Annotated in this window: 62 protein-coding genes and 2 tRNA genes (2 of these 64 cut by a window edge); 43 read left to right on the top strand and 21 right to left on the bottom strand. The window is 63.9% G+C overall.

Annotation, left to right across the window (positions count from 1 at the left end):
• On the top strand, positions 1-623 hold the 3' portion of the coding sequence (locus AQ611_RS11200; protein ID WP_059518439.1) for a FadR/GntR family transcriptional regulator. The gene continues 91 nt to the left of window position 1, outside the view; the window shows 623 of its 714 coding nt (coding positions 92-714); its start codon lies beyond the left edge, outside the window; the stop codon is at positions 621-623.
• Positions 624-726: 103 nt separating this feature from the next.
• Positions 727-1,710 carry a Gfo/Idh/MocA family protein gene (locus AQ611_RS11195; protein ID WP_069235267.1) on the top strand — a complete coding sequence of 328 codons (984 nt, stop codon included), beginning with the start codon at positions 727-729 and terminating at the stop codon, positions 1,708-1,710.
• Between the two features lie 46 nt (positions 1,711-1,756).
• On the opposite strand, the gene AQ611_RS11190 is transcribed toward AQ611_RS11195, so the two are convergent.
• The 7 genes from AQ611_RS11190 to AQ611_RS11160 all read right to left on the bottom strand — a co-directional run bounded on the left by AQ611_RS11190 (position 1,757) and on the right by AQ611_RS11160 (position 7,721).
• Positions 1,757-2,416, bottom strand: a complete 660-nt coding sequence (locus AQ611_RS11190; RefSeq protein ID WP_069234561.1) for an amino acid ABC transporter permease — start codon at positions 2,414-2,416, stop codon at positions 1,757-1,759.
• A gap of 144 nt (positions 2,417-2,560) precedes the next feature.
• Positions 2,561-3,355 (bottom strand): cystine ABC transporter substrate-binding protein, encoded by a 795-nt coding sequence (locus AQ611_RS11185; RefSeq protein ID WP_059518435.1) that lies wholly within the window; start codon positions 3,353-3,355, stop codon positions 2,561-2,563.
• Between the two features lie 98 nt (positions 3,356-3,453).
• Positions 3,454-4,491 carry a quinone-dependent dihydroorotate dehydrogenase gene (locus tag AQ611_RS11180; RefSeq protein ID WP_059518433.1) on the bottom strand — a complete coding sequence of 346 codons (1,038 nt, stop codon included), beginning with the start codon at positions 4,489-4,491 and terminating at the stop codon, positions 3,454-3,456.
• Positions 4,492-4,603: 112 nt separating this feature from the next.
• On the bottom strand, positions 4,604-5,434 hold the full coding sequence (locus tag AQ611_RS11175; protein WP_059518431.1) for an arginyltransferase: 831 nt from the start codon (positions 5,432-5,434) through the stop codon (positions 4,604-4,606).
• Positions 5,435-5,466: 32 nt separating this feature from the next.
• The gene (gene aat / locus AQ611_RS11170; RefSeq protein WP_069234560.1) at positions 5,467-6,228 is read right to left on the bottom strand and encodes a leucyl/phenylalanyl-tRNA--protein transferase; all 762 of its coding nucleotides are present in this window, start codon (positions 6,226-6,228) and stop codon (positions 5,467-5,469) included.
• 8 nt (positions 6,229-6,236) lie between these two features.
• On the bottom strand, positions 6,237-6,782 hold the full coding sequence (locus tag AQ611_RS11165) for an NUDIX hydrolase (protein WP_059518427.1): 546 nt from the start codon (positions 6,780-6,782) through the stop codon (positions 6,237-6,239).
• Between the two features lie 360 nt (positions 6,783-7,142).
• The gene (locus AQ611_RS11160) at positions 7,143-7,721 is read right to left on the bottom strand and encodes a TetR/AcrR family transcriptional regulator (RefSeq protein WP_176704098.1); all 579 of its coding nucleotides are present in this window, start codon (positions 7,719-7,721) and stop codon (positions 7,143-7,145) included.
• Between the two features lie 299 nt (positions 7,722-8,020).
• Here AQ611_RS11160 and AQ611_RS11155 point away from each other — a divergent pair, with 299 nt between their 5' ends.
• The 5 genes from AQ611_RS11155 to AQ611_RS11135 all read left to right on the top strand — a co-directional run bounded on the left by AQ611_RS11155 (position 8,021) and on the right by AQ611_RS11135 (position 14,234).
• Positions 8,021-9,163, top strand: coding sequence for an acyl-CoA dehydrogenase family protein (locus AQ611_RS11155; protein ID WP_069234559.1), 1,143 nt, complete (start codon positions 8,021-8,023; stop codon positions 9,161-9,163).
• A gap of 82 nt (positions 9,164-9,245) precedes the next feature.
• Positions 9,246-10,451 carry an acetyl-CoA C-acetyltransferase gene (locus AQ611_RS11150; RefSeq protein WP_069234558.1) on the top strand — a complete coding sequence of 402 codons (1,206 nt, stop codon included), beginning with the start codon at positions 9,246-9,248 and terminating at the stop codon, positions 10,449-10,451.
• A 3-nt stretch (positions 10,452-10,454) separates the two neighbouring features.
• Positions 10,455-12,581, top strand: coding sequence for a 3-hydroxyacyl-CoA dehydrogenase NAD-binding domain-containing protein (locus tag AQ611_RS11145; RefSeq protein WP_069234557.1), 2,127 nt, complete (start codon positions 10,455-10,457; stop codon positions 12,579-12,581).
• Positions 12,582-12,651: 70 nt separating this feature from the next.
• Complete coding sequence (locus AQ611_RS11140) at positions 12,652-12,963, top strand: SCP2 sterol-binding domain-containing protein (RefSeq protein WP_059518417.1); 312 nt, start codon at positions 12,652-12,654, stop codon at positions 12,961-12,963.
• Positions 12,960-14,234, top strand: coding sequence for a CaiB/BaiF CoA transferase family protein (locus AQ611_RS11135; RefSeq protein WP_231935827.1), 1,275 nt, complete (start codon positions 12,960-12,962; stop codon positions 14,232-14,234). The genes AQ611_RS11140 and AQ611_RS11135 overlap by 4 nt, the downstream gene beginning before the upstream one ends.
• Before the next feature lie 258 nt (positions 14,235-14,492).
• Here the strand turns inward: AQ611_RS11135 and acpP are convergent, their stop codons facing one another.
• The 3 genes from acpP to AQ611_RS11120 form a co-directional block, all read right to left on the bottom strand.
• Positions 14,493-14,735, bottom strand: a complete 243-nt coding sequence (gene acpP / locus AQ611_RS11130; protein ID WP_069234556.1) for an acyl carrier protein — start codon at positions 14,733-14,735, stop codon at positions 14,493-14,495.
• Positions 14,736-14,809: 74 nt separating this feature from the next.
• The gene (locus tag AQ611_RS11125; protein ID WP_069234555.1) at positions 14,810-15,967 is read right to left on the bottom strand and encodes a beta-ketoacyl-ACP synthase III; all 1,158 of its coding nucleotides are present in this window, start codon (positions 15,965-15,967) and stop codon (positions 14,810-14,812) included.
• Between the two features lie 3 nt (positions 15,968-15,970).
• Complete coding sequence (locus AQ611_RS11120) at positions 15,971-16,849, bottom strand: dialkylrecorsinol condensing enzyme (protein ID WP_269465974.1); 879 nt, start codon at positions 16,847-16,849, stop codon at positions 15,971-15,973.
• A 3-nt stretch (positions 16,850-16,852) separates the two neighbouring features.
• Between AQ611_RS11120 and AQ611_RS26125 the strand changes: the two genes are divergently transcribed.
• On the top strand, positions 16,853-17,092 hold the full coding sequence (locus tag AQ611_RS26125) for a hypothetical protein (RefSeq protein WP_180978158.1): 240 nt from the start codon (positions 16,853-16,855) through the stop codon (positions 17,090-17,092).
• Positions 17,093-17,658: 566 nt separating this feature from the next.
• Here AQ611_RS26125 and AQ611_RS11115 read toward each other — a convergent pair.
• Positions 17,659-17,735 (bottom strand) — tRNA-Met (locus tag AQ611_RS11115).
• A 209-nt stretch (positions 17,736-17,944) separates the two neighbouring features.
• Here AQ611_RS11115 and AQ611_RS11110 point away from each other — a divergent pair.
• From AQ611_RS11110 to AQ611_RS11100, 3 genes are read left to right on the top strand one after another with little or no spacing between them, the layout of a single operon-like run.
• Positions 17,945-18,442: a heme-degrading domain-containing protein gene (locus AQ611_RS11110; protein WP_069234554.1), complete on the top strand. Its 498-nt coding sequence runs from the start codon at positions 17,945-17,947 to the stop codon at positions 18,440-18,442.
• A 4-nt stretch (positions 18,443-18,446) separates the two neighbouring features.
• A complete protein-coding gene (locus tag AQ611_RS11105) occupies positions 18,447-18,785 on the top strand; it encodes a DMT family transporter (RefSeq protein ID WP_059518408.1) in 339 nt (112 codons plus the stop codon).
• Between the two features lie 30 nt (positions 18,786-18,815).
• Positions 18,816-19,955, top strand: coding sequence for an enoyl-CoA hydratase/isomerase family protein (locus tag AQ611_RS11100; RefSeq protein WP_069234553.1), 1,140 nt, complete (start codon positions 18,816-18,818; stop codon positions 19,953-19,955).
• Between the two features lie 86 nt (positions 19,956-20,041).
• Here AQ611_RS11100 and AQ611_RS11095 read toward each other — a convergent pair whose 3' ends face one another.
• Positions 20,042-20,467 carry a hypothetical protein gene (locus AQ611_RS11095; protein ID WP_059518650.1) on the bottom strand — a complete coding sequence of 142 codons (426 nt, stop codon included), beginning with the start codon at positions 20,465-20,467 and terminating at the stop codon, positions 20,042-20,044.
• Between the two features lie 335 nt (positions 20,468-20,802).
• On the opposite strand from AQ611_RS11095, the gene ssuD reads away from it, so the two are divergent.
• From ssuD to AQ611_RS11070, 5 genes are all read left to right on the top strand, one after another.
• Positions 20,803-21,960, top strand: a complete 1,158-nt coding sequence (gene ssuD, locus AQ611_RS11090; protein ID WP_059518405.1) for an FMNH2-dependent alkanesulfonate monooxygenase — start codon at positions 20,803-20,805, stop codon at positions 21,958-21,960.
• Positions 21,961-21,975: 15 nt separating this feature from the next.
• Complete coding sequence (gene ssuC / locus AQ611_RS11085) at positions 21,976-22,797, top strand: aliphatic sulfonate ABC transporter permease SsuC (RefSeq protein ID WP_069234552.1); 822 nt, start codon at positions 21,976-21,978, stop codon at positions 22,795-22,797.
• A complete protein-coding gene (locus AQ611_RS11080) occupies positions 22,794-23,795 on the top strand; it encodes an ATP-binding cassette domain-containing protein (protein ID WP_069234551.1) in 1,002 nt (333 codons plus the stop codon). The genes ssuC and AQ611_RS11080 overlap by 4 nt, the downstream gene beginning before the upstream one ends.
• 92 nt (positions 23,796-23,887) lie before the next feature.
• Positions 23,888-24,103, top strand: coding sequence for a TOBE domain-containing protein (locus tag AQ611_RS11075; RefSeq protein ID WP_059518648.1), 216 nt, complete (start codon positions 23,888-23,890; stop codon positions 24,101-24,103).
• 141 nt (positions 24,104-24,244) lie between these two features.
• Positions 24,245-24,442: a hypothetical protein gene (locus tag AQ611_RS11070; protein ID WP_059518400.1), complete on the top strand. Its 198-nt coding sequence runs from the start codon at positions 24,245-24,247 to the stop codon at positions 24,440-24,442.
• Positions 24,443-24,722: 280 nt separating this feature from the next.
• Here AQ611_RS11070 and AQ611_RS11065 read toward each other — a convergent pair.
• Both AQ611_RS11065 and dusA read right to left on the bottom strand, forming a co-directional pair.
• Positions 24,723-24,798: transfer RNA gene (locus tag AQ611_RS11065), tRNA-His, on the bottom strand.
• A gap of 75 nt (positions 24,799-24,873) precedes the next feature.
• Positions 24,874-25,857 (bottom strand): tRNA dihydrouridine(20/20a) synthase DusA, encoded by a 984-nt coding sequence (gene dusA / locus AQ611_RS11060; protein WP_231935825.1) that lies wholly within the window; start codon positions 25,855-25,857, stop codon positions 24,874-24,876.
• A 171-nt stretch (positions 25,858-26,028) separates the two neighbouring features.
• Between dusA and AQ611_RS11055 the strand changes: the two genes are divergently transcribed.
• The 13 genes from AQ611_RS11055 to AQ611_RS10995 all read left to right on the top strand — a co-directional run bounded on the left by AQ611_RS11055 (position 26,029) and on the right by AQ611_RS10995 (position 34,553).
• Complete coding sequence (locus AQ611_RS11055) at positions 26,029-27,075, top strand: tyrosine-type recombinase/integrase (protein ID WP_069234550.1); 1,047 nt, start codon at positions 26,029-26,031, stop codon at positions 27,073-27,075.
• Positions 27,072-27,680, top strand: a complete 609-nt coding sequence (locus AQ611_RS11050; RefSeq protein ID WP_069234549.1) for a hypothetical protein — start codon at positions 27,072-27,074, stop codon at positions 27,678-27,680. Before AQ611_RS11055 ends, AQ611_RS11050 begins: the two co-directional genes overlap by 4 nt.
• Before the next feature lie 90 nt (positions 27,681-27,770).
• Complete coding sequence (locus AQ611_RS11045; protein ID WP_069234548.1) at positions 27,771-28,037, top strand: helix-turn-helix transcriptional regulator; 267 nt, start codon at positions 27,771-27,773, stop codon at positions 28,035-28,037.
• The gene (locus tag AQ611_RS25535; protein ID WP_146011791.1) at positions 28,034-28,375 is read left to right on the top strand and encodes a hypothetical protein; all 342 of its coding nucleotides are present in this window, start codon (positions 28,034-28,036) and stop codon (positions 28,373-28,375) included. The genes AQ611_RS11045 and AQ611_RS25535 overlap by 4 nt, the downstream gene beginning before the upstream one ends.
• Positions 28,372-30,633: a VapE domain-containing protein gene (locus AQ611_RS11035; protein WP_069234546.1), complete on the top strand. Its 2,262-nt coding sequence runs from the start codon at positions 28,372-28,374 to the stop codon at positions 30,631-30,633. The genes AQ611_RS25535 and AQ611_RS11035 overlap by 4 nt, the downstream gene beginning before the upstream one ends.
• Before the next feature lie 758 nt (positions 30,634-31,391).
• A complete protein-coding gene (locus tag AQ611_RS11030) occupies positions 31,392-32,459 on the top strand; it encodes a hypothetical protein (RefSeq protein ID WP_069234545.1) in 1,068 nt (355 codons plus the stop codon).
• Complete coding sequence (locus tag AQ611_RS11025; RefSeq protein WP_197517116.1) at positions 32,456-32,812, top strand: hypothetical protein; 357 nt, start codon at positions 32,456-32,458, stop codon at positions 32,810-32,812. Before AQ611_RS11030 ends, AQ611_RS11025 begins: the two co-directional genes overlap by 4 nt.
• Positions 32,809-33,003, top strand: a complete 195-nt coding sequence (locus AQ611_RS11020) for a hypothetical protein (protein ID WP_069234543.1) — start codon at positions 32,809-32,811, stop codon at positions 33,001-33,003. The genes AQ611_RS11025 and AQ611_RS11020 overlap by 4 nt, the downstream gene beginning before the upstream one ends.
• A gap of 145 nt (positions 33,004-33,148) precedes the next feature.
• The gene (locus AQ611_RS11015) at positions 33,149-33,367 is read left to right on the top strand and encodes a hypothetical protein (protein ID WP_069234542.1); all 219 of its coding nucleotides are present in this window, start codon (positions 33,149-33,151) and stop codon (positions 33,365-33,367) included.
• Positions 33,364-33,567, top strand: coding sequence for a hypothetical protein (locus tag AQ611_RS11010; protein WP_069234541.1), 204 nt, complete (start codon positions 33,364-33,366; stop codon positions 33,565-33,567). The genes AQ611_RS11015 and AQ611_RS11010 overlap by 4 nt, the downstream gene beginning before the upstream one ends.
• Positions 33,564-34,073 (top strand): terminase small subunit, encoded by a 510-nt coding sequence (locus AQ611_RS11005; protein WP_069234540.1) that lies wholly within the window; start codon positions 33,564-33,566, stop codon positions 34,071-34,073. Before AQ611_RS11010 ends, AQ611_RS11005 begins: the two co-directional genes overlap by 4 nt.
• Positions 34,060-34,362, top strand: a complete 303-nt coding sequence (locus AQ611_RS11000) for a hypothetical protein (protein ID WP_146011792.1) — start codon at positions 34,060-34,062, stop codon at positions 34,360-34,362. Before AQ611_RS11005 ends, AQ611_RS11000 begins: the two co-directional genes overlap by 14 nt.
• On the top strand, positions 34,359-34,553 hold the full coding sequence (locus tag AQ611_RS10995; RefSeq protein WP_146011793.1) for a hypothetical protein: 195 nt from the start codon (positions 34,359-34,361) through the stop codon (positions 34,551-34,553). The genes AQ611_RS11000 and AQ611_RS10995 overlap by 4 nt, the downstream gene beginning before the upstream one ends.
• Here the strand turns inward: AQ611_RS10995 and AQ611_RS10990 are convergent.
• Complete coding sequence (locus tag AQ611_RS10990) at positions 34,550-34,936, bottom strand: hypothetical protein (protein WP_069234537.1); 387 nt, start codon at positions 34,934-34,936, stop codon at positions 34,550-34,552. The two genes, AQ611_RS10995 and AQ611_RS10990, sit on opposite strands and share 4 nt — an antisense overlap.
• Before the next feature lie 1,006 nt (positions 34,937-35,942).
• Positions 35,943-36,419 (bottom strand): winged helix-turn-helix transcriptional regulator, encoded by a 477-nt coding sequence (locus AQ611_RS10980; RefSeq protein WP_059518389.1) that lies wholly within the window; start codon positions 36,417-36,419, stop codon positions 35,943-35,945.
• A 186-nt stretch (positions 36,420-36,605) separates the two neighbouring features.
• Here AQ611_RS10980 and AQ611_RS10975 point away from each other — a divergent pair, with 186 nt between their 5' ends.
• The 4 genes from AQ611_RS10975 to AQ611_RS10960 all read left to right on the top strand — a co-directional run bounded on the left by AQ611_RS10975 (position 36,606) and on the right by AQ611_RS10960 (position 40,106).
• Complete coding sequence (locus tag AQ611_RS10975) at positions 36,606-37,043, top strand: PaaI family thioesterase (RefSeq protein ID WP_059518387.1); 438 nt, start codon at positions 36,606-36,608, stop codon at positions 37,041-37,043.
• A gap of 147 nt (positions 37,044-37,190) precedes the next feature.
• Positions 37,191-38,243, top strand: a complete 1,053-nt coding sequence (locus tag AQ611_RS10970) for an NADP(H)-dependent aldo-keto reductase (protein ID WP_059518385.1) — start codon at positions 37,191-37,193, stop codon at positions 38,241-38,243.
• Between the two features lie 315 nt (positions 38,244-38,558).
• Positions 38,559-39,620, top strand: coding sequence for a permease (locus AQ611_RS10965; RefSeq protein WP_059518383.1), 1,062 nt, complete (start codon positions 38,559-38,561; stop codon positions 39,618-39,620).
• A 63-nt stretch (positions 39,621-39,683) separates the two neighbouring features.
• Positions 39,684-40,106, top strand: coding sequence for a hypothetical protein (locus tag AQ611_RS10960; protein WP_059518381.1), 423 nt, complete (start codon positions 39,684-39,686; stop codon positions 40,104-40,106).
• 377 nt (positions 40,107-40,483) lie between these two features.
• On the opposite strand, the gene AQ611_RS10955 is transcribed toward AQ611_RS10960, so the two are convergent.
• Positions 40,484-41,314: an ABC transporter permease gene (locus tag AQ611_RS10955; RefSeq protein WP_059518379.1), complete on the bottom strand. Its 831-nt coding sequence runs from the start codon at positions 41,312-41,314 to the stop codon at positions 40,484-40,486.
• A gap of 6 nt (positions 41,315-41,320) precedes the next feature.
• Entirely contained in the window at positions 41,321-42,235 is a 915-nt protein-coding gene (gene nodI / locus AQ611_RS10950) for a nodulation factor ABC transporter ATP-binding protein NodI (protein ID WP_059518377.1), read from the bottom strand.
• Positions 42,236-42,464: 229 nt separating this feature from the next.
• Between nodI and AQ611_RS10945 the strand changes: the two genes are divergently transcribed.
• Positions 42,465-42,959, top strand: coding sequence for a universal stress protein (locus tag AQ611_RS10945; protein ID WP_069235264.1), 495 nt, complete (start codon positions 42,465-42,467; stop codon positions 42,957-42,959).
• Between the two features lie 99 nt (positions 42,960-43,058).
• On the opposite strand, the gene AQ611_RS10940 is transcribed toward AQ611_RS10945, so the two are convergent.
• Genes AQ611_RS10940 through lexA form a run of 3 tightly spaced genes read right to left on the bottom strand, consistent with a single transcriptional unit; the run spans position 43,059 to position 44,831 of the window.
• On the bottom strand, positions 43,059-43,769 hold the full coding sequence (locus tag AQ611_RS10940; protein ID WP_069234535.1) for a DUF2939 domain-containing protein: 711 nt from the start codon (positions 43,767-43,769) through the stop codon (positions 43,059-43,061).
• A gap of 35 nt (positions 43,770-43,804) precedes the next feature.
• Entirely contained in the window at positions 43,805-44,125 is a 321-nt protein-coding gene (locus tag AQ611_RS10935; protein WP_059518374.1) for a hypothetical protein, read from the bottom strand.
• Positions 44,126-44,183: 58 nt separating this feature from the next.
• Positions 44,184-44,831, bottom strand: coding sequence for a transcriptional repressor LexA (gene lexA, locus AQ611_RS10930; protein ID WP_069234534.1), 648 nt, complete (start codon positions 44,829-44,831; stop codon positions 44,184-44,186).
• A 271-nt stretch (positions 44,832-45,102) separates the two neighbouring features.
• Between lexA and AQ611_RS10925 the strand changes: the two genes are divergently transcribed.
• From AQ611_RS10925 to AQ611_RS10885, 9 genes are all read left to right on the top strand, one after another.
• Complete coding sequence (locus AQ611_RS10925) at positions 45,103-46,140, top strand: sulfate ABC transporter substrate-binding protein (RefSeq protein WP_059518370.1); 1,038 nt, start codon at positions 45,103-45,105, stop codon at positions 46,138-46,140.
• A gap of 147 nt (positions 46,141-46,287) precedes the next feature.
• Complete coding sequence (gene cysT / locus AQ611_RS10920; protein ID WP_059518367.1) at positions 46,288-47,178, top strand: sulfate ABC transporter permease subunit CysT; 891 nt, start codon at positions 46,288-46,290, stop codon at positions 47,176-47,178.
• On the top strand, positions 47,175-48,188 hold the full coding sequence (gene cysW / locus AQ611_RS10915; protein WP_069235263.1) for a sulfate ABC transporter permease subunit CysW: 1,014 nt from the start codon (positions 47,175-47,177) through the stop codon (positions 48,186-48,188). The genes cysT and cysW overlap by 4 nt, the downstream gene beginning before the upstream one ends.
• 12 nt (positions 48,189-48,200) lie before the next feature.
• Positions 48,201-49,256, top strand: coding sequence for a sulfate/molybdate ABC transporter ATP-binding protein (locus AQ611_RS10910; protein ID WP_069234533.1), 1,056 nt, complete (start codon positions 48,201-48,203; stop codon positions 49,254-49,256).
• Between the two features lie 68 nt (positions 49,257-49,324).
• Positions 49,325-50,251 (top strand): CysB family HTH-type transcriptional regulator, encoded by a 927-nt coding sequence (locus AQ611_RS10905; RefSeq protein ID WP_059518363.1) that lies wholly within the window; start codon positions 49,325-49,327, stop codon positions 50,249-50,251.
• A 303-nt stretch (positions 50,252-50,554) separates the two neighbouring features.
• On the top strand, positions 50,555-51,517 hold the full coding sequence (locus AQ611_RS10900) for a sugar ABC transporter substrate-binding protein (protein ID WP_059518361.1): 963 nt from the start codon (positions 50,555-50,557) through the stop codon (positions 51,515-51,517).
• Between the two features lie 128 nt (positions 51,518-51,645).
• Entirely contained in the window at positions 51,646-53,232 is a 1,587-nt protein-coding gene (locus AQ611_RS10895) for a sugar ABC transporter ATP-binding protein (protein WP_069234532.1), read from the top strand.
• A 32-nt stretch (positions 53,233-53,264) separates the two neighbouring features.
• Positions 53,265-54,296, top strand: a complete 1,032-nt coding sequence (locus AQ611_RS10890) for an ABC transporter permease (protein ID WP_059518640.1) — start codon at positions 53,265-53,267, stop codon at positions 54,294-54,296.
• Positions 54,297-54,322: 26 nt separating this feature from the next.
• Positions 54,323-54,728, top strand: partial view of a LacI family DNA-binding transcriptional regulator gene (locus AQ611_RS10885; RefSeq protein WP_059518357.1) — the start only. The gene runs 620 nt beyond the window's last position; 406 of the gene's 1,026 nt are visible here — the first part of the coding sequence; it begins with the start codon at positions 54,323-54,325; its stop codon lies off the right edge, out of view.

The raw sequence follows: 54,728 nt of genomic DNA, 5'->3' as shown, positions 1-54,728 counted from the left end.
CGCCGCAGGATGTGCTGTCGAAGGACTTCGACGTCAGCCGCACGGTGATGCGCGAGGCGCTGTCGATGTTGCTTGCGCGCGACATGCTGGATGTGCGGCCGAAGGTCGGTACGCGCGTGCGGCCGATGCACGATTGGCGGATGATCGACGAGGACGTGGTGAACTGGCGTTTCCGCGCAAAACCGGACCCGCAGTTCATGCGCGACGTCATCGAGTTCCGCACGCTGATCGAGCCGCGTGCGACCGCACAGGCGGCGATGCGCGCGAGCACGGCGGAGATCGTGGGCATTCGCGAGGCTTTCGAGCTGTTCAAGCTTGCCGAGCCGGGTTCGTCGGCCTATGACGAGGCTGATGAGCTGCTGCATACGCGGATCGTGCATGCGAGCGGCAATCAGTTTTTCCAGCAGATGGCGGCGATCATTCGCGGCGCGCTGCGGCTCGTGAATCGCCGGATGAGCCAGCGCGAGGGCATTCGCGCGCTCGCGTTCAAGTCGCACGCGCGGGTGGTCGAGGCGATCGAGCGGCGCGATGCACGCGAGGCGGAAGCCGCCGCGCTCGATCTGATCGGCTACACGGTGGAGGAGATGCGCGACTTCGCGGTGGAGTTGCCCGAACGGGGCTGATCGCGTCGGTGTATCACCGTGGCGCATGCCGGCCGTTTATCATGGCGGCCGGCCCGGCTTTTTGCTTTACGCCGGCTTGTTCAGCGACACGGAATCTTCATCGATGACCGAACATCCTCCGGCGCCGATTCGTTTCGGCATTGTCGGCGCGGGCAGCATCGCGCGCAGATTTGCTCAAGGGCTTGCGCATGTGCGCGACGCCGCGCTTGCGCACGTCTGGGCGCGCCGCGCCGACGCGGCCGCCGAATTTTGCCGTGAATACGGCGGCGCATGCGTCGGCAGCTTCGACGCGCTGCTTGCTTCCGATATCGACGCTGTCTATATCGCGACGCTCAACGACAGCCATGCGTACTACGCGTGCGCGGCGCTCGACGCCGGCAAGGCGGTGTTGTGCGAGAAGCCCGCGACCGTCAACGCACGGGAACTCGAAACGGTGCTCGCCGCCGCGCGCGCCTCGCAGTGTCTGTTCATGGAGGCGATGAAGCCGCCGTTCTATCCGCTATACCGAAAATTGCGCGCGCATCTGGCCAGCGACCCGATCGGCGACATCGCGCTCGTGCGCGCCGGCTGCGCATCGTCGACGGTGCCCGCCGGGCATCCCGTCTATCGCGCGGAGCACGCGGGCGGCGCGCTGCTCGATATCGGCATCTACGAAATGTTCCTGGCGGTCGACTGGCTTGGCGCCATGCTCGATATGCAGACACTCGGCCGTGTCGGCGCGACCGGCGTCGACGTGTTCGCGAGCGTCAACGCACGGCACGAGCGCGGCATATCGCAGCTCTTTTGCGGACTCGACGTGATGGGGCGCGGCGACGCTTTGCTTGCCGCCAGCGGCGGCACCGTAACCATTCACGAGAACTGGTGGAATCCGGCGCGGGCGACGATCCGTTATGCGGACGGCCGCGTCGTCGAGCTTGACGAGCCGTTCGACGGCGGCGGCCTCAATTACGAAGCCGCGCATTTATGCGAGCTGCTGCGCGCGGGGGCGCTCGAAAGCCCGGTGATGACGCACGATCATTCCCGCCGGATGATCGCGATGACCGATGCGGCGCGCGCGGCGCTCGGCGTGCGCTATCCGATGGACTGACGCTGCCCGCCGCGCCCGGGCCGGCATCGCGCCGGCCCGGGCGCGCTCAATGCCGGCCCGGCAGCGCGAGCCGGCGCTCGTACCAGCGCTGCGCCCACTCGAGGAGCTGGCACAGCACCCAATAGACGGCCGCCGCGGCGAGATAGAGCGGCAGCGGCTGATAGGTCGAGGCGATGATCTCCTGCGCGCTGCGCAGCAGCTCGGTGACCGTGATCACCGAGACGAGCGAGGTGTCCTTGATCAGGCTGATGAGGCTGTTCGACAGGCTCGGCACCGCAATGCGCAGCGCCTGCGGCCCGATCACGTGGCGCAGCGTCTGCTGCCACGACAGCCCGAGGCTGTAGGCGGCGAGCCATTGCCCCTTATCGATGCCGTTGATCGCACCGCGCATGCTTTCGGACAGATACGCGGCAACGTTCGCGGACAGCGCGATCACGCCGGCGGGTGTCGGATCGAGCGACAAGCCTAGGCTTGGCAGTCCGTAATAAATGACGAAAATCTGCACGAGCAGGGGCGTGCCGCGCATCACGCTGACGTAGGCGCGCGCGAGGCCGGCAACGAACGCGTTGCCGCCGATGCCCATCAGGGCGAGCACGACACCGCCGGCGAGGCCGACCACCATCGAGAGCGCGGCGAACTTGACGGTCAACAGCGCGCCCTGCAGCAGGACCGGAAGCGATTGGACGAGGAGGGAAGTGGTCGACATGTGAAGCGTGGCGTGGCTTGCGCGAAAGCGCAATCATAAACCGGACGCGCAATGCAAAGGGCGGCATCGTCATACGTGCCGCCCTGGTTTGCCGCAGGCTGCGCGCGGCAAGCCGCGCGCTTGGCCGGACGAGGCGTTGACCGGTTACTTGGCGGGTTTCGTCACGTCGATGCCGAACCACTTGTCCGAGATCTTCGTGAACGTGCCATCGGCTTCGAGCTGCGTCATCGCATCGGCGATCGCCTTGGCGAACTTCGGATTGCCCTTCTTGAAAGGAATGCCCGACGAGTTGGCCGAGCCGACGTTCGCGCCCGGGCGCAGCGGCAACTGCGAGTTCTTCATCAGGTACGCGAGCATCAGGCGGTCGTTGAGCGCCGCGTCGAGACGACCGGCGGCCAGATCTCGCAGATACTCGGGCGCGCCCGGATAGGTCTTCACGTCGATGCCCGGTATCGACTTGGCCATGTCCATATAGTTCGTGCCGAGCGCGACGCCGAGCTTCTTGCCCTTGAGCGCATCGAGCGACTTGAACTCGCGGGTATCGTCCTTGCGCTGGATGAGTTGCGCGTTCGAGTACGTGTAGGCCGGGGAGAAGTCGAGCGTTTCGCGGCGCTTGTCGGTGATGCCGACCTGGTTGACGATCACGTCGAACTTGCCGGCCTGCAGGCCGGCGATGATGCCGCTCCATTCGGTGGTCACGAACTCGGGCTTCACGCCAAGCTTCGCCGCGATGGCCTTTGCGATATCGACGTCGAAGCCGACGAGATCGCCTTGCGCGCTCTTCGAGTTGAACGGCGGGAACGTGCCTTCGAGGCCGATGCGCAGCGTGCCGCGTTGTTTGACCTCATCGAGCAAGTCGGCCGCGTGTGCAGTCGCGCCGATGAGCGACGCGCCGATCAGGCCGGCAGCCATGAGTTTCTTCAGCAATGCGAATTTCATCGTGTTGTTTCCTCCGCCTCGGGTAAGGCACGGGTATCGGGACCGGGATGATAGCTAAATAGCAATCGATAGCTAAATATAGTTTGTTTATTTCTATATCAACGGGCGTGATGGTGGGCGAGCGCCTTTGCGCATTCGGCGACGAGCGCCGGACCGCGGTAGATGAAGCCCGTGTAGAGCTGCACGAGCGACGCGCCCGCGGCGAGTTTCGCACGCGCATCGTCGCCCGAGAAGATGCCGCCGACGCCGATGATCGGGATCGCGTCGCCCAGTTCCGCGCGCAGCTTGCGGATCACCGCGTTCGACGCGTCGAGCACCGGCCTGCCGGACAGCCCGCCTGCCTCGTCCGCGTGCGGCAGCCCCTTGACCGCTTCGCGCGACAGCGTCGTATTGGTCGCGATGACTGCTTCGATGCGGTGGCGCAGCAGCATCGAAGCGATTTCCTTGACCTGCTCGTCGTCGAGATCGGGCGCGATCTTCAGCGCGAGCGGCACGTGCTTGCCGTGCAGGTCGGCCAGGCGCTGCTGCTTGTCCTTGAGGGCGGCGAGCAGCGAATCGAGTTCGTTCGCGCCTTGCAACTGGCGCAGGTTCTTGGTGTTTGGCGACGAGATGTTGATCGTCACGTAGCTCGCGAACGGATAGACGCGCTCGAGGCAATACAAGTAATCGTCCGCCGCGCGCTCGATCGGCGTATCGGCGTTCTTGCCGATGTTCAGGCCCAGCACACCCCGGTAGCGGGCCGCCTGCACGTTCCTGACGAACTGCTCGACGCCGCCGTTGTTGAAACCCATCCGGTTGATCAGCGCCCCTGCGTCGGGCAGCCGGAACATGCGCGGGCGCGGATTGCCGGGCTGCGCCCGCGGCGTGACCGTGCCCACCTCAATGAAGCCGAAGCCGAGCGCGGCGAGCCCGTCGATGCACGCGCCGTCCTTGTCGAGGCCGGCCGCGAGGCCGACCGGATTGCGGAACGTCAGCCCCATTACCGTGCGGGGCGCATCGGGCACGCGCGCGGCGAGCGCGCAGGCGAGACCGGAGCGGCCGGCGACGCCGAGCATGCGCAGCGTCAGATGGTGAGCGTCTTCCGCATCCATCTTGAAGAGGGACGCGCGCGCGAGTGGATAAAGGGAGCTGAACACGGGACAGAAGGCAGCAGCCGAAAAATTGACAACCCGTTATTTTAGCCGAGATGCGCTGCCGCGCCCGCCGCGCGGCGGGACGGCCTCATCCGGGCGGCTCAGGCGGCGGGCGTCAGCGCGTGCCGGAATGGCCACCCGGCAGCGGCGCACGCGCGAGCGCGGCGTCGACGGGGGGCAGATCGACGTGCGCCGGATCGAGCACTTTCCAGCGGCCGTCGACGAGACCCTCCAGCGGATGGAAGTTGGCCTTGTACGCCATTTTCTGACTTTCCCCGATCCAGTAGCCCAGATAGACGTATGGCAGACGCAGGCTCTTGGCCTGTTCGATTTGCCAGAGAATGTTGTAGGTGCCGTAGCTCGCGTGGACGTCGTCCGGATCGAAGAACGTATAGACCGACGACAGCCCGTCGCCGAGGATGTCGATCATGCTGACCATGCGCAGCCTGCCCACGTCGCTCGCCGGCGGTTCGTGATCGCGAAATTCGACGAGCCGCGAATTGATCCGGCTTTGCAGCAGAAACTGTTCGTATTGGTCGCGGCTGTCGCGATCCATTCCGCCGCCCGCGTGGCGGGCCGACTGGTAGCGCATGTAGAGCGCGTAGTGCTCCTCGTCGTAATGCAGCGGGGAAACCGTCGCGACGAGTGTCCGATGGCGTTTCCACGTGCGCCGCTGCGTACGGTTCGGCGTGAACGCGTCGGTCGGCACGCGCACCGGCACGCATGCGCGGCAACCGTCGCAATAGGGCCGGTACGTGAACACGCCGGAGCGCCGGAAGCCTGCTTTCACGAGTTCGGTGTAGATGTCCGAATTGATCAGGTGGCTCGGCGTGGCCACTTGCGAGCGCGCGATCCGGCCGTCCAGATAGCTGCACGGGTAGGGGGCGGTTGCATAAAATTGCAGCGCCGAAAGGGGTGAAAGCGGCAGCTCAGTGGGATGAGTCATGGGCGGCTCTCAATGTCTCGTGTCATGCGAAGCTAACGGCCGGCGGCACCCGTCGCCGCCATGCGGCGGCCGAGCAAGCTGGCGATGGCGGTCTTGTCGAATCGCCACGGAATCGCGGGTTGCGCCGCCGCACGGCGCACATGCGCGACAAACGCGCGGCGCGTGATTTCGCGACCGCCGAGCGATGCCAGATGCGACGTGTTTTGCTGGCAGTCTATCATTTCCACTTTATGATCGAGTAGATGCGCGACGAGCGCGGCGAGCGCAATTTTCGACGCGTCGGCGACATTCGCGTACATCGATTCGCCGAAGAACATCCGGCCGAACGATACGCCATAGAGACCGCCCACCCGCTTGCCGTCGAGCCAGGTTTCGATGCTGTGTGCGTCGCCCGCACGGTGCAGCGACGAATACGCGTCGACGATCTCCGGCGTGATCCATGTGCCTTGCTGTCCGCGGCGCGGCGCTTGCGCGCAGGCGCGCATCACGCCGGCAAAATCGTGATCGACGCGGATTTCCCAGCGCGGATCGCGCATCACGCGCTTGAGCGTTTTTCTGAACGTGGCCGAAACCCGGAACTCGGCCGGCGCGAGAATCATTCTCGGATCGGGGCTCCACCACAGCACCGGCTGCCCGTCCGAGTACCACGGGAAGATGCCGTGGCGGTACGCGTCGACGAGGCGCGCCGGCGGCAGATCGGCGCTCGCCGCGAGCAGGCCGGGCGCGCCGCTCGCCGCGCCGAGCGCGTGCTCGACGCTCGGAAACGGATCGCCGGGGCCGAGCCAGGGGACCATGCGCGCGCCTAGCCGTTGCGCAGCGAACGGAAGATATCGCCGGTATGGATGCCGTAATCGCCGGCTTCGCGATCGGCGAAGAAAAAGCGCAGCGTTTGGCTGACAGTCGGAAACGCGATGTCGTCCCACGGAATGTCGGCCTCGTCGAAAAGACGCACCTCGAGGCTTTCCTCGCCCGCCTCGAACGCCGGATCGACAAGCCGCGCAAGGTAGAACAGATGCACCTGATGAACGTGCGGCACGTTCAGCAGCGAAAACAGGTTTTGCACCTCGACGCGCGCGCCCGCTTCCTCCAGCGTTTCGCGCGCGGCGGCCTCGGCCGTCGTCTCGCCCATTTCCATGAAGCCCGCAGGCAGCGTCCAGTATCCGTAGCGCGGCTCGATCGCGCGGCGGCACAGCAGCACCTGATCGCCCCAGACGGGGATCGTGCCGACGACGTTGCGCGGGTTCTGATAATGGATCGTGCCGCAATGGTCGCAGACGAAGCGCTCGCGATTGTCTCCAGGCGGGATGCGCGCGATCACTTCGTGGCCGCAAACGGAGCAGAATTTCATAGAAACGGGTTCGCAAAGAGTGATGCGAGTGTATCACCGGCAGGCGGCATTCTCGAACGCCGCGCAGGCCGGGAGTGGCGGCTGCGTATGCGCGCCGCGCCGGCGCCGCCGGGCGCGCGGCGGCTGTGATGGCGGCAGGCACCGGACTTTCGCCGGGTTTGCCGGGTGTTTGCGCGCGGTTCGCGGGATGTTCGCTGCTTGGCGGCGGTGCATGACGGTTCGCGGCGGCCGCTGCCGATGCAAACCGGTAAGTCGTGCCGGCTGCCGGACGAAGCGCCGCGCGTCCGACAATAGAGCGGGCCTTGATGCGATGGCGCGTGCCGGGCCGTTTGAAACGCCGGGTTTGTCGCGCCAGCCGCGCTAGCCGCGTTCGCCCTTTCCCTCGCGCGGGGGATGAGGGTGCGGATGAGGATTCGCGATTGCCCGCCACAGCATTTCAAACAGTGCATTCGATCGTTGCGCATTCGATTGCTTGATGCGGCGGATTTGATGCATTTGAACGAAACGGAACACGACGCCGTAGATGAAATCGAGGATGGCGACCTTGTCGACTTCGTTCGTCAGGATGCCGCTGGCCTGCCCTTCGGCGATCATGTCGAGCACGACCCGGCTCACCTCGGGCTGCTTGAATGAAATGTCGTTCATCCAGCGCTGGAAATGCACGGTTTCCATGAACAGCTTGATGAAATTGTCATGGCGCTCGAAGAAATCGAGCATGAGCCAGAACACCTTTCTCATCCGGTCCTTGTAGCTTTCAATCGCCTGCAGGTGATCGATGATCCGGTCGCCGAGATGCTTGAGCACGCGCCCGGCACAGGCGAGCCACAGATCCTCCATGCTGCCGTAATACCGGTACAGCGTTTGCAGTGAGCAATGCGCTTGCGCCGCGACTTCGACGAACGAAATCTCGTCGGGCGATTGGTGCGTGGCGAGTCGCATGGTGGCCTCTTCGATGCGAGCCTCGACCGCCGGCCTGCGTTTCGTTGGTGTTTCACCCATAGTTTTCAGAATTGGTTGAGTCTAATGTGTAATGAAATTACATTTTCGATATCAATTCGCGTTTACCCTTGTATTTGAATGTTGACGGGGATTTTCCCCGAAATATACGATGCATTCGCCAATTTGATTTTAATGAAATTTATTTAAGTGTAAATAAATTACATATTTGGGTGAGTGCCGGGCGCGCGTGATCCACGCGTAGCGGCAAGTGCCGGTCGATTTCCCTCGGAGACGTTTTCATGATTCCTCGCACCCTGTTTGGCCCCGAGCACGAAGAGTTCCGCCGGCAGTTCCGACGCTTTCTCGAGCAGGAGGTCACGCCGAATCGCAAGCGCTGGGAAGCGCAGCAGCATGTCGATCGCGATATCTGGAAGCGCGCGGGCGAACTCGGTTTTCTGTGCACGGCGATTCCCGAGGAATACGGCGGCGCAGGCGGCGACCGCCTGTATTCGACGATCCTGATCGAGGAGGCCGCGTATGCGTGCGACAGCAGCCTCGGCTTCGCGCTGCATTCGGACATTTGCGCGCCGTATATCCTCAATTTCGGCACCGACGAGCAGAAACGCCACTGGCTGCCCAAGCTCGCCAGCGGCGAAGTCATCAGCGCGATCGCGATGACCGAGCCCGGTACGGGGTCGGATCTGCAGGCGGTCAAGACCACCGCCGTCGCCGACGGCGACGACTACGTGATCAACGGCAGCAAGATCTTCATCACGAACGGTTATCTGAGCGATCTCGTGATCGTCGTCGCGAAGACGGGCGGCAGCGGCAAGGGCTCGCAAGATATCTCATTGATTCTCGTCGAGGCGGATCGCCCGGGCTTCACCAAAGGCCGGCCGCTCGAGAAGATCGGCATGAAGGGGCAGGATACGGCCGAGCTGTTCTTCTCGGACGTGCGCGTGCCGCGCTCGAATCTGCTCGGCAGCGTCGAAGGGCAGGGCTTCATCATGCTGATGAAGGAGCTTGCGTGGGAGCGGATGATCATTGCGATCACGTCGCAGGCCGCGGCCGAGACGAGTTGGCGGCTCGCGAAGGATTATACGGATCAGCGCAACGTGTTCGGCAAGCCGGTCGCCGCTTATCAAAACACCCGCTTCAAGCTCGCCGAGATGCGTGCCGAGATCGCGATCGGCAGGGTATTCGTCGACCGGTGCCTGGAGCTTGTGCTGAAGAACGCGCTGGCGCCGGATGCGGCGGCTGCCGCGAAATTCTGGATCACCGAGATGCAAAGCCGCGTGACCGACCAGTGCCTGCAATTGCACGGCGGCTACGGCTACATGCTCGAATACCCGATCGCGCGCATCTATGCGGATACGCGCGCGCAACGCATCTACGGCGGCACCAACGAAATCATGCGCGAGCTGGTCGCGCGGTTCATGTAGCGCGGCCGGCGCCTGGCATGCCTGGCATGCCGGATGCCAGCGCAGAAGCGATTCCCCTCGTCCACTCCTGCGGAACGGACCCATGACAGACGCATTCATCTATGACGCCGTGCGCACGCCGCGCGGCAAGGGCAAGAAGGACGGCAGCCTGCATCAGATCACACCGATCCATCTGCTGAAGAATCTCTACGATGCGCTGCGCGAGCGCAACCGGCTCGACACGAGCCGGGTCGATGACGTCGTGCTGGGCGTGGTCACCCCGATCGGCGAGCAGGGCTCGAATCTCGCGCGCGTATCGGTGCTGTACGCGGGGTGGGACGAGCGCATCGCGGGCGTCACGCAGAACCGCTTCTGCGCATCCGGGCTCGAATCCGTGAATCTGGCCGCGATGAAGGTCATGTCGGGGCAGGAGGATCTCGTCGTCGCGGGCGGTGTCGAGAGCATGTCGCGCTGGACGATGGGCTCGGACGGCGGCGCGTGGTACATGGACCCGCGCGTCAACGATGCGCTGCAGTTCGTTCCGCAGGGCATCGGCGCGGATGTGATCGCGACGCAGATGGGCTACAGCCGGCAGGATGTCGACGCATTCGCGCTGCGCTCGCACCAGCGCGCCGATGCCGCGCGCCGCGAAGGGCGCTTCGCGCGCTCGCTCGTACCGGTGCGCGACGTCAACGGCGTGGTGGTGCTCGAGTGCGACGAGACGATCCGCCCGGATACGTCGCTCGAGAAGCTGGGCGCGCTCGAGCCGTCGTTCGCGATGATCGGCCAGATGGGGTTCGATGCGACCGCGCTGCGCAAGTACACCGAACTGGAAGCCGTCGATCACGTGCATCACGCCGGCAACTCGTCGGGCATCGTCGATGGCGCCGCGCTGATGCTGATCGGCAGTCGCGACGCCGGCGCGCAGCAGGGGTTGAAGCCGCGCGCGCGCATTCGCGCGACGGCCGTGATCGGCTCCGACCCGACCATCATGCTGACGGGCACGACGCCGGCTTGCCGCAAGGCGCTTGCCAAGGCCGGCATGAACGCGGGCGATATCGACCTCGTCGAGGTCAACGAGGCATTCGCCGCAGTGCCGATGCGCACCGCGCACGAACTCGGCATCGGGCTCGAGCGCGTCAACGTCAACGGCGGCGCGATTGCGATGGGCCATCCGCTCGGCGCGACCGGCTGCATGCTGCTTGGCACCGCGCTCGACGAGCTCGAGCGCACCGATCAATCGACCGCGCTCGTCACGCTTTGCGTCGGCGCGGGCATGGGTATCGCCACCATCATCGAACGGGTTTGAGCCATGACGACGCATGCCATTCATACCGAGCTGGACCACGACGGCATCCTGACCGTCACGATCGACTTGCCGGGCCGCAGCATGAACGTGCTCGACGACGCGTTCGCCGGGGCGTTCGCAGCGGTGCTCGCGCGTATCGAAGCCGATCAGGCGGTCAACGGCGCGGTCATCACCTCGGGCAAGGCGGATTTCATCGCCGGCGCGGATATCGACCGGCTGTACGCGATCGACACGCCGCAACAAGCGATGCAACTGGCCGACGATTACAAGGCGCTGCTGCGCCGCATCGAGAAAAGCGGCAAGCCGGTCGTGGCCGCGCTCAACGGCACCGCGCTCGGCGGAGGCTACGAGCTTGCGCTCGCGTGCCACCACCGGATTGCCATCGACGATGCGAAGCTGCAGGTCGGCTTGCCTGAGGTCAAGCTCGGCTTGTTGCCGGGCGGGGGCGGCACGCAGCGTCTGCCGCGCCTGATCGGCATTCAGCGCGCGCTGCTGTTGCTGCTCGAAGGCAAGACGCTGCGGGCGGAAAAAGCGCTCGCCGAAGGGCTGATCGATGCGCTCGCGGCCAACCGTGACGAACTGCTGGCGAGCGCGAAAGCCTGGGCGCGGGCGAATCCCAAGCCGGTTCAACCTTGGGACCGCAAGGATTTCCGCATTCCGGGCGGGGATTCGAAGCATCCGGGCATCGTGCAGGTGTTCTCGATCGCCCCGGCGATCGCGAGCGCGAAAACCCAGCGCCTGTATCCGGCCGCCACCGATATCCTGTCGTGCGTATTCGAAGGCTGTCTGCTCGATATCGACAGCGGGCTGCGTGTCGAAAGCCGCTATTTCGCGCATGCGGCAACGTCGCAGGTTTGCCGGAACATGATCGGGACGTTCTGGTATCAGCTCAATGCGCTGAAGAAGGGCGCGTCGCGGCCGGCCGGCGTGCCGGCGTCGCGCGTCGGCAAGCTGGGCGTGCTCGGCGCGGGCATGATGGGGGCCGGCATCGCGTATGCCGCGGCGAAGGCGGGCATCGACGTGGTGCTCAAGGACGTGTCGAAGGAAGCCGCCGAAAAGGGCCGCGACTATTCGGCGCAATTGCTCGACGAGGCGATTGCGAAGCGCCGCAGCACGCCGCAGAAGAAGGAGGCGCTGCTCGCGCGCATCCATCCGAGCGCCGATGCGGCCGATCTGGCGGGCTGCGACTTGATCATCGAAGCCGTGTTCGAGGACCGCGACCTCAAGGCGCGCGTGACGCAGGAGGCCGAGGCGGTGATGGCGCCGGACGGCGTGTTCGCGTCCAACACGTCGACGCTGCCGATCACCGGGCTGGCCGAGGCGTCGAGCCGCGCCGAGCGGTTCGTCGGCATCCACTTCTTCTCGCCGGTCGACAAGATGCCGCTCGTCGAGATCATCCGCGGTGCGAAGACGTCGCCGGAGACGATCGCGCGCGCGTTCGACTTCGTGTTGCAGATCGGCAAGACGCCGATCGTCGTCAACGACGGGCGCGGCTTTTATACGTCGCGCGTGTTCTCGCGCTATATCGCCGAGGGCGCGCGTCTCGTCGCCGAGGGCCAAAACCCGCGGCGCGTCGACATGGCCGCGGTCAAGGCCGGCATGCCGGTCGGCCCGCTCACCGTGCTCGATGAAGTGAGCCTGACGCTGCCGCTCGCGATCATGACCCAAACCCAGAAGGATCTTGGCGACGCGTACCAGCCAAGCGGCGCGGAAGACACGCTGCGCACGCTGGTCGAGCTTGGGCGTACCGGCAAGAAGGACGGCCGCGGCATTTACGACTACGGCGCCGGCGGCAAGCGCGTATGGCCCGAACTTAGCCGGCATTTCGCGCCGCAAGCGCCGCTCGACGAGCACGAAATCGCCGAGCGGGTGCTGTTCGCGCAGGCGCTCGAGGCCGTGCGCGCGTTCGACGAGCAGATCGTCACGAACGTGGCCGATGCGAACATCGGCAGCGTGTTCGCGCTCGGCTTCTGTCCGCAGCACGGCGGCGTGCTGCAATACATCAACGCTTACGGCGTGAAAGCGTTCGTCGCGCGGGCGCAGGCGCTCGCGCAGCGTTATGGCGAGCGCTTTGCGCCGCCTGCGTCGCTGCTCGATATGGCCGAGCGCGGAGCCGTTTTCGCCGATTGATCGCGACCCGGGCGCGCTTGCGCATTTGCGCGCCCGCCTATCGACGTGTCATCACCCTTCAGGAGACACCATGAATGCAGTCGACGCGCTTCAGCAACTGCCGACCCTCTACCGCGGCGGCGACCACGTCAATAAGACGATCCAGTTCGACATTTCGCAGCCGACGTATCTGCGCATCCGCGACGGCCAATGCTCGGCCGTCGAAGGACAGGCCGACGACGCAGATTTGACGCTGCGGCTGTCCGACGACGATCTGGTCGATCTGCTGAGCGGCAAGCTCGACGGCACGATGGCCGTGATGAGCGGCAAGTTGAAACTGTCGGGAGACGTCATGCTGGCTCAGCAGATCGAAACCTTGTTCGATACGAAATCGCTGCTTTGAGCACGCCGCCGAACGCCGATCCCCATCCGGCGATGGAGACTTGCCCCACCAATCCGCTGCTGCGCGGCGTGCGCGTGCTCGATTTGTCGCGCTTGCTGCCCGGACCGTTCTGTTCGCTTTATCTGGCGCAACTCGGCGCGGACGTGATCAAGATCGAGGAGCCCGGCGGCGACTACGCGCGCGCGTCGGCCGAGCTTTTCGAGCAGGTGAATCGCGGCAAGCGCTCGATCACGCTCGATCTGCGGCAGTCCGACGACGTCGCGCGTTTCAAGGCGCTGGTTGCCGAGGCGGACGTCGTGCTCGAATCGTTCCGCCCGGGGGTGATGGACAAGCTCGGCTGCGGCTACGACACGTTGAAGCGGATCAACCCCCGCCTCGTCTATGCGGCGCTGACCGGATATGGCCAGACAGGGCCTTACCGCGATCGGGCGGGCCATGACGTGAACTATCTGGCGATCGCCGGCGTGCTCGACCAGATCGGCGCGCACGGCGGCCCGCCGGCGATGTCGAACCTGCAGATCGCCGATCTTGCCGGCGGTTCGCTGACGTGCGCGATCGGCATCCTGGCGGCGCTGTTCGGTGCGCGCGCGTCGGGTGTGGGTTCGTTCGTCGATGTCGGGATGGCCGATGGCTCCGCCGCGCTGCAAGTGATGGCGCTGGCCGCATTGCGTCAGCACGGCGCGGCGTTGCCGCGTGGCTGCGACGTTTTCACGGGCGCGCTGCCGAACTACGCGATCTACCGATGCCGCGATGGGCGCCATCTCGCGATCGGCGCGCTGGAGCCGAAATTTTTCCGCGCGTTGCTCACGGGCATCGCGCCGGCGCTGCCGGGGTGGGTGAACCGCGTTGTCGCGCGCAAGTTTGCGCCGCGGCCGGCCAGCGCGCCGAGCGCTGCGCCCGACGATCCACAAGCCGCCGCTCGCGCGAAGCTGCAGCCGTTCGGCAAGACAACAACCGATCCGCGCGATGCGCGCCGCATACTCGCGCCGCTGCGCTGGCTGCTCACGCTGCTGTTCTTGACGAGGCCGCGCGATGCGTGGGTCGAACTGCTCGAGGCGGCCGACGCGTGCGTGACACCGGTTCTGACGCTCGGCGAGGCGCTGGACAACGCGCAGTTGCGCGCACGCGGCATGGTATTGGATGACGGCGGCAAGCCGGCATTCAACCTGCCGATCTTTTTCGACAATGCGTGCGCGACACATGGCCCGAGCCCGGCGCTGGGCGCGGATAACGACGGGGTGCTGGGCACGCTCGCGCAACCGATGCGATAGATTCCGCTATGCGCTTCGAAGAGGGGGCGCGCGCGATTTCGGGCGAGCGGCTCGAATGCGCGCCACCCGAAATTTTCTTCTCTGAGTCTGTTTCTGGACCATACGTCTATTCCGAATCGATTTGATACAAGGTATTCCGGAGATACGAAATTTCATCCCGAGCACATTGCGGTTTCCGACTCGCGTACTCAGGCGCGAGTTAATCCACTGGGCGCCGCAGCATTTTCTGAGCGGATCGGTTTTGAGCCATGTCGTAGGCTATTCACGGTTTGCCACGGCTTGTATGTAGTCAACGACCTGTTGCGGCGTTTCGAGCTTATCCGCGTCACTATTGGGAATCGAAATGCAGAGTTCCTCTTCGAGTGTCATGATCAGCTCTACCCGGTCCAGAGAGTCGGCACCCAAGTCGCGAGTGAAAGAGTCAGTGAGTTTGATATTTGCCTCGTCAATACCCAGTTGCTTGGCCGTGACATTTTTGACTTTTTGCGTGACGTCGTCCATTTTTCCATTTCCTTTATTGGCAAGAAAAATTTCTTTAATCTAAAAAGCCGGTTTGGATGAATATGGAGAGGGGCTTATTTTTCAGTTGCAGTCAGATGCATAAACGCACTCGAAAACCGTCCGCTTTCCGGCACGAAGCACAGGATTCGCTGGCCTAAGGCAAGATTGCCTCGTTTGAGTAAATCGTCCAACATGATGTAAATAGAGGCAGCGCCAGTATTTCCTTTGGTTGCGAGATTCGTGAACCAGCGTTTTTCGGGAATAGAGAAGCCGATTTCATCGAGTGCCTGGCCAATAGGCTTACGGAAATATTCGGATGACATGTGCGGCAGGAACCAATCAATATCTTTGGCGGACAAACCTCGCTTTGCGATGACTGTCTGCAGTGGTTTGCTCAGCGTGTGTGAAACAACATTCTCATTGAGCAATCGGACATCCTGCTTGATTGCGAAAATGGAGCGCGCGGCTTGCTCTTCGGGCGAAAAATTTCGCCAGCCGACCGTATTTCCTTCGTCGTTCTTCTCCGCGCCGGCATACATGCACGTGGGCAGCGCGTGCGCATACGAGAATATGTCGATCCAATCGATTTTCAGCGACAGCGAATTTTTGCGCGGCTGGTTTTCGATCAGAACCGCACCTGCGCCATCGGACAGCATCCAGCGCAGGAAGTCTTTCTCGAATGCGATTTCGGGGCGCTGGTGCAACTCGTCGAGTAGCGTTTCGTTTTCTTTTTCGAAGTTGCGCGCGTGCAAGTGTACGGATACCGCTTCGGAGGCGGCCGTGACAGCATTGCGCGTGTTGCCTGACGTAACGGATAAATAGCCATACTTCAAAGCCGTCATGCCGGCGACGCAAATGCCGGAAGTCGCAACGACCTCGCATGCCGGCGTGCCGAGCTGGCCATGAACCATCACGCCGTGATTGGGCATGAGCTGGTCGGGCAGTGTGGTGCCGGTCGACAGGCATTCGATTTCATCGATGGAAAATCGATCGTCACATAAGCCCTTAATCGCTTCGACGGTGATATCGGCGTTGCTGTATTGCGGCAGACCGCTTTCGGCATCCAACACATAATGGCGCTGTTTGATGCCGTTGTTGCGTAGAATAATCGAGCGGGCACGGGACGGCTGGCCCCCGATGTATCCGAGGACTTTTTCGATATGGTCGTTGTCGATTGGGTTGCCGGGTAGAAAACTGGAGACACGGGTGATATAGGCGGGATGGAGGCTCATTGTTTACCTCGATGGGTTAAGGTGACGACTCGATCCAGACGGCTGCTCGTAATAACGTTGCATGCTGTCGAGGCGACCTCGCATGAACAGGCGGATCATCTGACGCACGAAAGAAGAGACGGGAAGAATGAATAGAATGGCGACGACGAGCCAGATCGCGAAAGCGAACAGCATGGCGCGTCTCGCCCAGGGGCCGATTTTTCCGGCCCGCATGATAGCGGCCGACCAGACGCGGAATCCCCGATAGGCGATGCGCTCGCTCAGGATGATCGAAGGGTTGACGGCAACGGCGCCGAGTCCGCTCAGCATTGGCTTCGTATGACGCTCGAGGTCGCCGTTTTTCAACGCAAGTTTGATGGCATCGCCGAAACGAGCGGCGTCGGCAGCGTCTGCAAGTGATACGCCCGCTCGCGGCAGTCCCAACCATGGGCCACGTTTGCCCGTCATCATCCAACGTGGAGTGGTGATCAAAGTTTTCCATGTGGGCGCCCGATCGGTCAGTGCGACGTTGTCGCGCAGGTGCGCGCCGGCTTCTTGCAGAAGCCGCTTCACCGTCTGCTGCGCAGTGAGCCACATATTTCGGCAGACAATGACGGTGATGACAGGGCGTCCCTTCAATAAACGCCGACCCTCGTCACTTTTCAGAAATGCCGTGACCGGTGGCGAAGGACTGAGATACCAGACCTGATAAAACAGAATGATCAAGTCGAACGGCTTTTCATAGTCAAGTTCGAATGGCTCGAGTGCTGGAGGAACGAGTCGGACTGTTTCAGGGAGAATATTCAGAAATTGCCAGAACGACCACGGAAACGAATAATCAGGAATAGGTTTTAATATTAGGTTGCGAATCGTGATCTCACTGCTTGATTCGAGCGGTTGCATGAAATGATTCGCAACTTCGGTCAATTGGCCGCTTTGCGAATATTGAATGGTGAGGATTCTTTTTTTCGGCATTTTATCGGTCTGTCAATTTTATTGCATCGAAGGTGGGTCAAGTATATTTCCATCCGACAAATTGGTTTTGGATTTGGCGATATTGTAGGGGCGTGGAAGCAGGAAAAAATTGAGTTGCGGAAAATTTTTATTTTCTTTGATTTAAATTTAATGGCTGACTTTATTTTTTGATTTGGCTGATGATTTTTGATGGTTGATTTTATTTCACTTTATAATTTATTTTTTTGGATTGATGAATTGTGAATATTATTTGGAAGGCGACCGGCTCGAACTGGCGGGATGGGCTTAGTCGATCGGCGGTGCGGTGTCAATGCATATCGGTCCAGTTGCCTCGGGAACCTGGGAGCTGAATTCAGCTTGGTGACGGCTCCGCGATTTGCCGACAATGGGGAACCTTTACGTTGCCGCTCCGTATCGGCGGATGCTTTGACACCTAGCCGAGATCGTCCGTTGGCATGATGGGGGCGGCCGAGCGTGCATGTGCCACATGCGAGTGTGGATGCCTCGGGGAATTTGTCAGTCAATCAATCGCGGATTGCGGCCGAGCTTGCTGCGCGACATTTCATACGGACTCAGCTAGGCGAGCCCACGCGGAGCGATACCGCAACACATGGCGCAGATGCAAAGCGACGAGGTGGAAATGAGGAGATTAGGCTGAAAAAAGCCGATGCAACTGATGACCCACACCAAGTTCGACTGGCCGAAAGAAAGGCCGAGAATTTGACGAACACTCGGTATGGTTGCGGGGGTAGGATTTGAACCTACGACCTTCGGGTTATGAGCCCGACGAGCTGCCAGACTGCTCCACCCCGCGTCCGACGAAAAACAAGATTATAAAGAGCTTTTCGAGGCAAAGCAATTCCTTTTCGACGATTTTCTTTCGCGCACGGCGTTCGGGGACGGCTGCCGACGGACGCTGAGCTAGAATCGAGCGGTTCTCATAGCCGTTGCATGCCGATGGCGCGCGCAGTCGGCTCTCTCTTATTTTTTGTTTCCACAGACGGACGCACGCACGCTTCATTCATGGATATCGCTCTCGATCTACAGTCGATCGCCGCACAGGAAAAGGCGCTCGTGTTCCCGCAATTCGATGCCGCGCAGGCATGGGCGCTCGGTGCCCGCTTGCGCGAGCTTGCGCTCGCGCGCGGCCACGCGGTCGCCATCGACGTGCGCACGTTCGGCCTGCCGCTGTTCTTCGCGTCGCTCGACGGCGCGACACCCGACAACGTCGATTGGGCGCGCCGCAAGAGCAATACCGTTGCGCACTTCCGGCGCAGTTCATACGCACTCGGCCTGCGCATGCAGCAGGCGGGAACGACGCTCGCCGATAAGCATGGTCTGCCCGCGACCGAATATGCGTCGCATGGCGGCGCGTTTCCGCTGACTGTCGCGAGCGCGGGCGTGATCGGCTCGGTGACCGTGTCGGGGCTGCCGCAGCGCGCCGATCACGAACTCGTTGTCGAGGCGTTGTGCGCGCAGCTCGGCCATGCCTACGACGCATTGGCGTTGCCGAAAGCCTGACGCGATGCGAGTGCCCGGTTACGCATGGCTCGTGATCGCGATCGTCGCCGAGGTGATCGGCACGTCGGCGTTGCGCGCCGCGGACGGCTTCACGAAGCTCGGCCCGACGTTGATCGTCGCGATGGGGTACGGCATCGCGTTTTATTGTTTGTCGATGACGTTGAAGAGCATGCCGGTCGGCATCGTCTATGCGATCTGGTCGGGCGCGGGCATCGTGCTGATCACGCTCGTCGCGCTCGTGCTCTATCGGCAGGTGCCGGACTGGCCCGCGATCATCGGGCTCGCGCTGATCATCTCGGGCGTCGCGGTGCTCAATCTTTTTTCCAATATGCAGGCGCATTGACGGCGCCTGCCTGTCCTTCTTGGCGCGGATATGAACGCTTCTTGTCTTGATTCGTCCGGGGCCGACGTGCGCGCCCAGGTGGCGAACCGCATCGGCTTTCTCGAACTGCACCGGCCGCAGGCGCTCAATGCGCTGTCGACCGGAATGATCCGCGCGTTGTATCACGCGCTCGATGCGTGGCGCGACGATCCGGGCGTGCTCGCGGTCGTGATCCACAGCCCGCATCCGCGCGCGTTCTGCGCGGGCGGCGACGTGCGCTTCTTCTACGATGCGCACCAGCGCGGCGACCGGCAGGCGATCGATACGTTCTTCATCGACGAGTACACGCTGAACCATGCGATCTTCACGTATCCGAAGCCGTATATCGCGCTGATGCACGGCGTCGTGATGGGCGGCGGCATGGGAATCTCGCAGGCCGCGCGGCGCACGGGCGGGCTGCGCGTCGTGACCGATTCGACGAAGATGGCGATGCCGGAAACCCGGATCGGGCTTTTTCCCGATGTCGGCATGAGCTGGTTCCTGGCGCGCACGCCGGGCGTGCTCGGCCGCTATCTGGCAGTCACGGGCGCGACGCTCGATGCGGCGGGCGCGTTGTATGCGGGGCTCGCGGATGCGTATCTGCCGGACGCGGCGCTGCCCGCGTTGCTCGAGATGCTGCGCACCGAGCCGTTCGACGACGGCGCGGCGGTGACGGCGCGGGTGGCGGCCGAAGCGGCGCGGCACACGCCTGCGCCAGCGCCCGGCGCATCGGCGCTTGCCGCCGCGCACGCGTCGATCGACCGGCATTTCGCCGAACCGGACCTCGCCGCGATCGCCGCGTCGCTCGACAGCGAACGCGATGGCGCGGTGCGTGCCGCGTGGGTCGATCGCGTTCGCGACGCGATGCGCGGCCCGCTGTCGCCGCTGTCGATGGCCGTGTCGCTCGAGGTCGTCGAGCGCGCGCGCGGCGCGACGATGGCCGATTGCCTGCGGCGTGATCTGGATTTGACGCGCTCGACGTTTGCGCGCGGCGACGTGATCGAGGGCGTGCGCGCGGTCATCGTCGACAAGGATCATGCGCCGAAGTGGCGCTATTCGACGATCGCCGATGTGCCGGCGCAGGAAGTCGCGCAGATGTTCGACAGCCCGTGGGCAGCCGATGCGCATCCGTTGAAGGCGCTGCGCGACTGACGCGCGAGCGTCCCGGATTACCGATATCGCCGGCGCGATGGTTCGATGCGGGCCTCACGCCGCGCTCACATCGCGGCCGGGCTGCATCATGCGGCGTCGCGGTCCGACATGAAGGCGCGCATGAATACGAGCGCGCCCCAGCCCCAGATCGCGTTCGTCACGAAGCCGACGGCCAGCGGCGGCAGCATGTTGCCGGCGGGCCAAATGCCGCGCAGCGGATCGATGGCGAAAACGCGCGCGGCGGTGAGCGCGACGCCGCCAAACACGAGCGACGGCACCCAAGGCGCCGAGCGTTCGGGCGACACGCGCAGCAGCCAAGCCATCAGAATCGCCCAGCATGCGCTCATGATCGCGTTCGCGACGAATTCAGGAATGCCGAGCGGTGCGAACGGCACGGTCGAGAAACCGGTCGCGTCGATGAGGCCGGCAGTGTGCAGAAGCGTAAGAGTCGCTTCGCGAAAGAAGAAGGCGGCGAGAAAACCGGACAGAAACGGCAGGATTATTTTCTGCATCAGGAGCGCCACGGAAGGGCGCGGCGCCGTCGGGCGCGCGCCGGGTTGTTCATTGCCCGCCATTATATAGACGCGTATGCGCCGACATTCGTTGCAGCAGCACGCTAAGCACGAAAGCGGAAAACCTAAGCTCAAAAAAATCGTTCCTAAACGATATCGCGCTCCCTAGACTGATTTCCCGGAGTCGGCCGGGCCGGCTTGCGTGCGTACCGCATGCAGCGCGCCGCTCGAGGCGAGTGCTCCGTTCATTCGCCAGCGCCGTGCGTGGCACGCGGCGGTGCGCAGCCGCATCGACATCGACCTTTTTTGCACGATCAGTCAGGCAGGAGCATTGCATGAATGTGTTTTGGTTCATCCCCACGCATGGCGACAGCCGCTATCTCGGCACGGCCGAAGGCGCGCGCGCGGCGGACTACGATTACTTCCGGCAGGTGGCGGTTGCGGCCGACACGCTCGGCTACGACGGCGTGCTGCTGCCGACCGGCCGCTCGTGCGAGGATGCGTGGGTGGTCGCCTCGAGTCTGATCGCGCAGACCAAGCGCTTGAAGTTCCTCGTGGCGATCCGGCCGGGGCTGTCGTCGCCGGGGCTTTCCGCGCGGATGGCGTCGACTTTCGACCGTTTGTCCGACGGGCGTCTTCTGATCAACGTCGTGGCGGGCGGCGACGCGGCCGAACTCGAAGGCGACGGTCTGTTCGTCGATCACGACACGCGTTACGCGATAACCGACGATTTCCTGCATATCTGGCGCAAGCTGCTTACCGAATCGCACGAGAACGGCAGCGTGGATTTCGACGGCAAGCATTTGCAGTCCAAGGGCGGCAAGCTGCTGTATCCGCCCGTTCAGCGTCCGCATCCGCCGCTGTGGTTCGGCGGTTCGTCGCCGGCCGCGCACCAGATCGCGGCCGATCACGTCGATACGTACCTGACCTGGGGCGAGCCGCCCGATGCGGTCGCAGCGAAGATCGCCGATATTCGCGCGCGCGCGGCCGAGCGCGGCCGTCAGATCAAATTCGGGATTCGGCTGCACGTGATCGTGCGCGAGACCGAGGACGAAGCGTGGCGCGATGCGGAGCGCCTGATCAGCCGGCTCGACGACGATACGATCGCCCGCGCGCAGCAGGCGTTCTCAAAAATGGATTCCGAGGGGCAGCGCCGGATGGCTGCGCTGCACGGCGGCAAACGCGGTTCGCGGCAGGAACTTGAGGTGTATCCGAACGTGTGGGCGGGCGTCGGTCTCGTGCGCGGCGGCGCCGGCACGGCGCTCGTCGGCAATCCCGAGCAGGTCGCCGCGCGGATGCGCGAATACGCGTCGCTCGGCATCGAGACGTTCATCCTGTCCGGCTATCCTCACTTGGAGGAGTCGTACCGCTTTGCCGAACTCGTGTTCCCGCTCGTCAAGGGCGACGGCCCCGCGCGTCGCGCGGGGCCGCTATCCGGGCCGTTCGGCGAAGTCGTCGGCAATCAGTATTTGCCGAAGGCGAGCGCGAGCTGACGCGGGGGCATCGAGATGACATCCTCGTTCCGTTCGCAGCCGAGCCTCGCGGCGCGCCGCGCCGGCCAAGCCGCACGCGCGGTCGCGCCGTGGCTCGTGCCGCTGCTGCTGGTGCTGGCGTGGGAATTCGCCGCGCGCTCGGGCGCGCTGTCGAACCGCGTGCTGCCCGAGCCGCTCGCCGTCGTGCGCGCCGCGTGGGCGCTCGTCGAATCGGGCGACATGTGGGCGAACGTGAAGGTCAGCACGTGGCGCGCGCTCGCGGGCTTTGCGATGGGCGGCGGAGTCGGGCTCGCGCTCGGGCTGGCGACCGGATTGTCGAAGCCGGCCGAGATCGCACTCGATTCGACGATCCAGATGATCCGCAATATTCCCGCGCTTGCGACGATTCCGCTCGTGATCCTGTGGTTCGGCATCGACGAGAAGGCGAAACTTTTTCTCGTCGCGCTCGGCGTGTTCTTCCCGGTTTATATCAACACGTATCACGGAATCCGCTCGGTCGATCCGGGCCTCGTCGAGATGGCGAAGAGCTACGGCGTGAAGGGTTTCGCGCTCTATCGCGACGTGATCCTGCCGGGGGCGCTGCCGTCGATTCTCGTCGGCGTGCGCTTCGCGCTCGGGCTGATGTGGGTGATGCTGATCGTTGCCGAAACGATCTCCGCGCAATCGGGCATCGGCTACATGACGATGAACGCGCGCGAATTCTTGCAAACCGATGTGGTGCTGGTCGGCATCCTGCTGTATGCGGCGCTCGGCAAGTTCGCCGACGTGTTCGCAAAGTGGCTCGAGCGCGCGTTGCTGCGCTGGCACCCCGCGTATCAACCGGGAGGTCGAGCATGAGTGCAACCACGCTGGCCGCGTCGTATGGTCCGATCGCGGGCGCCGATCTCGAGGCCGAACTCGTCCAGCCGCGCACCGCCGACGGCGAAGCGCGGGATGCCGCGATGCGTGAGCAGGACGGCGGTGCGCAGGCGCGGCCGTCGGCGGCCAACGGCGGGCTGTCGCGGGCCGGCCGTGACGGCGGCCGCGCCGCCGGTGCCGCGGCGGTGCAATTGCGGCGCGTAGGCAAGCGGTATGGCGAACGGGCCGTGCTGTCGGACATCGATTTGTCGATTGAGCACGGCGAGTTTGTCGCGATCGTGGGCCGTAGCGGCTGCGGGAAATCGACGTTGCTGCGTCTCGTCGCGGAACTCGAGGCGCCGAGCGCCGGCACGCTCGTCAAGCGTGGCCGGCGCGGCGCGGAGCACGCGCTGGATACGCGGATCATGTATCAGGACGCACGCCTGCTGCCCTGGAAAACCGTGCTGCAGAACGTGATGCTCGGCCTAGGCCGGCGCGCGAAGGACGAGGCGCGCGCGGTGCTCGACGAAGTCGGGCTTCTCGCGCGCGCAAACGATTGGCCCGCGCAGTTGTCCGGCGGCCAGCGGCAGCGCGTCGCGCTCGCGCGTGCACTCGTGCACCGGCCGCAACTGCTGCTGCTCGACGAGCCGCTCGGCGCGCTCGACGCGCTCACGCGCATCGAGATGCATGCGCTCATCGAGCGCTTGTGGCGCGAGCATCGCTTCACCGCGCTGCTCGTCACGCACGACGTGCAGGAGGCGGTGGCGCTCGCCGACCGGGTTTTGCTGATCGAGGCGGGCAGGGTCGCGCTCGATCAGCGGGTGCCGCTTGCCCGGCCGCGCGCACGCGCGTCGACCGCCTTCGCCGCGCTTGAGGAGCGCGTGCTGCAGCGCGTGCTGACGGGCGGCGACACCACCGCCGGAGCGCAGACGGCGCCGCCCGATCCGGGCGGCGACGCGGCCGTGCGCAGGGCAGGCACCCTGCGCTGGGCGGTATGACGATGGCGCGGCGCGGCCCATCGGGCGCGAGCGTGCCGATCAGATCAACGAAGCCTGTTCTCCATCAAACGAATCTTTCGGAGCAATACTCGATGAGCATTACCGCAATCAACGTGCGTAATCAATTCCGCGGCAAAGTGAAGGAAATCATTCGGGGGCCGGTTGTATCCGAGGTCGATGTCGATACGCCGTTCGGCATCGTCACGTCGGTCATCACGACGCGCTCGGTCGACGAACTGGAACTGAAGGTGGGCACCGAGGTGGTGGCGCTCGTCAAGTCGACGGAAGTGTCGATCGCGCGCCTCTGAACGGCGCGGAAATCGGGCTTCGACTGCGCGTCGGGCGAGAGATTTCCCCATGGCCGCTGTTGGGCCGCCGAAGCATGGTTTTCGCTGTTTTCCAGGCACTTGTGGAGTGTTAGGATGAGGCGAACCTGGCGGAGGCGGCCTATGTTCCCCATCCTGAGTCCCGAGGCGATCGAAGCGCTGAAATGGATCGATCAGTTCGGCTCCGGCCGGCCGCTGCCGGCGGCCTTCCGGCCCGCGCTCGAGGAATTGCTGAACGACGGATTCGTTTATTTGAGCGGCCCCGACAGGGCGGACATCACCGACGACGGCAGCGCTTATTTGTCCGACGCATACGATTGATCGCTGAACGGGCGGCGATCGCTGATGGCTGCGCGCATTGGCGAATGCGCGGATCGTATTGCGCCGGCATCGCATTCGATGGTCAATTACGATGGCTTTCGACTGGGCCGCTGCTCGATGCCGGAGGTATGTGGCTTGGCTCGGGCGCGGCGTAGCGAATGCGGGCAACGCGTCAGGACGTAAAAAAGCCCGCTCAGGTGGCGGGCTTTTTTTATTCCCATTCGGGAATTTTCGCACTGTTCATCTATTCAGCATTCCGATGCCAAGTGCTTGAATCTTTTGGGGTGGCTGATGGGACTCGAACCCACGACAACAGGAATCACAATCCTGGACTCTACCAACTGAGCTACAGCCACCACTTGCTTGCTGCCTCTTCATCTGACTCGTCGGAAGAACTCATCAGCGAAGAAGCGAGATTATACAAACTCCGTTTAATCTTGCAAAGCCCTTTTTTCAAAAAACTCGTCTTTGCCCGCATTCGCCGCATTCAGGTGTGCGCGCGCTTCATCGAAAATCGACAGATCGCCGCGTGCCAGCCGCTTATTGTCCGATAGCACGCGGCGCCAGCCGCGCGCACCGGCGGCGCCACGATATAACCCCAGCGCGTGCCGGATGATCGCGCCGAGATAAGTGCCGCGCGCAAGTTCAGCCGCGCAGTATTCGATGAGCCGCGCTTGGACTTCATCGCGCGTTGGCGCGGCAGAGTCGGCGAGATAGAAACGTGCGTCGACGTCCGCGAGCACGTAGGGATTGTGATACGCCTCGCGTCCGAGCATCACGCCATCGACGTGCTGCAAATGTTGCTCGACTTCGTCGAGCGTCGTGATGCCGCCGTTGATGATGATCTCGAGTTGCGGAAAGTCGCGTTTCAAGCGATACGCGTAGTCGTACTTGAGCGGCGGAATCTCGCGATTTTCCTTCGGCGACAAGCCTTTCAGGATCGCATTGCGTGCATGGACAATAAATACGTCGCAGCCGGCCGACGCGACCGTGCCGACAAAGTCACGCACGAACCCATAATCTTCGACCGCGTCCACGCCGATCCGGTGCTTGACCGTCACCGGGATCGACACGGCATCGCGCATCGCCTTCACGCATTGCGCGACGAGTTGCGGCTCGTTCATCAAGCACGCGCCGAATGCACCGCGCTGCACCCGCTCGGACGGGCAGCCGCAGTTCAAGTTAATTTCGTCGTACCCCCAGCGCTCGCCGAGTTTTGCCGAATGCGCGAGATCGGCCGGTTCGCTGCCGCCCAATTGCAATGCGACCGGCGCTTCCTCGGGGCTGAACGCCAGGTGACGTGCGACGTCGCCGTGAATCAATGCGCCTGTCGTCACCATTTCCGTATAAAGCCACGTATGGCGCGAGATCATCCGATGAAACGAACGGCAATGGCGATCGGTCCAGTCCATCATCGGCGCGACGCTTACGCGTCGAGTCGTATGTATTTGATTATTTGATATTTTTTCCACTGAAAATTTACTCTGTTCTGCCTATGTGCAAATATTGGTGCACACGAAGTGCACACGTTGGCAATGTTTGGTGTAGCATGTGCGAACGATTGGACACACACAAAGTGCACACGAATGGCTACATTTTCTCATCTTCCTTCCGGTAAGTGGCGCGCCCAAGTGCGCCGTGGCGGCGTGTACCGTGCAGCGACATTTGACCGGAAGCGCGAGGCGCAGGACTGGGCGGCTGCCGTTGAAGGGCAACTGAACCACGTCGCAGCCAGCGGATTTGCCCCGATCCCGAAAGGGGCGACCCTTGGCGATCTGATCGACAAGTACGTCGAGAATTTAGAGGCTGAACCGGGAAAAACAAAGTCGGCGACGCTCGCAATGCTGAAGCGCGATCAACTTGGGGCGGTGAAGCTGACCGGTTTAAACGCAGTCGTGCTGCGCGACTTCATCGACCGCAGGCGCAAGGACGGGGCCGGTGGTGTCACCATCGCTGCGGACCTGTCGTTCTTGTCGGCCGTGCTTAAGTGGGCGCGCCATGCGCGTCACATCGATGTTCCCGATCATCTGGCACTGGAAGCGCGCGCCAGCTTGAAGCATCGCGGTCTGAACGCGCGTTCCCAGGAACGCGACCGCGAACCCACCGATGAAGAACTGACACGCCTGTATGCGTACTGGAAGGCGAGCCCGCGCCAGCGTATCGATATGCCGACGATCTGCCGCTTCGCGCTGGCAACAGGCATGCGACTGGGTGAGATTTGCGGGCTGCAGATTGAGGACGTGGACCGCGAACGCCGTACCGTCATCATTCGGGACCGCAAAGACCCTAAGGAGAAAATAGGGAATAACCAGACGGTTCCGCTGCTGCCGGATGCATGGGCGATTGTCTCGCCATTGATTGAGGGGCGCACGGGCGGAAGCGTTTTCGGCGTAGCAGCAGCGTCGGCATCGACTGCCTTCACGCGCGCGTGTGCAGCCGTCGAGCCGGCAATCATCGATCTGCATTTTCACGATCTACGCCACCGTGCCACGGCGGCGTTCTTCCGCGCTGGCTTGGGCATCCCGCAAGTCGCCCTGCTCACAGGGCACAAGACGTGGGCGATGCTGCGCCGGTATACAAGCATCAAGCCCGAGGACGTGCACGCGGCATTCGGCAATGGAGCGGCGAAATGACTGCCAGAAAGAAGCCCGACCTGTCGGCCGTCCCCGCGTTCATTGTCGAATCGGAATTCCTGCCCGACGCGCTGCGTGCCGAACTGATGCTGCACCTGACGGATGCGCCACTTACCGGCGAGCAAAAGGCCGCGCTGCTGCGTTTCTGCAACGATTGGGCGCAGCTTCCTGCTGACACGACACCAGCGGCGCAGCAGTCCGCCCAATTGGAAGCAATCGCATCGAACGCACGCCGGCTGCTGGCGAGCATGAAGCTGGATGACGGCACACGCGACGTGCTGGCGGCTCACGCACGCTGCGACCTTGGGCATGATCGCGACTTCCTGTCGAACGTGTGGGACGCAGTGGCCGCGCTTGAGCGGGCTGCTGAGTACACGCGCGAGCAGATGACGATAGACCGCCAGAGCAAGCCGGGACAGCAACGTGCGCACGCCCTGGTGTTCTCGCTGGCGGGACACGTCTGCAGCCTGACTGGCCAGATGCCGCCGAAGGATCGGGCGTCATGGTTTGCGGCGTTCGCGGCTTGCGTCGGAGAGCACTTCGGCCTAACTGTCGGCCCGCGCATCATCAAATCCGGCATCGAAGCCGCGACACCAGCACGTTGATCTGCTCATTTTCTCGATCAACGCGGGGGCCAAATATCCACGCGAAAACGACACTCCGTCCTGTAGCAAACAACTTGCAAACGGACGGAAATGGAACAGACCAACATTGAGATACCGGGAGACGATAACCGTGTCCGCGAGCTTGCGGACCGACTTGGCTTCATACCGGAAACTGATTTCCAACTACTGGCAGATGCCACGCCGCTGACCGTGCGCGAATGGCGCAAGCGGGGCTATGGGCCCAAGTACGTTCGCCTAGGAAGGCGGTATTACTATCCCCTGCAGGCCGTGCGCGAATTCATGGAGAGCATCGTCCATGAGCGCAATTCCACCGTGCGGGGGGCCGCGCTTCTGTGAATATCCAAAAGAAAACCGGGATTCAGCAGCAGACTGAACCCCGGCGCGAAATACTGCGTGACGGCAACCAGTATAGCAGTCCTAAGCGACGTGGGCGCAAGATTTCGCGCGCTTCGACGCGCAGCGATTACCCGTTGTTCTGGCGTTTCGCGTGCGCTCGCACTGCGGCGGATTTCTATCCTGCCGCTGTCGCGCTTGCCAGCAAGCTGCTGAAGCGCGGACAGGATGCTGCCGACATTGCCAGCGACATGGAATTCCTCGCGCGTCGCGCTGGGCTGTCCTGCTTCGTCCTGCCTGTCGTGGCCGATTTGTCGCTGACGACGCGGGAGGCTGTATGAACGCGCCCGCACTCCGATACGACGATGTGACGCGCCAGTTTGCCGGCGCGATGGCCGAAGCCGGCCTGCGCATTGCGGACGAAATCCACGGCGATGGCGAAATCCATCGCTTCCACGTCGATGGCGACGCCAAGAACACGCGCAACGGCTGGTATGTGCTGTTTCTGGACGGCACTCCGGCTGGCGAATTCGGCAGCTGGAAAACCGGCCTGCAGGTCACCTGGTGCGCGGACAGCGAACGGCTGACGCCACAGCAACGCGACGCCGCAAACGCCCGCATTGAAGCCGCGCGCAAGGAACGCGAACAGCGCGAGCGCGAACGCCAGGCATCGGCTGCGCAGCGCGCGCAGGCGTTGTGGGATGGCGCGGCCGATGCCGACGACGCGCACCCGTACCTGGCGCGCAAGGGCGTACCATCGCATGGGCTGCGCGTCGCTGACTGGCCGCTGACGGATGTGAATGGGCGCACCTTTAAGACCGTTCCGAATACACTGCTGGTGCCGATCAAGAACCGGCGCGGCGATATCATCAGCCTGCAGGGCATCTTCCCGGCCAAGCAGCCCGACATTGGGCGAGATAAGGATTTCTGGCGCGATGGCCGCAAGCGTGGCGGTTATTACCGCATCGGCCAGTTCGACGGCACCAGTACCGTGGCAATCTGCGAAGGCTACGCGACAGGCGCGACAATTCACGCGGCCACCGGCTGGTCCGTCGTCGTCGCATTCGACGCGTACAACCTGCAGTCCGTTGCGGAAAAGGTGCGCGAGTTCGTTCCGCAAGCGCTGATCGTGATTTGCGCCGATAACGACCGCTGGACGATTGAGCCGGTAGAAAACCCTGGCGTGACGAAAGCGAAGGCTGCCGGTGCATCGGTCAATGCCCGCGTCATCGTGCCGGACTTCGCGGACCTGGACGGACAGCCGACCGACTTTAACGACCTGGCGGCGCGTGAAGGTATCGCCGAAGTGCAGCGCCAGTTAGCCGTGGCGCAGCCGTCAGTGCCGGCCCACGCGAATGACAATATGCCGGTGGCGTTCGACGCGCATACTCCATTGCCGCACGTCGGGGGCGGCGGCCGACCGAAAGCGACCATTGAGAACGTCGCAGAAATCCTTCGTCGTATGCGGGCGTCGGTGCGTTACAACGTGATCGGCAAGCGCAACGAATTCACGATTCCGGGTGAGTCGTTCGCCATCGATAACGCGGAAAACGATGCATTGGCGCGCGTCGAATCGCGCTGCGCTGAAGCCGGCATGGCGACCGGCAGCCTGCCGCGCATCGTGTCGTATCTGGCGGGACAAAACCAGTACAACCCAGCCGCGACGTGGATTCTTTCGCGCCCGTGGGACGGCGTTAGCCGTCTGCAGGACTTCTACGCGACGGTGACGCCGCAGGAAGTCAAGACGTTGCCGGATGGTCGCCAGTTGCACCAGGTGCTGATGCTGCGCTGGATGCTGTCCGCCGTCGCGGCAGCATTCGAACCTAACGGCGTGAGCGCCCACGGCGTGCTGGTGCTGCAGGGAGAACAGTACCTGGGCAAAACGAAATGGTTTCGGTCGCTGGTGCCTGATGATTTGAGCCTGACCAAGGAAGGCATGATCCTGCGGCCCGACGACAAGGATTCCGTGAAGCAGGCGTGTTCGTTTTGGTTGGTCGAACTGGGCGAGTTGGACGCCACATTTCGGAAGAGTGACATTTCCGCGCTCAAGTCGTTCATCACGAACCGGTCGGACGTACTGCGCATGCCTTACGCGCGCGGTGAATCGCATTTCGCACGCCGCACCGTGTTTTTCGGCAGCGTGAACCCGCGAGAGTATCTGCACGACACGACTGGTAACCGGCGCTATTGGACCATCGAATGCAGGGCCATCCACCATTCGCACCAGTTGGACATGCAACAGGTTTTCGCCGAAGTGCATGCGTTGTATCAGGCCGGCGAACGTCACTACCTCACGCCGGATGAGCACGCGGCGATGAACGCGAGCAACGAAGCGTTCCAGGTTGCGGACACGATTGAAGAACGGCTGCAGGCGAAACTGGACTGGACCGCGCCACAAGCTGAATGGACGTGGCGCACGGCTACGGAAATTCTTATGCAAACGGGAATCGACAAGCCGAATCGAGACGAAGCATCGAAGGCTGGTGCGGCTCTGCGCAAGCTGAACGGCGGACAAGGCAGACGAACAAACGGCAAAACTCTACTGCTCGCGCCGCCGCTGCCAGGGCGAAATACCGGAAACTGGGAACGCCCATTCTGACCGATCAACCATGAACCCGGCACACGCCGGGTTTTTTGTTGCCGATGCACCGGGTGATGCACGGGGCGATTCACTGGGGGATGCACACCAGCCAAACCCTTACGGCATAAGGCTTCCAGCCTAATCAGTGCATCCAAGTGCATCCCTTTTCTATATGTATAGATTGAAAATAGAGAGGGGTAGCAAAAATGGCATAAGAGAGTGCGCGCGGGTGGATGCACTGTCGCCCTGATGCACTGAATTCGCTGTAACCCTTGCTGGATAAGGCTTTGCGGGCGGTGCATCGGCTCGCAAAGCACCGAGCAACACCCGCACAGATGCACTGACCACGACCTGGTGGCACGTGCTGCCTAGCAGTGCTGGCGGCACGTGTAAGTGCACCGTGATTGCGTACGACGACGGCGGCGCGTCGATGCTGGCGGGATGTGAGCGGATGGCGGCGTGGCGGGTTGCCAGGAAGCGCGGGTCCTCCGCTATGGGGGAGCGGGCGGGCGCAATCGACCGGCAATCCTCGATAACTGCGAGGCAAAAAAATGCATGTCCGATGTCTAATTCGGCCCGACGTTGCGCGCATACGGCGTGCCACGCCCATCGTGAAGCGCAATGAAGTGGCGCGAATCCTGAAGCATTTCGTTACAAATATCACGCCCAACTATTCACGTCCATGAATATTTTTCTATTTAAAAACAATGACTTGCACGGTTTCTGCCGGTATAGTTCATGCAAATCCTGCATCAACTAACCGGACACCCGACCACATGGACCACGAACAAACCGAAAGCTACGTGCCGCCGATGAGCGATGCCGAATACGCCCGCGTCATGGTGGAAGCACACAGCCGTGCTGGCAGCCGCGCCGCAGATGGCCGCGCCGTGAACGTCAACCCGCTGGCCCGCGCCCATGCGCACAATCTGCGCGAACAGCCGGCGATGTACATGCAAGGCAACGGCGACGCGCAGCGGATGATTCCGCTTGGCGGTCCCGGAGTCGCGACGCGCATGCAGCTGAACCTGGCCGAATTCGTCAGCAATTCGCTCCAGGACGACAACGTTTATTCCGTGAACAATGTCGATGCCGGCCAGGTGCATACGCTTGACCCGGTTGCGGTGCTGAAGTCGCGTAGCGTGGCGCTGGCATCGGGCGTGACGCTCCAGCTGGCACATCCGCGCAATGACGCGCTGATCGTCGCCAGCGGCGACAAGCTGACCGGATTGGCGGGCATGTATCGCGATAGCGCTCTCGTTCGCCGACCGTTGCCCGCGCAATTTTCGGATATCGCCGATGGCGCGACGGTGGCCGCATCGCCGCTGCCCTTCAAAGACGTTTCCTATTCGTGGCCGGAAGTCGCCAGCGCGGCGTTTTCGACCGTCATCTCGCGTGCGGCCGATAAAGCTGTCGGCGGCGGCGAATTTCTGTTCGCCACGCTGCTGAACAGCGTTCTGTTCGGTCTGGCGGAATACCTCGACCGCGTGGTGTACAAGGCAATGTCCGACGCCGCGCCGGTTGCGTTCACTCACGCGTTGGCGGCAGCCCAACACCTTCGCATCGCGGACCTGGTGGGCGTCGTCGGCACGGCAGGCGCGGGCGCTGGCTACAACGGGGCAGGCGATTTCATCGTGAATCCCGGCATCCGCGCCGACCTGAGCGCGCAGACGGCTGGCAGCTTCATCTACGCGCCTGGAACCATCGTCGCGGCGCTGTGGCCGACCATCGACATTCTGGTGAGCCGTGCCGGCGCGCTGAATGGCGACGTGACGGTGACGTGCTTCGCGTCGGCGCAATGCCCGATTGCCGACAAGTCGGTCATCTGGACTGCGGGCGCGTGATGCTGGCCGCCATTCGAACCTGGTTCGGTGGCCGCAAGGCTGCCGCGCCGGTCAGCGATGCGCTGCCAACAGAATGCGCGACGCTGATCGCGGGATTGTCGTTCCATCACCGCGACGATGACACTGAAACTGGCGCGCCGCGCGTCATCTGCATGCTGTCGGATGGCGGCGCTGGATTTAGGTACGGGGCCGATACGGCATCTGCGTGGCTTCGCAAGCGCTTCCGCTTGAACGATGGGCAGACGGAGCGCGCGATGCGGATGCTACGTGATCGGTTCGCTGAGTGGCAGCGCCTGCAGGGTGCGGCAGTAGCTGGCCGTGGCCGACCGAATTACGCAAAGGATTGGCAATGACCCGACCGCAACGAACCACTATCACGCTCGCAATCGAGCAACCGACCATTGAGCGCATCGAAGCATGGCGCACCGAGCAGCTTGAACGGCTTGGCTTGCGCTTGAGCATGAACGCCGCTGCAAACGCGATGCTGCGTGCCGGCCTGGACGCGCAGCAAAACGATTTTCAAACCGTGCCGGCCGGGACATAGCCGGACGCGCAGCTCACGACGCGCGACCCGATGAGCGTGGGCACGGCCTGACCCCCTCCGTGTTGAGCATGGGGGTTACTTCAATCGCGCTGGCTACCGACGCCGGAAGTATCGGAAGCACTCCTGAACATATGAGCACGACCACATGAGTACACGAAACACTCTTACCGAAGCCGCCGATCAACTCGGCGAAACGAGCGCCCTGCTGGCGCGATATCGCACGCTGTTGGCCGGAGCTGGCAGCATCGCCGCGCCCGTCGTGGCGCACGCGGTGAACGATATTCGCCGCACGGCGACAGCCCTGGAATGCGTGGCCATCGCCTTGGCGAATGCGCAGCGCGCACAGCAAGGGGCGAGCGCATGAAGACCCTGCTGACGAAGCTTTTTCGCCGCCGCGCCGAACCGGCACCGGCACCCGAAGCCGCCCCGGTGCCTACGCCCGCGCCAGCCCCGCGCAAGCCTGGCGACAAGCGCCGCAAGTACAGCAAGGGGAAGCGCCATCCCGCGCCGCGTGGCGCTTACAAGGCCGACTGGAACGAGCCGATTTTGCGGGGTAAGCGATGAGCGCGCGAACCGAGGATATCGAAGTCTCTGGCCCGGTGGCGAATGCCGCCACGCTCGCCAAATGGTTCGGCGTGACGCCGCGCCATATCAGCCGCCTTGCCGAAACTGGCGTGCTGGATAGAACTGGTCGCAACACGTACCAGCTGGACCAGGCCATTCCGACGTTGTTCGAAGCGCTGGGCAGCGGTGGCGAAGTCGGGACGAAGCTGCAGGAAGCCAAACTCCGCAAGCTGGACGCCGACGCGACCCGCGCTGAACTGGCGCTGGCGAAGGAACGAGGCGAAGTGGCACCCATCGAGCAAATGGAGCGCGCATGGACGAACCAGTGCCAGCTGATTCAGGCGAACATGCGCCGTATTCCGCAGCGCGCCGTTGTGCAATTGATCGGAGAGACGGAAGAGCGCCGGTTCAAAGAAGTGCTGCTGGCCGAAATCGATTCGGCGCTGAAAAGTGCCGCCGAAGTGAACCCCGAACTGGACGACGAAACCGAAGATGCAGACGACTGAACGATTCTCGAACCTGGATGCCGTGCTGGCTGTGATGCGCACTACTGCGCAGAACCTGGTGCCGCCCCCCGAAGAACTGGCGAAATACGCTGAGCAGGACAAGCGCGACGCGTTGTCCAATGCGCGCCTGCAGAACGTCGCACGTGCACTCGCTCACGACGCTGCCGATGCGCTCGAACCGGACGCCGGCCAGCCGATTGACGACGCGACACGTGATCGCTTGGCTGCGGCTCTGCAGCGTGTACTGGTCGAGCACCTTCCGCCGCTGCGCAATCTGGCGGGCGCGTGATGCGAATCAGCGAGCCTCGCGGACGCGTCGTATGGGAGCGCGATGACGGGGCCGACCCGTGGGACGCGCTTGTGTCCCGCGTACTCGGCCCCGTCGTCACCGAAGCGGACCGCGAACGGCGGCGCAGCGATGCGCTGGCGCTGGCCGGCGCTGCATTGCGTGCCGCTGGTGTCGAGCGCTTGCCCGACTAGTATTCGTCTTCCAGCTTCCAATCCGTCACATCGGCGGGCATGTGGGTGTACCCCAGCGCCGCACACAGGTGAAAACGGTGGAAGCCTTCTCGCAGTTCGTAGCGTTGTTCGCCCGCACGTTGAAACAGTAGCAGTGGCGGCAGCGGCGTGCCGGCGCGCAGCGCCGCCAGAATGCTGGCGCTGCGTATCACGCCGGGCCTATCGGGGTCGGGCTTATCGAAATTCGGCGTGCCGGGGCTCCGCACCACGGGATCAATCAGGGCAATCGCCACTTGGCGCTCACCGGTGCCCGCAGGCGCTGCGCTGGCCGGCACGAAATCCGTCATGCCGGCCTTGGCCACCAACGCGCGCGCTTCTGCCAATACTGTCGAGTCAATGGGCATCAATAGCTTTCCTCTTTCGGTAGTGTGCGCCTAGCATATTTCGAGGGCTGCGGCGGCGCGCCGAATCCGTTTCCTGGCCGCGTCCGCCGCACGCAGTGCTACGTTGCTGTTCACGACGCGCGCCGGTAGCACGTACCGCCGGCCAATCTTCACCACGATTCCCTGTCTCACCAGTCGATCCGGCTTCCGTATGGCTGTCGGCCGCGCCACGCCAGCGTAGGCGGCGATCTTCGTCGTCGCCATCGGTCGGCCTTCAGCGCATCCGACGAACACGGCGGCGAGCAGCACCAGTTCATCCGTGCACAATCCAAACCGCTTGCGCCCGATGTATGCCGCACCGAATGCTCGTAGAGCGTCTGGCGCGGCGGCGGCGAGTAGTGTGTGTTGACGGGGTGGCGAATATTACTGCACACAAAGTGCACACGACACCCGCAAAACCCTTTCCGAACAAGGATTTTCAGTCCAGTCCATCATCGGCGCAACCGATACGCGGCGAGGACTAAGCGAGGACGAAACTGACATAAGCGGGGACCGTAAGACGCGGCGACGTAGAGATAACCCGTAATTTTACCGCAATGAAACCGGCTGGACTGCGGAGCAAATGAGTCAATTCCGTCGACGCGAAACGCATGACCCGCAGGCCGCATCGTCGCGGGCCGATCGGAGGGGCGGCAAGCTTGAACCGCCGAGCGCGAAGCCCGGTCGACGGAAAATCGCTCGAGCGTCAAACGTCATCCGCCATAGCGACTCCCTCGCAATGTGTTTTACTCAACCGGTGTGGCAGATCGACGGCGCGGGGCGCCGGTAGATTTTTTTACTCCAGCCGAATCGATCGCATTTGCCCGCGATTCGTAACCCGGCTGAATCGCGCAGGCGGCCGGAAGAACACGCCGTCATGGCGCAGCGAGCGGAACTGCGCGCTCTTTGAATGGCCGCGTCAAAAAATGGCCGCGCTCACAAGCGGCGGAAACCGCCCGTATTGTTCAATTTCCGCGCCCGAGTGCGATTACCCGACCTTGCTTTCCATTCTCTGTTGCCAATATGGGCCCGGCACCGGCTCGACGTCGTGCGGATCGAGCGGATCGCCGCATTGCGCACACACGGTCACGGGCCTGATCAGATGGCCGCATGTCCGGTGCCGCAGCAGGATGGGTGGCCCGTTGCCATCGTCTTTCCAGCGATCGCCCCACGCATTGAGCGCGAGCAGCACGGGATAGAGTTCGAGCCCTTTCTGGGACAGTCGATATTCGAAGCGCGGCGGCCGCTCCTGGTATGCGCGCTTCGTGAAGATGCCTTCGTCGACGAGCCGGGCGAGCCGATCCGCCAGCACGTGGCGGGTGAGGCCGAGCTGCGCCTGGAACGCATCGAAGCGGCGCACGCCGAAAAACGCGTTGCGCAGAATGAGCATGGTCCAGCGGTCGCCGAGAACCGCGAGCGTGCGCGCGATCGAGCACGGCATCGAGCCGACGTCATCCCATTTCATGATTGATTTCCATCGTGGATCGGATCTTGCATTCCATTATAGAACTTAGGTTCGGATCGGATACGGCCATGCGTGTTGACAAGCCTTTGATCGCTTATCAATAATGAGTGCCATTATTAGTTCTTTTTTGGAACTTAAAGAGGTGCGATGCGCGTCGTTCCGGTGTCGCGATAACGAGGAGTATTGATGAATCCGCTTTCCATGTCCGGTCTCGAACTGTTGCGCGCCGCCGCGGCGGGCGATTTGCCGGTTGCGTCGATCGCCGAGACGGTGCCGATGCGCATTGACGATGTCGAGCTCGGTTACATCAGGATGAGCGCCCGGGCCGACGGTCGCCATTTGAATCCGCTGGGCGGCGTGCACGGCGGTTTCGCCGCGACCGTGCTCGATTCCGTCACCGGCTGCGCGGTGCATACGATGCTCGATGCGGGAGTCGGTTACGGGACGATCGATCTGCACGTGAAAATGCTGCGCCCGGTGCCGCGCGACGCCGACCTGATTGCCGAGGGGCGTGTGATCCATTTGTCGAAAAGCCTGGGCGTCGCGGAAGGGACGCTGAAGACATCGGATGACAAACTGGTTGCCCACGCATCGGCCACCTGCTTCATTCAGCGGCAGCCCTGAGCGGCGGGACGGCGCATTTGCGCTGCCGCTCGAGCCGCGCCGGCAGCGTAAGCGCCGCTCGAACGGCGCAGGGCCGGGCGCGCCGTGAAGCAATCCCGCCGATGTGCTAGCGTCGGGATTTTCCACTCGACGCAACAGGAAACCAGCATGAAATACCGCACACTCGGCGATTCGGGCGTTGAAGTCAGCGTGATCGGCCTCGGCACGATGACCTGGGGCGAGCAGAATACGGAAAGCGACGCGCACGCGCAGCTCGATTACGCCGTCGACCAGGGCGTGACGCTGATCGATACGGCCGAGATGTACCCCGTGCCGCCGAAGCCGGAAACGCAAGGGCGCACCGAATCCTACCTCGGCACTTGGCTCGCGAAGCACCGCGCGCTCAGAGACAAGCTGACGATCGCGACGAAGATCGCCGGCCCGGTGCGTCAGCCGCATCAGCCCGCGCATATCCGCGGCACGGGCAACCAGTTCGACCGCAAGAATCTGACCGAGGCGCTCGACGGCAGCCTGAAGCGCTTGCAAACCGATTATGTCGATCTGTACCAACTCCATTGGCCAGACCGGAGCACGACGACGTTCGGCCGCTCAACCTACCCCTGGGTCGACGATCCCTATACGGTGCCGATCGAAGAAACGCTCGCCGTGCTCGGCGAGTTCGTCAAGGCGGGCAAGGTGCGGCATGTCGGCGTGTCGAACGAAACGCCGTGGGGCGTCGCGCAGTTTCTGCATGCGGCGCGGCAGGCCGGCGTGCCGCGCATCGTCAGCATCCAGAATCCGTACAGCTTGCTGAACCGCACGTTCGAGAACGGGCTGTCGGAGTTCAGCCATCGCGACGGCATCGGGCTGCTCGCCTATTCGCCGCTCGCGTTCGGCTGGCTGTCCGGTAAGTATGAAGGCGGCGCGCGCCCCGCCGGCGCGCGCATCACGCTGTACGAGCGGTTCCAGCGTTACAGCAAGCCGAAGGCGCTCGAGGCGACCTCGCGCTATGTCGCGCTGGCCAAGCGCCATGGGCTGTCGCCGGTGCAGTTGGCGCTCGCGTTCGTCAACAGCCGGCCGTTCGTGACGAGTAATCTGGTGGGCGCGACGTCGCTCGAGCAGTTGCGGGAGAACATCGCCAGCATCGACGTGACGCTGTCGCCGGAAATTCTTGCCGAAATCGACGCGCTGCACGAATTGCAGCCCAATCCGGCGCCTTGAAGGGTGCATCCGGGGCAATGGCGCGGCTTTTACGCGGGGGCGCCAGCGCGAGCGGCCGATGGGCGCCGCGCGCAGTGCATGCGTGCGGCGGCACGGGCGTTGATCGGAGAATCGCGCATCACGTGCGATAATTCCGGTTTCCCGTTACCGGCCCGGTTCGGTCGAACCGGGTAGTGATTTCCCGTATCCGAGGCCGAAGCGTCGATGAGCGGCCGCCATCGCTGCATGCGGCGCGGGCGGCCGCTCATTCATCCGTTTCCGGCGTTTCGCTTCGATGCGCAATAGGCTCCGATACACGCATTCACGGCGACCAGCATGACCACTTCCCGTTCTCTTAATCCGCATCCCGCGCTTGGCTTGGCTGCGTTCGTGCTGCTCGCTGTCGCAGGGCTCTTCTACGTGAAGTGGTTTCCGTACTACCACAAGGCGTTCGTTGCCGCCGATCATCATTCGATCGGCCAGTCGATTCTGATGGGAACGGCGGCGCAGCCGCCCGAGCCGTCGCTGAAGGCGGCGCTCGACTATGCCTGGGCATATGGCAAGGCGATCTGGCAGGCGATGGTGCTGGGTTTGCTGCTCGGCTCGGCGGTGCAGGCGCTGCTGCCCGCGCATTGGGTCGCGCGCGCGCTCGGCGGCACGGGGTTCGGCAGTGTCGCGGCGGGCGGTCTGCTCGCGCTGCCCGGCATGATGTGCACGTGCTGCGCGGCGCCTGTCGTCGCTGGTTTGCGCGAGCGTGACGCATCGCCGGGCGGCGCGGTCGCCTTCTGGCTCGGCAATACGGTGCTCAACCCCGCTGCGCTGGTGTTCATGGGCTTCGTGCTCGGCTGGCAGTGGAGTGCGTTGCGGCTCGTGCTCGGCATCGCCATGGTGTTCGGCATTGGCTATCTGCTGAACCGTCTTGCCGGGCCGCAAACGCGTGCGATCGACGATGCATTGCGCGCGCGGCTGATTGCCGGGCAGGCCGAGGCCGGCAACGCGTTCGTCCGCTGGGCGAAGCTTTTCGTGCGAATGGCGGTGCGCCTCATTCCCGAGTATCTGGTGCTCGTGCTGCTGCTCGGCGCAGCGCGCGCATGGCTTTTTCCGCACATCGGGCCGGACATTGGCAACGGGCTTGGCTGGATCGTCGCATTCGCGGTGGCAGGCATGCTGTTCGTGATTCCGACCGCGGGCGAGGTGCCGATCATCCAGGCGATGCTGTCGCTCGGCATGGGCGTCGGGCCGGCCGGTGCATTGCTGATGACGCTGCCACCCGTCAGCGTGCCGTCGCTCGCCATGCTTGCCCGCTCGTTCAAACCGGCAACGCTCGCGCTCGTCGCGGGGCTCGTCGTCGTATTCGGAATCGTCGGTGGCCTGGCCGCAATCGGGCTCGGATTCTAATCGGGCCGGCCTCGGCGCAGAGGCCGGCCGCTATTTCAGCAGTGGAAACAATCAGGAAAACGCATGACGCAACACAAGGTACACCCCCGGCTCGAACAGGCGCTGACGCGCGGTGATCTGGCGATCCGCCAGGCCAATTCCACGCGCGCGACTGCCGTGCTGAACGCGCTTGGCAAGATGATCGTCGAGGCGTCGGCGACGATCGGCGTCGAGGCGAGCGTGGAGATTCCGCAAGGCGAGCGAGTTTACGATCCGATCAACGGGCTGTGGCCGCAGAAGATGCTGGTGTCGTTCGATGGGCCCGTCGCGGATGCCGATCCGGAAGAGCTGCGCACCGTCTATTTGCTCGCCGACGATCCGGGCACGGTGTTTCGCGTCGAATGGCATCGCGCGGATGGCAAACTCGGCCGGCAGGAGGGCGGTCCGATTGCGACCGTTGCGTTCTTGACCGATGTCGAGATGCCGTGGAGCGACGACGACGAGTGAGCGCGAATGGGCGCGGCGGGCCGGCGCGGGCCATCGGCAGCCGACCACGGGATGCGGTTCGGACGGCCAGTGCGCGATTGATGAAGCGCGGCCGGTGAGATGCGGCTGATGAAGCGCGATGCCGCGCGTGCAGGCGTCATTTGTATGACGATTCCGCTAGGCGGAGCGCGCTGCGTGAAGCTGCGGCTGCAGACGAGCGCGGCGGATCGGTCGTGCGGCATTCGGCAAACGAGCCGCGTGCAGAAATAGCCGCTGGCGAAACTGGCTGTTCGGGCCGCCTGGGCCGACAATCCGTGCGGCTCAAAGGCTCAAAGGCTCAAAGGCTCAAAGGCTCAAAGGCTTAGCGTGGGCCGCGGTTGCTTGTTACGCCTGCGTATTCAGCGCATCATCCGCCTTCTGAATAGCCGGGCGCAGACGAAAAAACCGCCAATCGCATACGCGGCAAGGATTGCGACGTGCATCGCGACGCCGGTGGCCGGACGATCGAGCATTGCAGGGCGGATCAGGTCGACGGCATTCGCGAGCGGCAACGCATAAGCAGCATGCCGTGCGAAATCGGGTAACTGCGTGAGCGGAAAGAACACGCCGGAGAGCAGCAGCATCGGCGTCAGTACAAGCGTCTGATAGAACATGAAGAAGTCATACGACGGCGCGAGCGCGGTGACGATCATCGATAAGCTCGCGAATGCAAGGCCGGCGAGTGCGATTACCGGCAACGCAAGCAACATCGACGGAAATGTCGCGTAACCGAGGATGCCAGCGACGAGCATGATCGCGGCACCCGACAGCATCGCCTTGCTCGCTGCCCAGACGATCTCGCCGAGCACGATATCGCCGAGCGCGAGCGGCGTGTGCATGATCGCCTCCCAGGTGCGCTGCACGTGCATGCGCGAAAAGCCCGAATACATTGCTTCGAAGCTCGCCGACATCATCACGCTCGAGCCGACCGTGCCGGCCGCGAGAAATGCAATGTACGACACGCCGTCGACGTGCCCGACCATCAGCCCGAGTCCGAGCCCGAGCCCGAATAAATAGATCATCGGATCGGCGAGATTGCCGAACATCGACGCGAGCGCGAGCTTCTGCCAGACGAGATAGTTGCGCCGCCACACGGCGATCCAATTGGTCGCGTTCGCGGGCAGCGCCAGCAGGGATTCGCGCTCGCGGGGCGCGGTGGCGGATGTCGGCGGGTAACGGCGGGTGTCCATCGTGCGTCAGTCCTGCATCTCGCGGCCCGTCAGCCGCAAAAACACGTCTTCGAGATTGGCTGGCCGGTTCAGGCAGCGCAGGCCGTGACGGCCTTTCAGCCGCGTATTGATCGGCTCGGGATCGTCGACATAGCAAAAGAGCGTTTCGCCGCTGATTTCGGTGCGCTTGACCAGGGGCGCAAGTTCGTCGCGCAAGCTCACGGGATCGGGGCCGTAGATTTCGATCACGTCGCAACCGATTTCCTGCTCGATCAACGAGTGCGGCGCGCCCTCCGCGATCTTCCGGCCTTCCTCGATCACGCACAGCCGATGGCACAGGCGCTCGGCTTCTTCCATGAAATGCGTGGTCAAAAGGATCGTCTTGCCGCGTGCGAGCAGCGAGCGCAGCCGCTCCCACATCAGATGCCGCGCTTGCGGATCGAGCCCTGTCGTCGGTTCGTCGAGCACGAGCACGTCAGGGTCGTTGACGAGCGCGCGCGCGAGAGTCAGCCGCCGTTTCATGCCGCCGGACAGCTCGCTTACCTTCGCATTCGCCTTGTTTTCGAGCTTCGCGAATTCGAGCAGCGGCGGCACGAGCGCGCGCGCATCGTGTGCGGTGAGCCCGAAATAGCGCGCGAAGACGATCAGGTTCTCGCGAACGGTAAAGTCGGGGTCGAGGTTGTCGAACTGCGGCACCACGCCGATGCGCCGGCGCGCATGGCGCGCGCGCGCCGGCACCGGTTCGCCGCATAGTCGGATCGAGCCCGCATCGGGATGGGTGACGCCGAGCAGCATCTTGAGCGTCGTGGTTTTGCCCGCGCCGTTCGGACCGAGCAGGCCAAAACATTCGCCGGGATGCACATGAAACGACAGCCCATCGACGACGAGCCGGTTGTCATAGCGTTTTTCGACTTCCTGAAAATCGATCGATGCGACGGACATGGGCGAGCGGAGGTAATAGGAATCGTGCGGCACGAACGGGCCATTCTAGTGCATCGATTGCATGATTTCAGCGGCGCGAGACGTGCGGATCACGTGTCGCCCGGTATCGTTACATCACATCATTGTGCATTTGCGGCGCGCGGCGAATCAGCGTTTTCCAGCTCTTGCATCTGCGATTGCGTCGCACCATGATGAACTCACGCGCCTGTTGCGTAATAGGGAGATCATCATGGCGAGCTATAAAAAAATTCTACTGTGCTACGACGGTACGCTCGAAGGCCGCAAGGCATTGCGGTGCGGCGCCGATTTGGCGCTCGAACTGAAGGCGGAAACGCATTTGCTGTCGGTTGTCGACATGCGATCGAGCATTGCTCAAAGCGCCGGCTTGCTGACCGACGTTGCATGCAGCCGCTTCGAGGAAACCGCGCGCGAAATCCTGCAAGAAGGCGTTGATTGGCTGACCGCGCGCGGCGTGCAGGCGCAGGGGCACTTTGCATTCGGCTATCCGATCGACGAAATCGCCAATCTCGCAACGAAGCTCGGGGTCGATCTCGTCGTGGTCGGCCATCGTTGCCGGAGCGGCTTGTCGCGATGGTGGATGGGTTCGGGCAACACGCAATTGCTTGACCGCATATCGTGCAGCATTCTCGTTGCCTGCTCGTCGTCTGCCGAACAGCGCGCGGAGAGCCAGAAAGAGGCGGCGCAGGCGGCGACCGGACGATAACGTTCGCCGTGACGGTGGGCGACTGCTACCGTGCGGCGCGACGGATCGTATTCGGTTGCGCCGACCACTGTTCGAACGGCTGGCGTGCCGGCTGCCAGCTCAATCGTCATGCTCGTGCAGGTCGATTGCCGATAATTTCCAGCCGAACAGCCCGCTGCGATGGAAAATTGCGGCGTAGTGTGCATTGCTGTTGTTACGGCGGTAGATGACGACGAATTCGTCTACCCCTCGGTACGATGCACTAGTGCGCGGCGCCAGGTTGGGCGGCGCATCGGACGCCGGCGGCGCAGTTTGCGTCGTGGTGTCGGTGGCGGCTCCAGATACGGACGACGAAACGCCGCCGTTGTTTAACGGCGGTGCCGCGCCGGGCCCCGTGGCCGCTGCGGTGGACGGCTCGCTGCCGGCCGGGTTCAGTTCGGGGGGACGTTCACCAGGCTGAGCGCGTGGCGGTAAACCGCTCATCAACGCGGCGACGCCCTCTGGGGTTGCATACGCATCGACGAGCGGACCGACGAGTGCCGAACCGACGAGTGCACCGATGATGGCCAATGGATTGTCGCGCTGCCGGGCTTCGATACGCTGCATCAATTCATTGGTGAGCTGCTGCTTCAGGCTGCTGCGCAGCGCCGGAAAATCGACGTATTGACTGATCGCGTGGGCGTCGCGCGCGTCGATCGCCTGCTTGATTTGTCTGAGTGCGAGATATGGCGACGCGTACCCATAGACAATCATCGCGACGGCAATAACGAACATCGCGATGATAAAAAGCGGTTTCAGGACCCGTCTTTGCGGATGCGCGATAGCACTCAAACAGCCCCCTCGACGAACGAAATAGCGCTCGAGGATCAGAGACCTTGCTGTGTAAGCGAATGTTCCTCGGCGATGCAGCGATCGATCATGCGGCAGATCGCGTCGACCGTGCCGACCATGATGAACCGGGACGGCCCGTGGTAAACCCTTACCGGTGCACGTCGAGCGGGCTCCGCGTGATGGAGCGCGCTGTTCAGCGATACGCGTGCGAATGCGGGCAGTGCAGACGGCAGCAGCGACGGCTGCACGCCGGCGGCATGCGAATCCTCGACGAGCGGCGCGCAAGGCGTGCGTCCGCGCAGATGGCGCAGGCGGCCAAATTGTCGAAAGGGCAGCAGGCGGGCGAGGCGTTCCATAGGGTCCTCCAGATCCAAGCGAATGGAAAGGCGAAGCTGTAGCGGGGCCAACGGGCGATCAGAATTCGCCCGGGCGAATCAGTCCGACGGCGATACCTTCGAGCGCGAATTCCGCGCTGCCCGCCTTGACAAAGATATTTTCGTAATCCGGGTTTTCGGCGATCAGCTCGACGCCGCCGGCGTGACGCTTCAGGCGCTTGACCGTGACGTCATCGCCAAGCCGCGCGACGATGATCTGGCCATCCTTCGCCTCGCTGCGTTTTTGTACCGCGAGCAAATCTCCGTCGAGGATGCCGGCGTCGCGCATCGACAGCCCGCGCACCTTCAGCAGGTAGTCGGGCTTGCTCGAGAAGAGCGCCGGATCGCACGCGTAATGTTGTGAGATGTGCTCCTGCGCGAGGATCGGGCTGCCTGCGGCGACACGGCCGACGAGCGGCAGCGACAGCTGCATCAGCGCCGCATGCGGCAGCGGAAGCTGATGCGGCGCATCGTCGGTGCCGAGCAAGCGGATGCCGCGCGATGCGCCGGCCGCCAGTTCGATCACGCCCTTGCGCGCAAGCGCGCGCAAGTGCTCCTCGGCGGCGTTCGGCGAGCTGAACCCCAGTTCGGCGGCGATTTCCGCGCGGGTAGGGGGAAAGCCGGAGCGCTCGATCGCGCGGCGGATCAAGTCGAACACTTGCTGCTGACGGGCGGTGAGTTTGATCATGAGATGACTGTATGGATAGACAGTGTCTGTATTTTTATACAGTATCCACGGAAATTCAAGCGTTACTTGAGGTTCGACGCTATCGCATCGTTTCCGCCGTGGCTTCGCGCCGTCCTAGCGGCGTTTCGGCGGCAATAACCGTCCAGCGGCGTTTCATTACCACTTTTGAGTATTAAAAAATAAGGAACGATTATTTTTAATGATGAAACCCGTTCGTTAGACTGGCCCCACCTTGAACTGACGGCCTGCACATACACTTGGAGAACAACGGATGGTCAAGCGCAAAACGGGGTTGGGCAACGGCGCGCGGCGTCTCATCGCATCGGTCGCGCTCGGCGCAGCAGCCGTGCTCGGCGTGCTCACGCCCGCGCTGGCGGACACGACGTTTCTGAACGTCTCGTATGATCCGACGCGCGAGCTGTATCAAGACGTCAATCAGGCGTTCAGCAAGGAGTGGAAAGCCAAGACGGGTGAGACGGTCAATTTCAAGCAGTCGCACGGCGGCTCGGGCGCGCAGGCGCGCTCGGTGCTCGACGGCTTGCAGGCCGACGTCGTGACGCTCGCGCTCGCCTATGACATCGACGCGCTCGCGAACAAGGGCCTCGTCGACAAGGATTGGCAAAAACGTCTGCCGGACAACGCGTCGCCCTATACGTCGACGATCGTGTTTCTCGTGCGCAAGGGCAATCCGAAAGGCATCAAGGACTGGGACGACCTCGTGAAGCCGGGCGTGTCGATCGTCACGCCGAACCCGAAGACCTCGGGCGGCGCGCGCTGGAACTATCTCGCCGCGTGGGCGTATGCGCAGCACAAGCCGGGCGGCAGCGCGGAAACGGCCAAGGAATTCATCACGAAGCTCTATAAGAACGCGGGCGTGCTCGACTCCGGCGCGCGCGGCGCGACCACCAGCTTCGTGCAGCGTGGCATCGGCGACGTGCTGATCGCATGGGAAAACGAGGCGTTTCTGTCGGTCAAGGAATTCGGCGCCGACAAGTTCGAGATCGTCGTGCCGTCGGCCAGCATTCTGGCCGAGCCGCCGGTTGCGGTGGTCGACAAGGTGGTCGACAAGAAGGGCACGCGCAAGCTTGCACAGGCGTATCTGCAGTTCCTGTATAGCAAGGAAGGGCAGGAGATCGCCGCGCGCAACTATTACCGGCCGCGCGCGAAGGATGTGCCGGCCGCGCTGACGAAGCAGTTTCCGAAGCTGAAGCTGTACACGGTCGACGACACGTTCGGCGGCTGGACGCAAGCGCAGAAAACGCATTTCGCCGACGGCGGCGTGTTCGATTCGATCTACAAGCCGCAATAAGCCGGCGCGATAAGCGCCCGGTTGGACGCCGCGCGCGGCCCGCGCCGGTGCCGCCGGCGCAGATGGCGAACCGGACGGTGTTCGTGCTGTAGTGGCGCGAGCACCGTCCGGCGCCCCCATGTGCATCATCCAGGAAGAGCATTCCGCATGACGACGTTTACCTTGCGCAAACCGAGCGCGTTGCCGGGATTCGGTGTGACGCTCGGCATCACGCTGGCTTATTTGAGCCTCGTGGTGCTGATTCCGCTCGCCGCGACTTTTCTGAAAACGGCAACGCTTACCTGGGATCAGTTCGTCGCCGCGACGACATCGCCGCGTGTGCTTGCGTCGTACCGGCTGACGTTTCTCGCCGCGCTTGGCGGCGCGCTCGTCAACGCGGTGTTCGGTTTTCTCGTTGCGTGGGTGCTGGTGCGTTATACCTTTCCGTTCAAGCGGCTCGTCGATGCGATCGTCGATCTGCCGTTCGCGCTGCCGACGTCGGTGGCGGGCATCTCGCTCGCGGCCGTCTATGCGACCAACGGCTGGGTTGGCAGTCTGCTCGCGCCGCTCAATATCAAGATCGCGTTCACGCCGCTCGGCGTGCTCGTCGCGCTGACGTTCATCGGCCTGCCGTTCGTCGTGCGCACCGTGCAGCCGGTGCTGGAGGATTTCGAGCGCGAGCAGGAGGAGGCCGCCGCGTGCCTGGGCGCGACGCGCTGGCTCACGTTCCGGCGCGTCGTGCTGCCCGCTGTGCTGCCCGCGCTGTTGACGGGCTTCGCGCTCGCATTCGCGCGCGCGCTCGGCGAATACGGTTCGGTGATCTTCATCGCGGGCAACGTGCCGATGAAATCGGAGATTACGTCGCTGCTCATCATCACGAAGCTCGAGCAGTACGACTATGCGGGCGCGACGGCGCTTGCCGTGGTGATGCTCGTCGTGTCGTTCGCGATGCTGCTCGTCGTCAACACGCTGCAGTGGTATTTGCAGCGTCGCACGAGCCGCGGCGCGAGCGGTCCCGCGCCGGCGGCCGGCGCCGCGGCGCTGGGAGGCGCGCAATGAGCGACGATCTCGTGCAGAACCAGAACCGCGCGCCGGTATCGGCCGCGCCGCGCAGCGGCGGCGCCCGCGGGGGCGCCGGTACGCAGGCCAGCGCGGGCGCGTTCGCGCGCCTTGACCCGGTCAGCGAGCCGCGCGCGGTGCGTTGGCTGCTCACGGGCATAGCGCTCGCGTTTCTCGCGCTTTTTCTCGTCGTGCCGCTCGCCGCGGTGTTCGTCGAGGCGCTGCGCAAGGGCATCGGTTTTTATCTGGAGTCGCTCACCGATCCGGATGCCTGGTCGGCGATCACGCTGACGCTGAGCGTCGCGGCGATCGCGGTGCCGCTCAATCTGGTGTTCGGCGTGTGCGCATCGTGGGCGATCGCGAAGTTCGAATTCAAGGGCAAGGCGCTGCTCACCACGCTGATCGACCTGCCGTTCTCGGTGTCGCCCGTGATCTCGGGCTTGATCTACGTGCTGCTGTTCGGCGCGCAGGGGTGGCTCGGGCCGTGGCTGCAGGCGCGCGACGTGCAGATCATCTTCGCGGTGCCGGGCATCGTGCTCGCGACGATCTTCGTCACGTTCCCGTTCGTCGCGCGCGAATTGATTCCGCTGATGCAGGCGCAAGGCGCGGATGAAGAAGAGGCGGCGCGCGTGCTCGGCGCCTCCGGCTGGCAGATTTTCCGGCGCGTGACGCTGCCGAACGTCAAATGGGGAGTGCTGTACGGCGTGATTCTCTGCAATGCGCGTGCGATGGGCGAGTTCGGCGCGGTGTCGGTCGTGTCCGGCCACATCCGCGGGCAGACCGATACGATGCCGCTGCACGTCGAGATTCTTTACAACGAATACAACTTCGCGGCCGCGTTCGCGGTGGCGTCGCTGCTTGCATTGCTCGCGCTCGTCACGCTCGCGCTGAAGTTCATCGCCGAGCGGCATCTGTCGGCCGAACGCGGCCTGCTCGACGAGCCGGCCGATACGCACCCGGCCGCCGGCGCGCCGGCGGCGCGGGCTGCCGTCACTTCGTCGATTTCATAAAGAGGCACCGAGATGGGCATCACCGTTCGCAACCTGCACAAGCGCTTCGGCGACTTCACCGCGCTCGACGACGTATCGCTCGACTTTCCGCCGGGCGAACTCGTCGCGCTCCTCGGGCCGTCCGGTTGCGGCAAGACGACGTTGCTGCGCGTGATCGCGGGCCTCGAGTATGCGGACGTCGGGCAGGTTCTGCTGCAAGGGCTCGATGTCGCGTCGGTTGGCGCGCGCGAGCGGCAGGTCGGTTTCGTGTTCCAGCATTACGCGCTGTTCCGGCACATGACGGTGTTCGAGAACGTCGCGTTCGGGCTGCGCGTGAAGCCGCGCCGCGAGCGTCCTTCGGAGGCGGCGATCCGCGACAAGGTGCACGAATTGCTCAAGCTCGTGCAGCTCGACTGGCTTGCGCAGCGCTATCCGTCCGAGCTGTCGGGCGGCCAGCGGCAGCGCATCGCGCTGGCGCGTGCGCTGGCCGTCGAGCCGAAGGTGCTGCTGCTCGACGAGCCGTTCGGCGCGCTCGATGCGAAGGTGCGCAAGGAATTGCGCGGCTGGCTGCGGCGGCTGCACGACGATCTGCATATCTCGACGATCTTCGTCACGCACGATCAGGAAGAGGCGCTCGAAGTCGCGGACCGGATCGTCGTGCTCAATCATGGGCGCGTCGAGCAGGTCGGCAGCCCGCAGGATGTCTACGACCATCCGGCGAGCGCGTTCGTCTACGAATTTCTCGGCGCGGCGAACCGGCTCGCCGGCACGGTCAGCGGCGAGGGCTTCGTGGCCGATGGCGTGAGCGACGCGATCGCGGTCGACGCCGATTTCGCGGGCCGGGCGTTTGCCTACGTGCGCCCGCACGATCTCACGCTGGTTCGCGCCGACGCGCGCGCGAGCGGTATCGCCGCCGACGTGCGCCGGGTCGTGCCGCTCGGCGGCTCGGTGCGCATCGAGCTGGCCGCGCGCGCGGGCGGCGTGCTGGAGGCCGAACTCGACCGCAACGTGTGGCAGGCGCTCGCGCTCGACGTCGGCGACGGCCTCACGGCCGTGCCGCGCGCTGTGCGCGTGTTTCCCGCGTGTTGACGCTCTTTCGCGCCGCGTCGAAACCGTTGCATCACATCAACAAAGACATTGCCCGACAGAGGCTACCCATGAATTTTCAACAATTGCGCTTCGTGCGCGAAGCTGTACGGCAGAACATGAACCTGACGGAAGTCGCGAACGTGCTTTACACGTCGCAGTCGGGCGTATCGAAACAGATCAAGGATCTCGAGGACGAACTCGGCGTCGATATCTTCATTCGCCGCGGCAAGCGTTTGACGGGGCTCACCGAGCCGGGCAAGGCGGTTCACCAGTTGATCGAGCGGATGCTGCTCGACGCGGAGAACCTGCGCCGCGTCGCGCGCCAGTATGCGGATCAGGACAGCGGCCACCTGGTGGTTGCGACCACGCACACGCAGGCGCGTTACGCGCTGCCGAAGGTGATCCGCCAGTTCACCGACGTCTATCCGAAGGTGCATCTCGCGCTGCGCCAGGGCAGCCCTCAGCAGATCGCGCAGATGATCCTGAACGGCGAGGCGGATCTCGGCATCTCGACCGAGGCGCTCGACCGCTACCCGGACATCGTCACGTTCCCGTGCTATTCGTGGCATCACGTCGTCGTCGTGCCGAAGGAACATCCGCTCGTCGGCCGCGAGAAGGTAACGCTCGACGACATCGCCGAATATCCGATCATCACCTACGATCAGGATTTCACCGGCCGCTCGCATATCGATCAGGCGTTCGCGCAGGCGGGCGCGGTGCCCGATGTGGTGCTGACCGCGATCGACGCGGACGTGATCAAAACCTACGTCGAGCTGGGGATGGGCATCGGCGTGGTCGCCGCGATGGCGTATGACGCGCAACGCGACACGGGCCTCGTCGCGCTCGACACGCAGCATCTGTTCGAGGCGAGCACGACGCGGGTGGGGCTGCGCAAGGGTGCGTTCCTGCGTGCCTACGCATACCGGCTGATCGAAATGTTCGCGCCTCATCTGTCCGAAAGCGAGATCGCCGGGCAATTGCGCGAGGCGGCCTGACGCGGCGGCGGGCCGAACCGGCTGCGGGTTCGGCCGACGCGGGTTGCGCGGATGCCGCTGGGCCGGCTTTGCGCAAGCCGGCCGATTCTGCCGAATCGGCAAGCCGATTGCACGGATGGAACGCGCGGCGGATTTTGTCCGCGTAAACCCCTAAACATGTGCAATCGGCATTGCATAATCCAGAGAAAAAGTCGACGATAGGCGCTCCTGACAGGAACCAATCGGACGTGGTCGCGCAAACGTTTGCTCAACAAAAAAACGACATGCTGTCCACCCCTAATAATCATCTCCAGGAGACAACACATGAATGTCAGCTTCCGTCGCCGCGCCCTGATTGCCGCGGCCGCCTGCGTCACCGTCGCTGCCGCGGCGTTGCCGGCGCGCTCATGGGCCGAGCCGGCGCATAAGCCGAAAGTCGCGCTCGTGATGAAGTCGCTCGCCAACGAGTTCTTCCTCACGATGGAAAACGGTGCGAAGGAATACCAAAAACACAACGCGGGCCAATTCGATCTCGTCACCAACGGCATCAAGGACGAGACGGATACCGCGAGCCAGATCCGGATCGTCGAGCAGATGATCGTATCGAAGGTCGACGCGATCGTGCTCGCGCCCGCCGACTCGAAGGCGCTCGTGCCGGTGGTCAAGAAGGCCGTCGATGCCGGGATTCTTGTCGTCAACATCGACAACCGGCTCGATCCCGACGTGCTGAAGTCGAAGAATCTGAATGTGCCGTTCGTCGGCCCGGACAACCGCAAGGGCGCGCGGCTCGTCGGCGACTATCTCGCGAAGCGGCTGAAGGCGGGCGACGAGGTCGGCATCGTCGAGGGCGTGTCGACGACGACCAACGCGCAACAGCGCACCGCGGGCTTTACCGACGCGATGAAGGCCGCGGGCGCGAAGATCGTGTCGGTGCAGTCGGGCGAATGGGAGATTGACAAGGGCAATGCGGTTGCCTCGGCGATGCTCAACGAGTATCCGAACCTGAAAGCGCTTCTGTGCGGCAACGACAACATGGCGATCGGCGCCGTGTCGGCGGTGCGCGCGGCGGGCCGCCAGGGCAAGGTGCTGGTGGTCGGCTACGATAACATCAACGCGATCAAGCCGATGCTGAAGGACGGCCGGGTGCTCGCGACCGCCGATCAATACGCGGCCAAGCAGGCGGTGTTCGGCATCGACACCGCGTTGAAGGCGCTCACCGAGCACCGCAAGCAGGCCGATATGACGAGCGTGGTGGCCACGCCCGTCGATCTCGTGACGAAACCTTAACGCTCCGGCGGCGCGCATGCGCGCCGCCGCGTTCGGCAGCCGCGCGGGATGGCCGTCTAGGCGGCCTTCCCGTGTCGTTGGCCGCGCATCGCGCGGCTTGCGTCAATCGTTTTTCATTCAGAATCGAGATGGATTCGACCACCCCGTATTCGCCGCATGCCGCGCCGACGCTCGTCGTCGACGGTGTCGGCAAGACCTATGCGGAGCCCGTGCTCGCCGACGTGTCGCTGTCGCTGATCGCGGGCGAGGCGCTCGCGCTGACGGGCGAGAACGGCGCGGGCAAGAGCACGCTGTCGAAAATCGTTGCCGGGCTCGTCGCGCCAAGCGCGGGCGCGATGCGGCTCGCGGGCGCGCCGTATGCGCCGGCGAGCCGCGCGCACGCGGAAGCGCTCGGCGTGCGGATGGTGATGCAGGAGCTGAACCTGGTGCCCACGCTCACCGTGGCCGAAAATCTGTTTCTCGACCGGCTGCCGCACCGGTTCGGCGTGATCGATCGCCGCAGGCTGCGCGACGATGCACGCGCGGCGATGGCGCGCGTCGGCCTCGACGCGCTCGACCCGGATACGCCCGTCGGCGCGCTCGGCATCGGCCATCAGCAGATGGTGGAGATCGCGCGCAGTCTCGCGGGCGATTGCCGGGTGCTGATTCTCGACGAGCCGACCGCGATGCTGACCACGCGCGAGGTCGAACTGCTGTTCGAGCAGATCGACCGGCTGAAGGCGCGCGGCGTGGCGCTCGTCTATATCTCGCATCGGCTGGAGGAACTGGCGCGGGTGGCCGAGCGCGTCGCGGTGCTGCGCGACGGCCGGCTCGTGCACGTCGGCGCGATCGATGCGCAGCCGATCGAGCGGCTCGTCGCGCTGATGGCCGGGCGCGAACTCGACGAGCAGGCGGCGCCGCAGGCGCGCCCGCGCGGCGCGCCGCTGCTGAAGGTCGACGGCCTCGCGCGCGGCGACGCGGTGCGCGACGTGTCGTTCGACGTGCGCGCGGGCGAGATCTTTGGCATCTCCGGGCTGATCGGCGCGGGGCGCACCGAGCTGATGCGGCTCATCTACGGCGCGGACGCGGCCGAGCGCGGCGCGGTGTCGATCGGCGATCCGCCGCAACCCGTCGCGATCCGCTCGCCCGCCGACGCGGTGCGCCACGGCATCGCGTTCGTCAGCGAGGACCGCAAGGGCGAAGGGCTGCTGCTGAGCCAGCCAATCGCGGCCAACGTGTCGCTCGGCCAGCTTGCGCGTGTCGCGCGCGGCGGCGTGATCGACGCGCGGCGCGAGGCGGCGCTTGCCGCGCAGCAGATCGATGCGCTGCGCATTCGCACGCGCGGGCCCGAGCAGCACGTAGCGGAGCTTTCGGGCGGCAATCAGCAGAAAGTCGCGATCGGCCGCTGGCTCGGCCGCGATATGCGCGTGCTGCTGTTCGACGAGCCGACCCGCGGCATCGACGTCGGCGCGAAATTCGACATCTATGCGCTGCTCGATGCGCTCGCGCGCGAAGGGCGCGCGCTCGTCGTCGTGTCGAGCGACCTGCGCGAGCTGATGCAGATCTGCGACCGGATCGGCGTGATGTCGGCGGGCAGGATGAGCGCCGTGTTCGAGCGCGGCGCATGGACTCAGGATGCGTTGCTCGCCGCCGCGTTCGCCGGCTACGCGCGCCGCGACGCCATGGCGGCGCCGCTCGACGACCATTCCCGGCCCGCCGAGCGGGCGGGGGCGTGACCAGACAGGATTGACGACAGGATTTGATGATGATGAACGACCGATCGATCGAGCGCGCCGGCGGCGCGCCATCCCGGCAGGCGGGCGCCGCCGCCGCTTCCTCGCCCGTGGCCGCGAAGCCGCGCGGCGTGCGGCTCGGCTTGTCCAACTACATCGGGCTCGCGCTCGCGCTGATCGCGCTGATCGCGCTCTTTTCGGTGCTGAGTTCGCATTTCCTCACCTATGACACGTTCAGCACGATCGCGAACCAGATTCCTGATCTCGTCGTGCTGTCGGTCGGCATGACCTTCGTGCTGATCATCGCGGGAATCGATCTGTCGGTCGGCTCGGTGCTCGCGCTCGCGGCATCGGTGGTCAGCGTCGCGGCGCTGCGCTGGCACTGGGCGCCGCTGCCGGCCGCGGCCGCGGGCGTGCTCGCGGCGGCCGCGACCGGCATGCTCACGGGCGCGGTGACGGTGGGCTGGCGGATTCCGTCGTTCATCGTGTCGCTCGGCGTGCTCGAGGCGGCGCGCGGCGTCGCGTATCAATTGACGAACTCGCGCACCGCCTATATCGGCGATGCGCTCGATTTCCTGTCGAATCCGATCGCGCTCGGCATCTCGCCCGCGTTCCTGATCGCCGTGGCGGTGATGATCGTCGCGCAGTTCGTGCTCGCGCGCACGGTGTTCGGCCGCTACCTGACCGGCATCGGCACCAACGAGGAGGCCGTGCGTCTCGCCGGAGTGAACCCGCGCCCGTATAAAATCATCGTTTTCGCGCTGATGGGCGCGCTCGCCGGGCTGGCCGCGCTGTTTCAGATCTCGCGACTCGAAGCCGCCGACCCGAACGCGGGCGCGGGCCTCGAGCTGCAGGTCATCGCGGCGGTCGTGATCGGCGGCACGAGCCTGATGGGCGGCCGCGGCTCGGTCGTCAGCACGTTTTTCGGCGTGTTGATCATCTCGGTGCTCGCGGCCGGGCTTGCCCAGATCGGCGCGAACGAACCGACCAAGCGCATCATTACCGGCGCCGTGATCGTCGTGGCCGTGGTGCTCGACACGTATCGCAGCCGGCGCGCGCGGGGATAGCCAGAACTCATAAAGAGAGAAACGGAATGGCGACGATCAAGGATGTGGCGGCCATCGCCGGCGTGTCGTTCACGACGGTATCGCACGTAGTCAATAATTCGCGGCCGGTATCGGCCGATGTGCGGGCGAAGGTCGAACAGGCGATCCGCGAGCTGAACTATGTGCCTTCGGCCGTCGCGCGCTCGCTGAAGGCGCGCTCGACGGCCACCATCGGCCTCGTGGTGCCGAACAGCACGAATCCGTACTTCGCCGAGCTTGCGCGCGGCATCGAGGACCAGTGCGCGATGTCCGGCTACTGCGTGTTCCTGTGCAATTCGGACGACGATCCGCAAAAGCAGCGCAACTATCTGCGCGTGCTGCAGGAAAAGCGCATCGACGGGCTCATCATCGCGTCCGCGGGCGACGACGCGGTGCTCGCGCAGACGCTTGCCG

The organism is Burkholderia singularis, from assembly GCF_001718875.1.
In the GTDB taxonomy this organism is placed as follows: domain Bacteria; phylum Pseudomonadota; class Gammaproteobacteria; order Burkholderiales; family Burkholderiaceae; genus Burkholderia; species Burkholderia singularis.
This window is presented reverse-complemented; position numbering and strand designations above follow the sequence as displayed.

Coding starts and splice junctions, on each gene's coding strand:
- AQ611_RS11100 (WP_069234553.1), top strand. CDS start 18,816: ATGAACGCTTCTTGTCTTGATTCGTCCGGGGCCGACGTGCGCGCCCAG.
- AQ611_RS10970 (WP_059518385.1), top strand. CDS start 37,191: ATGAAATACCGCACACTCGGCGATTCGGGCGTTGAAGTCAGCGTGATC.
- AQ611_RS10925 (WP_059518370.1), top strand. CDS start 45,103: ATGGTCAAGCGCAAAACGGGGTTGGGCAACGGCGCGCGGCGTCTCATC.
- AQ611_RS11075 (WP_059518648.1), top strand. CDS start 23,888: ATGAGCATTACCGCAATCAACGTGCGTAATCAATTCCGCGGCAAAGTG.
- AQ611_RS11030 (WP_069234545.1), top strand. CDS start 31,392: ATGGACCACGAACAAACCGAAAGCTACGTGCCGCCGATGAGCGATGCC.
- AQ611_RS10935 (WP_059518374.1), bottom strand. CDS start 44,125: ATGGAACGCCTCGCCCGCCTGCTGCCCTTTCGACAATTTGGCCGCCTG.
- lexA (WP_069234534.1), bottom strand. CDS start 44,831: ATGATCAAACTCACCGCCCGTCAGCAGCAAGTGTTCGACTTGATCCGC.
- nodI (WP_059518377.1), bottom strand. CDS start 42,235: ATGTCCGTCGCATCGATCGATTTTCAGGAAGTCGAAAAACGCTATGAC.
- AQ611_RS11165 (WP_059518427.1), bottom strand. CDS start 6,782: ATGAAATTCTGCTCCGTTTGCGGCCACGAAGTGATCGCGCGCATCCCG.
- AQ611_RS11155 (WP_069234559.1), top strand. CDS start 8,021: ATGATTCCTCGCACCCTGTTTGGCCCCGAGCACGAAGAGTTCCGCCGG.
- AQ611_RS10960 (WP_059518381.1), top strand. CDS start 39,684: ATGACGCAACACAAGGTACACCCCCGGCTCGAACAGGCGCTGACGCGC.
- AQ611_RS11145 (WP_069234557.1), top strand. CDS start 10,455: ATGACGACGCATGCCATTCATACCGAGCTGGACCACGACGGCATCCTG.
- AQ611_RS10900 (WP_059518361.1), top strand. CDS start 50,555: ATGAATGTCAGCTTCCGTCGCCGCGCCCTGATTGCCGCGGCCGCCTGC.
- AQ611_RS10975 (WP_059518387.1), top strand. CDS start 36,606: ATGAATCCGCTTTCCATGTCCGGTCTCGAACTGTTGCGCGCCGCCGCG.
- AQ611_RS10905 (WP_059518363.1), top strand. CDS start 49,325: ATGAATTTTCAACAATTGCGCTTCGTGCGCGAAGCTGTACGGCAGAAC.
- AQ611_RS10945 (WP_069235264.1), top strand. CDS start 42,465: ATGGCGAGCTATAAAAAAATTCTACTGTGCTACGACGGTACGCTCGAA.
- AQ611_RS11190 (WP_069234561.1), bottom strand. CDS start 2,416: ATGTCGACCACTTCCCTCCTCGTCCAATCGCTTCCGGTCCTGCTGCAG.
- AQ611_RS11150 (WP_069234558.1), top strand. CDS start 9,246: ATGACAGACGCATTCATCTATGACGCCGTGCGCACGCCGCGCGGCAAG.
- AQ611_RS10965 (WP_059518383.1), top strand. CDS start 38,559: ATGACCACTTCCCGTTCTCTTAATCCGCATCCCGCGCTTGGCTTGGCT.
- AQ611_RS11015 (WP_069234542.1), top strand. CDS start 33,149: ATGAGTACACGAAACACTCTTACCGAAGCCGCCGATCAACTCGGCGAA.
- AQ611_RS11035 (WP_069234546.1), top strand. CDS start 28,372: ATGAACGCGCCCGCACTCCGATACGACGATGTGACGCGCCAGTTTGCC.
- AQ611_RS11050 (WP_069234549.1), top strand. CDS start 27,072: ATGACTGCCAGAAAGAAGCCCGACCTGTCGGCCGTCCCCGCGTTCATT.
- AQ611_RS11175 (WP_059518431.1), bottom strand. CDS start 5,434: ATGACTCATCCCACTGAGCTGCCGCTTTCACCCCTTTCGGCGCTGCAA.
- dusA (WP_231935825.1), bottom strand. CDS start 25,857: ATGATGGACTGGACCGATCGCCATTGCCGTTCGTTTCATCGGATGATC.
- acpP (WP_069234556.1), bottom strand. CDS start 14,735: ATGGACGACGTCACGCAAAAAGTCAAAAATGTCACGGCCAAGCAACTG.
- ssuC (WP_069234552.1), top strand. CDS start 21,976: ATGACATCCTCGTTCCGTTCGCAGCCGAGCCTCGCGGCGCGCCGCGCC.
- AQ611_RS11140 (WP_059518417.1), top strand. CDS start 12,652: ATGAATGCAGTCGACGCGCTTCAGCAACTGCCGACCCTCTACCGCGGC.
- AQ611_RS11045 (WP_069234548.1), top strand. CDS start 27,771: ATGGAACAGACCAACATTGAGATACCGGGAGACGATAACCGTGTCCGC.
- ssuD (WP_059518405.1), top strand. CDS start 20,803: ATGAATGTGTTTTGGTTCATCCCCACGCATGGCGACAGCCGCTATCTC.
- AQ611_RS11005 (WP_069234540.1), top strand. CDS start 33,564: ATGAGCGCGCGAACCGAGGATATCGAAGTCTCTGGCCCGGTGGCGAAT.
- AQ611_RS11125 (WP_069234555.1), bottom strand. CDS start 15,967: ATGAGCCTCCATCCCGCCTATATCACCCGTGTCTCCAGTTTTCTACCC.
- AQ611_RS11000 (WP_146011792.1), top strand. CDS start 34,060: ATGCAGACGACTGAACGATTCTCGAACCTGGATGCCGTGCTGGCTGTG.
- AQ611_RS11195 (WP_069235267.1), top strand. CDS start 727: ATGACCGAACATCCTCCGGCGCCGATTCGTTTCGGCATTGTCGGCGCG.
- AQ611_RS11010 (WP_069234541.1), top strand. CDS start 33,364: ATGAAGACCCTGCTGACGAAGCTTTTTCGCCGCCGCGCCGAACCGGCA.
- AQ611_RS10955 (WP_059518379.1), bottom strand. CDS start 41,314: ATGGACACCCGCCGTTACCCGCCGACATCCGCCACCGCGCCCCGCGAG.
- AQ611_RS10890 (WP_059518640.1), top strand. CDS start 53,265: ATGAACGACCGATCGATCGAGCGCGCCGGCGGCGCGCCATCCCGGCAG.
- AQ611_RS11105 (WP_059518408.1), top strand. CDS start 18,447: ATGCGAGTGCCCGGTTACGCATGGCTCGTGATCGCGATCGTCGCCGAG.
- AQ611_RS26125 (WP_180978158.1), top strand. CDS start 16,853: ATGATTCGCAACTTCGGTCAATTGGCCGCTTTGCGAATATTGAATGGT.
- AQ611_RS11070 (WP_059518400.1), top strand. CDS start 24,245: ATGTTCCCCATCCTGAGTCCCGAGGCGATCGAAGCGCTGAAATGGATC.
- AQ611_RS11080 (WP_069234551.1), top strand. CDS start 22,794: ATGAGTGCAACCACGCTGGCCGCGTCGTATGGTCCGATCGCGGGCGCC.
- AQ611_RS10980 (WP_059518389.1), bottom strand. CDS start 36,419: ATGAAATGGGATGACGTCGGCTCGATGCCGTGCTCGATCGCGCGCACG.
- AQ611_RS10990 (WP_069234537.1), bottom strand. CDS start 34,936: ATGCCCATTGACTCGACAGTATTGGCAGAAGCGCGCGCGTTGGTGGCC.
- AQ611_RS11095 (WP_059518650.1), bottom strand. CDS start 20,467: ATGCAGAAAATAATCCTGCCGTTTCTGTCCGGTTTTCTCGCCGCCTTC.
- cysW (WP_069235263.1), top strand. CDS start 47,175: ATGAGCGACGATCTCGTGCAGAACCAGAACCGCGCGCCGGTATCGGCC.
- AQ611_RS11110 (WP_069234554.1), top strand. CDS start 17,945: ATGGATATCGCTCTCGATCTACAGTCGATCGCCGCACAGGAAAAGGCG.
- AQ611_RS11055 (WP_069234550.1), top strand. CDS start 26,029: ATGGCTACATTTTCTCATCTTCCTTCCGGTAAGTGGCGCGCCCAAGTG.
- AQ611_RS10910 (WP_069234533.1), top strand. CDS start 48,201: ATGGGCATCACCGTTCGCAACCTGCACAAGCGCTTCGGCGACTTCACC.
- AQ611_RS11160 (WP_176704098.1), bottom strand. CDS start 7,721: ATGCGACTCGCCACGCACCAATCGCCCGACGAGATTTCGTTCGTCGAA.
- AQ611_RS11120 (WP_269465974.1), bottom strand. CDS start 16,849: ATGCAACCGCTCGAATCAAGCAGTGAGATCACGATTCGCAACCTAATA.
- AQ611_RS10895 (WP_069234532.1), top strand. CDS start 51,646: ATGGATTCGACCACCCCGTATTCGCCGCATGCCGCGCCGACGCTCGTC.
- AQ611_RS11020 (WP_069234543.1), top strand. CDS start 32,809: ATGACCCGACCGCAACGAACCACTATCACGCTCGCAATCGAGCAACCG.
- AQ611_RS11185 (WP_059518435.1), bottom strand. CDS start 3,355: ATGAAATTCGCATTGCTGAAGAAACTCATGGCTGCCGGCCTGATCGGC.
- cysT (WP_059518367.1), top strand. CDS start 46,288: ATGACGACGTTTACCTTGCGCAAACCGAGCGCGTTGCCGGGATTCGGT.
- aat (WP_069234560.1), bottom strand. CDS start 6,228: ATGGTCCCCTGGCTCGGCCCCGGCGATCCGTTTCCGAGCGTCGAGCAC.